We start from the raw sequence: 56,597 nt of genomic DNA, 5'->3' as shown, positions 1-56,597 counted from the left end.
GCCGGCACCGCGCCGCCATGGTGTTCCAGCACTTCGGCCTGCTGCCGCACCGCACCGTCCTCGACAACGTCGCCTACGGCCTGGAGATCCAGGGCATCGGCAAGGCGGAACGCCGCGAGCGGGCCGCCGAGGTCGTCGCGAAGGTCGGCCTGGAGGGCATGGAGCAGCGCCGGCCCTCCCAGCTGTCCGGCGGCCAGCAGCAGCGGGTCGGCCTGGCCCGCGCCCTCGCCGTCGACCCCGAGGTGCTCCTCTTCGACGAGCCGTTCAGCGCCCTCGACCCGCTGATCCGCAGGGACATGCAGGAGGAGGTGACCCGGCTGCACCGCGAGGAGGGCCGCACGATGGTCTTCATCACCCACGACCTCCAGGAGGCCCTCCGGCTCGGCGACCGGATCGCCCTGATGCGCGACGGCCGCGTGGTGCAGCTCGGCACCCCCGAGGAGATCGTCGGCTCGCCGGCCGACGACTACGTCCGCGACTTCGTCCGGGACGTCCCCCGCGAACAGGTCATGACCGTCCGCAGCGCCATGAAGCCCGGCGACTGCGGCGGCTCCGACCACCCGGGCGCCCTCGCGCCCGACACCGTCGTCTCCGGGGCCATCGAGACGGTCGCCCGCACCGGCCGGGCCGCCTGCGTGGTCGAGGACGGCCGCTGCCTCGGGCAGGTCGACCACACCGGCCTCCTGCGGGTCGTCGCCGGCCTGGACCGGGGCCCGAACCTGGCGAAGGAGGCCGTCCGATGAGCACCTGCGTCAGAGCCACGGCCGCCGCGGCGGCGCGGGGGTGCGGCGGATGAGTGCCGTGACCACGCCGGCGCCGCCCTCACCGCCCGTGGAACCGGCCGAGGAGCAGGCAACGCCGACGCTGCGCTCCCGGACGGTCCACCCGCTGGTGCGCCGCCTGATCCCGCTCGCCGTCGCCGCGGCCGTGCTCGTGCCGGTCGCGGCGGCCCTGTGGGGCAGCGGGACCTGGCCCGCCGCCCTGACCGTCGACGTCAAGACCCCGCTGGACGACGCCTACTCGTGGGTCGTGCACAACCGCGACACCAACCCCGTCTTCCTCTACTTCCTGCTCCACCTGAGCAACTGGGCCGACGACTCCGTCGGCTGGATGACGGACCTGCTGGTGAGCGTCGGCTGGTTCCCGGTGACGCTGAGCGCCGTCCTGCTGTCCTGGCGCATCGGCGGCCTGCAGAGCCGGCGCGGCTGGAAGCTGGCCGGCGTCACCCTGGGCTGCTTCGCGCTGTGCGGCGTGCTGGGCATGTGGGAAGCCACCATGGAGACCCTCGCCCTGATGGCGATCGCGGTCCTCGTGTCCGCGGTCATCGGCGCCCTGCTCGGCCTGGGCGGCGGGCTGTCGGACCGCTTCCAGAAGATCCTGCGTCCGGTGCTGGACACCATGCAGATCATGCCGGCGTTCGCCTACCTGCTGCCGCTGGTGCTGCTGTTCGGCATCGGCGTGCCCTCCGCGCTGATCGCCACCATCATCTACGCCGCGCCGCCCATGGCCCGGCTCACCGCGCTCGGCCTGCGGGGCGCCGACCCGGGCGTGATGGAGGCCGCCAGGTCCCTGGGCGCGAGCCCCTGGCAGCGGCTGCTGACGGCCCGTCTGCCGCTGGCCCGCAAGGAGACCCTGCTCGGCCTCAACCAGACGATCATGATGGCGCTGTCCATGGTCACCATCGCCTCCGTGGTCGGCGCCGGCGGCCTGGGCGAGGAGGTCTTCCAGGCCCTGTCCACCGTGGACGTCGGCAAGGCGCTCGCCGCGGGCATCCCGATCGTGCTGCTGGCCGTCTGGCTGGACCGCACCACGGCCGCCGCCGGGGACCGCCTCGGCGAGGGGCCCGGCCCGTCCCCCGTCCCGCTGCTGCACGGCTGGCAGGGCTGGGGCCTGACGGCGGGCGTGGGCGTCCTGGTCTCCTGGGCGGGCTCCGTGCTGCTCATCGAGGAGTGGCCACAGCTGTGGGTCGTGAACATCTCCGCGCCGGTCAACCGGGCCATGGACTGGTTCACCGGCCACCTCGCCGAGGGCGTGCCCGTCCTGGGCGGCACCCGCACCTGGGCCGACGGCTTCACCTCGTGGGTGCTCGACCCGATCCGGTCCGGGCTGACCGCCACCCCGTGGTGGGTGCTGGTCCTGGCCGCCGCGGCGCTCGGCCTCCTCGCGGGCGGCTGGGGCGCCATGGCGACGGCCGCCACGGCCATGGCCGGAGCCGGTGTCATCGACGTGTGGAACAAGTCCCTCGACACCCTGTCGCAGGCCGTCGCGGGCGTCGTCGTCACCCTGGTGCTCGGCTTCCTCATCGGTGTGCTGGCGGCCCGGGTGCCGGTCGTGGAACGCGTGCTGCGGCCCGTGCTCGACACGATGCAGACGCTGCCGCAGTTCATCTACCTGATCCCGGTGGTGGCGCTGTTCAACGTGGGCCGGTCCGCGGCCGTCGCCGCGGCGGTGCTGTACGCGCTGCCCGCCGTCATCCGGATCACCGTGCAGGGACTGCGCCAGGTGGACCCCGCGGCGCTGGAGGCGTCCCGCTCCCTGGGGGCCGGCACCTTCCAGCAGATCCGCCAGGTCCAGGTGCCGCTGGCCCGCCCGGCCCTGATGCTCGCCCTCAACCAGGGTGTCGTCCTCGTCCTCGCCATGGTCATCGTCGGCGGCTTCGTCGGCTCCGGTGCCCTCGGCTACGACGTCGTCTACGGCCTCCAGAAGAGCGACCTGGGCACCGGCCTCACCGCCGGCGTCGCGATCGTGCTGCTCGGTCTGGTGCTGGACCGCACCACCCAGCGCACCCGCTCGGACACCGGCACCCCCTGAACCCCCCACCCGGCGCCCGGTCCGGCGCGGACCGCGGGCTCACCGCCCCGCGCCCGCGCCGGGCCGCGGCACCGTCCGTCCCCCTCTTGAGAGAAACGAGAGAACGCACCATGCGCATGAAGAACGAGAACTCCGGCGGCCGGAAGAACGCCACGGCCGGCGGCGGGAGAACGCGCCTCGTCCGCGCGGCGGGCGCCGCCGCCGTCGTCCTCGGCCTGACCGGGGTGAGCGCCTGCGGCGCCGCCGACACCGGCTCCTCGTCGTCGAAGGGCTCCTCCGGCAAGGTCACCATCGCCGTGCCGTCGTGGGTCGGCGCGGAGGCCAACGGCGCCGTCGCCAAGTACATCCTCGAGAACGAGCTGGACACCAAGGCCGAGCTCAAGCAGCTCGACGAGTCGGTCGCCTTCGACGCCCTCCACAGCGGCAAGGTCGACGCCATCATGGAGGACTGGGGCGGCGCGCCGAAGAAGGTGCAGCTGTACGTCGAGGAGAACAAGTCCGTCGTCGAGGGCGGCGACCTCGGAGTCGTCGGCCACATCGGCTGGTTCGTGCCGAAGTACCTGGCCGACAAGCACCCGGACATCACGGACTGGAAGAACCTCAACAAGTACAAGGACCTGTTCAAGACCGCGGAGAGCGGCAACAAGGGCCAGCTCCTCGAGGGCTCGCCGTCGTACACCACCAACGACGACGCGATCATCAAGAACCTCGACCTGGACTACAAGACGGTCTACGCCGGTTCCGAGGCCGCCCAGATCACCCAGATCAAGGAGAACTACAAGGCCAAGAAGCCCTTCATCAGCTACTGGTGGACCCCGCAGTGGCTGAACGCCCAGATCGACATGGTCGAGGTGAAGCTGCCCGAGCACAAGGAGGGCTGCGACGCCGACCCCGAGAAGGTGGCCTGCGCCTACCCGGAGACCCCGCTGCAGAAGTACTTCAACGCGGACTTCGCCGAGGAGGGCGGTGACGCCGCGAAGTTCCTGAAGAACTTCTCGTGGACCGCCGAGGAGCAGAACGAGGTCGCCGCGATGATCGCGGGCGAGAAGATGAGCTCGGAGGCGGCGGCCGAGAAGTGGGTCAAGGCCAACAAGGACGTCTGGGAGAAGTGGCTGCCCTGACCGGACGCCCGCCCGGCCGTCACCGGCACCCGGCGGGTCCCGGCAGCGCCCCCTCGGCACGCTGCCACGGCTCCGCGCACGGCCCCCGCGACCTCGGCGTCGCGGGGGCCGTGCGCGCTCACCCCGCCGGCGGCGTCAGTGCCGCTGCCCCGGCCGGTAGTGACCCGGCGTCGGACGGCACGTCACCCCGAACCGGTTCCACGCGTTGATCACCGTGATCGCGGCGACGAGCTGCGCCAGTTCCGCCTCCTCGAAGCGGGCCGCGGCCCGCCCGTACACCTCGTCCGGCACGAACCCGTCGGTCAGCACGGTCACCGCCTCCGTCAGCTCGATCGCCGCGAGCTCCTTCTCCGTGTAGAAGTGCGGCGACTCCTCCCAGGCCGCGAGCTGCACGATCCGCTCCACGCTCTCGCCCGCCGCCAGCGCGTCCTTGGAGTGCATGTCCAGGCAGAAGGCGCAGCGGTTGAGCTGCGAGGCGCGGATCTTCACCAGCTCCAGCAGCTTCGGGTCGAGCCCCTTCCGGGACGCCGCGTCGAGCCGCACCATCGCCTTGTACACGTCCGGGACCAGGGCGGCCCAGTCCAGGCGGGGATCGGGTTCCGGCGCGTGCGCCGGGGCCGCGGAGTCGTGGCGGGCGGCGTCCTGCTTCGCTGTGGTCGTCATGCCGGCGAGCCTACGAGCCGGGCGGCCCAGGAGTATGGTCCATTCCCATGGCGGAATCCTGGGCCACTTACGGCGTCGACCTGCATCTCGAACGCAGCGGCCCCGGACTGCGCCGCGGCCTGACCGACGCCCTGCGCGACGCCATCCGCACCGGCCGCCTCGCCCCCGGCACCCGGCTGCCCTCCTCCCGCGCGCTCGCCGCCGACCTGGGTGTCGCCCGCAACACCGTCGCCGACGCCTACGCCGACCTGGTGGCGGAGGGCCGCCTCACCGCGCGGCAGGGCTCCGGAACCCACGTCGCCGACCGCGCCGTGCCCCCGCCGCCCGCCCGGCAGCCCCCGGCGCGCCCGCCCGGCCGGCTCCCGCACGACCTCGTCCCCGGCACCCCGGACCTCGCCTCCTTCCCCCGCTCCGCCTGGCTGCGGGCCACCCGCCGTGCCCTGGCCGCCGCCCCCAACGACGCCTTCGGCTACGGCGACCCGCGCGGCCGGCCGGAACTGCGCGAAGCCCTGGCGGACTACCTCGCACGGGCCCGCGGCGTGCGCGCCGACCCCGGCAACGTCGTCGTCTGCGCCGGGTTCGCCGACGGCCTGCGCCTGCTCGCCGGGGTCCTGCGGGCCCGCGGCGTGCGCACCCTGGCCGTGGAGTCCTACGGGCTGGACGCCCACTGGGACCTCGTGGAACGGGCCGGCCCGCGCACCGTGCCGCTGCCCTTCGACGAGGACGGCCCCCTCGTCGCCCCGGGCGACGCGGGCGCCGTCCTGCTCAACCCGTCCCACCAGTTCCCGCTCGGCGGCGCCCTGCCGCCGGCCCGCCGGGCCGAGGTGATCGACTGGGCGCGGCGGACCGGCGGCCTGGTCCTGGAGGACGACTACGACGGCGAGTTCCGCTACGACCGCCAGCCCGTCGGCGCGCTCCAGGACCTCGACCCGGGCCACGTGGTGTACCTCGGCACGGCCAGCAAGTCCCTCGCCCCCGGCCTCCGCCTGGGCTGGATGGTCCTGCCGCCGTCCCTCCTGCCGGACGTCACCGCCCACGGCGGGGCCGGTTCCGTCGGCGTCGTCGACCAGCTGGTGCTCGCCGACTTCCTGACCTCCGGCGCCTACGACCGCCACGTCCGCGCCGCCCGCCTGCGCTACCGCCGGCGCCGTGACGCCCTGGTCGAGGCCCTCGCCGCCCGCGCCCCGGACGTCAGGGTCACCGGCATCGCCGCCGGGCTGCACGCCGTCCTGCGCCTGCCGCCCGGCACCGAGCCGGCGGTGGTGCGCGCCGCGACCTGGCAGGGCCTGAGGGTCCTCGGGCTCGGCCGCTTCCGCCACCCCGCCGCCACGGACCACCCGGTGGACGGCCTCGTCGTCGGCTACGCCACGCCGCCCGACCACGCCTGGGCGGGCGCCCTGGAGGCGCTGTGCAGGGCACTGCCCTGACCGGCACGCCCGTTCCGGCAGCCCCGGCCGTGCCGCGCCCTCACGCCGTGCCGCCCGAGGAGGCCCCGGCCTCCTCCTCGGGGGCCTCGCCGAAGCGGCTCAGGGCCAGCGCGCCCACCACCGCCACCGCGAAGCCGAGCACCGCCAGCCAGCCCCACCCCGGCCGGGTGCGGTCACCCAGCCAGACCACCCCGGCCAGGGCCGGGCCGACCGTCTCCCCGAGGACCAGGCCGGCCGTGGCGGCGGTCACCGAGCCGCGCTGCAGCGCCGACGTCAGCAGCAGGAACGCGGCGCCGCCGCCCAGCACCAGGGCGTACGAGGCCGGGTCGGTGAACAGAGAGAACAGCGAGGACAGCGAGGACAGCGAGACGTCGTCGACGAGCCGGACCGACACCTCCACGACCCCGAACCCGAACCCGGCCCCGAGGCCGAGGACGCCCGCCCGGGCACGTTCCGGCAGCCGGCCGCCCGCCGCGCCGAGCAGCAGCACCGCGGCCGCGGTGCCGAGCATCGCCCAGCCCAGCCACCCCGGCCCCGCCAGGTCGCCCTCCGCACCGGAGGCCAGCCCGAGCATCGCCAGCCCGGCGCACACCACCGCCACCGCCGTCCACTCGGCCCGGCTCAGCCGCACCCCGAGCAGCACCGCCGCCACCACGGCGGTCACCGCCAGGCTGGCCGCGAGAGCGGCGCCCACCGCGTAGATGGGCACCGCCCGCAGGGCGAGGATCTGCAACAGGAAGCCCAGCCCGTCCAGCACGAGCCCGGCGATGTAGCGCCACTGCCGCACCGCCCGCAGCAGCAGCATCACGTCCCCGCCGGGGTCGGTGCGGGCCGCCGCACGGGCGGCGATCGCCTGGAGCACCGTCGCCGTGCCGTAGCAGACCGCCGCACCGAGGGCGCACACCATGCCAAAGATCACCAAAAGACAGTAGAGCCCACCCTGCGCGGAGCCCTGCGGCACACGCCGCCCCGCGGGTCTCTAGGCTGTTCGCCGCGAGCCGGGGAGCATGGGCCCGGCCGCGTACACACGCATACAAGGGGGAGTGGCCGACATGGCGGAAACGCGACGGCGACTGAGGTCCAGCACGGTGGTGCTCGGCGGGATGGGCGTCCTGGCGGCGGCCCTGTCCGCATGCGGGTCGGATCCCGACCGGCGCTGCGTGGACCGCAACAGCTACGACTACCTCAAGGGGTACAAGGTCGTGGCCGACAAGAACTGCACGTCGTCCTCGGCGGGGTCCGGGACGGCCGGCAAGAACCGCAGGGGTACAAGCGGCGCCGGCAACGCCGGCTGGTACTACGACGCCGACGTCAGCCGCGGCTACGCCGACAACGGCACCTTCAGCCGCAGCGCCGCCGTCGACCGGGGCGGCTTCGGCTGCTCCGGCTCCGGCAGCGGTGGCGGCTGAGCGGCCCGCGGACGGAGGACCGGACCGTGGAACGCCGCACCATCACGCCCCGCCCCGACTGGCAGCGCACCGTCGAGGAGCAGGGGCTCATCTACCCGCTCACGCTGCCCGCCGAGCACGAGGCCGCCCGGGAGGCCGGGCGGCCCGTGCCCGACGACGCCTGGGTGCCCTACTGGGACGAGAGCGCGCACTACGTCTTCACCCTGGACGAGGTGGAGGCGATGGAGGAGGTCGTCGAGGACCTGCACCGCATGTGCCTGGAGGCCGCGGAGCACATCGTCGCCGAGGACCGCTTCGCCGACCTGGGCATCACCGACCCGCGCGTGGTCCGCGCGGTCACCGAGGCATGGCAGCGGCGCGCCGAACTGCCCTCCCTCTACGGCCGGTTCGACCTGCGCTACGACGGCACGGGACCGGCCAAGCTGCTGGAGTACAACGCCGACACGCCCACCTCGCTGGTGGAGGCCGCGTCCCCGCAGTGGTTCTGGATGGAGGAACGGTTCCCCGGCGCCGACCAGTGGAACTCCCTCCACGAACGCCTCGTCGACGCCTGGAAGCGGCAGTCCGCGCTGCTGCCGCCCGGCTCGCCCCTGTACTTCGCCCACTCCTCGGCCGACGAGATCGGCGAGGACCTCATGACCGTCGCCTATCTGAAGGAGACGGCCGAGCAGGCCGGGCTGGAGACCGACTGGATCTCGATGGAGGAGATCGGCTGGGACCGGCTCTCCGGCAGATTCGTGGACAACGGACTGGGGTTCATCCGCAGCATCTTCAAGCTGTATCCGTGGGAGTGGCTCACCACCGACCGGTTCGCCGACCACGTCCTGGAGACGCTGGACAACGGCGGCGGCACCGGCAGCACCCTGTGGATCGAACCGGCCTGGAAGATGCTGCTGAGCAACAAGGCCCTGCTGGCGATCCTCTGGGAACTGCACCCCGGCCACCCCAACCTCCTGCCCTCCTACCTCGACGGCCCCCGCGACCTCGCCCGCACCACCGGCTACGTCGCCAAGCCGCTGCTGGGACGCGAGGGCGCCGGGGTGACCGTCCACCCGGCGGGCGCCGCTCCCGTGGTCCGCGACGAACCCTGCTGCTACCAGGAACTCGCCCCCCTGCCCGACTTCGACGGCAACCACGTCGTCCTCGGCGCGTGGGTCGTCGAGGACGAGGCCGCCGGACTCGGCATCCGCGAGTCGTCGGGCCTGATCACCGACGAGTACGCCCGCTTCCTGCCGCACGTGATCCTCTGAGCGGGCACCCGCCCCCGGCGGGCCGCCCTGCCGTGCCGTGCCGTGTACCGCGGTGCGGCACGGCACGGCGGGACCGCGCCCCCGGGGCCCGGCGCCCCCGCCGGGCCCCGTGCGGCCGTCGTGGTGGCTCCCGCATCGTGGACGGCCGGCCACGGCACCGCGTGCCGCCCGGTACGCTGACCTCGGGTCGTGACTGGCGTGCTGGGATGGAACAACCATCGGGAAGCGGCCCCCGGGCCCGTGGACCGCCGGGACCCGGCACCGTGCCGTGCGCCTGGGCCGCACCGTGAACGCCGATGCCACGTCCGGAGGTCCCCATGTCCGCCGAACCCCTCTCCACCGCTTCCACCGCCTTCCGTTCCGCCCTCGACGTGATCCGCGCCGTCGAGCCGCGCGTGGCCGACGCGATCGGCCAGGAGGTCGCCGACCAGCGCGAGATGCTCAAGCTGATCGCCTCCGAGAACTACGCCTCCCCGGCCACCCTCCTGGCGATGGGCAACTGGTTCAGCGACAAGTACGCCGAGGGCACCGTCGGCCGCCGCTTCTACGCCGGCTGCCGCAACGTCGACACCGTCGAGTCGCTGGCCGCCGAACACGCCAGGGAACTCTTCGGCGCCCGCCACGCCTACGTCCAGCCGCACTCCGGCATCGACGCCAACCTCGTCGCCTTCTGGGCGGTGCTCGCCGACCGCGTCGAGGCGCCCTTCCTGCAGAAGACCGGCGTCCGCCAGATCAACGACCTCTCCGAGGCCGACTGGGCCGAGCTGCGCCGGGCGTTCGGCAACCAGCGCATGCTCGGCATGTCCCTGGACGCCGGCGGCCACCTCACCCATGGCTTCCGGCCCAACATCTCCGGCAAGATGTTCGACCAGCGGTCCTACGGCACCGACCCCGCCACCGGCCTGCTCGACTACGAGGGCGTGCGCGCCACCGCCCGCGAGTTCAAGCCGCTCATCATCGTGGCCGGTTACTCCGCCTACCCCCGGCTGGTGAACTTCCGGAAGATGCGCGAGATCGCCGACGAGGTCGGCGCCACGCTCATGGTCGACATGGCGCACTTCGCCGGTCTCGTCGCCGGCAAGGTCCTCACCGGCGACTTCGATCCGGTCCCGCACGCGCAGATCGTCACCACCACGACCCACAAGTCGCTGCGCGGCCCGCGCGGCGGCATGGTCCTGTGCGACGACTCGCTCAAGGACCAGGTCGACCGCGGCTGCCCGATGGTCCTCGGCGGCCCGCTCCCGCACGTCATGGCCGCCAAGGCGGTCGCCCTGGCCGAGGCACGCCGCCCCGAGTTCCAGGACTACGCCCAGCGCATCGTCGACAACTCCCGCGCCCTCGCCGAGGGCCTGACCCGCCGCGGCGCCACCCTGGTCACCGGCGGCACCGACAACCACCTGAACCTGATCGACGTCGCCACCTCCTACGGTCTCACCGGCCGCCAGGCCGAGGCCGCCCTGCTCGACTCGGGCATCGTCACCAACCGCAACGCCATCCCGGCCGATCCCAACGGCGCCTGGTACACCTCCGGCATCCGCATCGGCACCCCGGCACTCACCACCCGCGGCCTGGGCACCGACGAGATGGACGAGGTCGCCGGTCTCATCGACCGCGTCCTCACGGCCACCGAGGCCGGCACCACCAGCAAGGGCGCGCCCTCCAAGGCGCAGCACGTCCTGGACCCGAAGGTCGCCGACGAGATCTCCCAGCGCGCCACCGACCTCGTCGCGGGCTTCCCGCTCTACCCGGAGATCGACCTCGGCTGAGGCCGCGCGGGCGGGCACCGCGCCCGCCCCGCCCGGCATCGGGCGGCGGCCCGTACCCCCGTGGCGGGCCGCCCCCGGACTCACAGGTCGAGCAGCTGCTGCCGCGGCCCCGGCCCACCTCCCCGGCCGCCCGGCCGCCGCCGTGGGAACGGCAGCCGCGTCACGTACGGGCGCAGCAGCAGGGCGAGCACGGCCCCCGTCGCCGCTCCCGGTATCGCCCACCACCAGCCGGTGCCACCGGCCGCGGCCCGCGGCGTGGCCTGTGCGGTGGTGGCGGAGCCGTCGGGCTCCGTCCCGGAGGCGCCGTCGTCCGGGCCCGAGCGGCCGGCCTCTGCCTCCGCCTCCCAGGGCACCGGATAGATCGCGGGGTTGGTGCCCGCCTCGGACGCCGGCCCCATCAGCCCCAGCTCCGTCAGCAGCGCCCGCAGCGGGCCCGGGCGGGCGGCACGCCGCCAGACACCGGTGGTCGGCTCCTGCGTGAACCTCTGCTCCGTGTGGATCCACACGACGTCGCCGTCCACCGCGGGGAAGACCCGGTCGACCCGCCACGGCGACACGTCGTGCACCATCCAGGTGACGTTGATCAGCAGCGCCGTGACACCTGCCTCCTGGGGCATGTCCCTCACGCCCCGCTCCGGCGGGCCCAGCAGCTTCTCCAGCTCGGCGTACTCCTTGTCGGTGTGGGTCAGCGCCGCGGACGCCCCGCTCGGCGGCGAGACGAGCAGCACGCTCGTCGGCCCGCCGGCGGCCGCGGGCGACGCACCCCACACCAGCAGCACCGCACACACCGTCAACACCCCGAGCCCCGACGTCAGTCGTCGGAACCCGCCCTTCCACCACCTGCGCATCCGGACCCCCACTCGGCCGGCCGATCCCCGTGCGGCCCGCCCACGGGCCGCCTGTCACTTCTGGTACACCGCCCGAGCCGCCGGGGTTCCCACCGAGCCGCGACGAGATGTCGCGAGCCGTGAGCCGGCCGTGAGCGGGCCGTGGGTGACCCGTGAGCAGGCGAGCCCCGGCCGCGGGCGCCGAGCCGTGAGCCGGGGGCCCCATGCCGCATGCCGCGAACCGCGTGCCGCGAACGGCGTGCCGTGCGCCCCTGGCACCGTCGCCGACGCGCTCAGTCGTCCGCCGACCCGCCCTCCGTGCCGCCCGGCTCCAGCGACCGCGCGATCTCCCGGGCCCGCTCCTTCGACGCGACCCCCTCCAGGCGCAGCGTCACCCCGTCCGGCGCCGCGCCCGCCCCCTCGGCACTCCCGCCGCCGACGGTCCACAGCAGCGTCGGCCCGGCCGTGCGCTGCTCCCCGGTGAAGCGGTGGCCGTCCGCGTCCACCAGCCGGAGCGTCAGCCGGTGCGGCCGGGCGAACCAGAGCAGCGGGCCGGACTCCCCGGCACCGCCCCCGCCCGGGGCCAGCCACTCCGGCTGCTCGGCGACCAGCTTCACGAACGTCGGATCCAGGCGGCCCGGGAACTGGTCCAGCCGGATCGTGCGGCCCTCCTCGCGCCAGCACAGGCTCACCAGGGACCGGCCGCGCGGCAGCCCGGTCAGCGTGACCGCCTCCGGCGTCCCGAGCGCCCCGGGCACCCGGGGGTGGAACCCGGCCCGCCGCTCGGCCCGCCCCAGCGTGACCGACGGCCCGCAGCCCGGCACCCGCGCACCCGGCGAGGGCACCGCGGAGGGGTCGTGGCGGACCTCGACGCCGCCGAAGGTGAACCAGTCGGACACCGTCGCCCGCACCGGGGGCGTCAGGACGAGCACCGTGAGCAGCCCGCACAGGGCGGCGACCAGCGACCGCCACCGCAGCCCGGCCCACCGCCGCACCGCCCGCAGCCGGGTCCGGGCGCCCCCGGCCGGCGCCACCGGCACCGGCGCGCCCTCGGCCAGTATCCGTTCCAGCACGCGCTCGGCCATGGACTCGGGGGACGCGGACCCGCCCGGGCCGTCCAGGGACCGGCCGAACGCGCGCAGTTCCTCCCGCAGCCGGGCGGCCTCGTCGGGAGCGGGCCCGCTCATGCCCGCTCACCCCCTTGCTGGGACTGCCGGGACTGCCGCGGCAGATGGGGTCCCGGGTGCCGCCCGGTGTCCGGTGACCTCCGGGGCCGGAAGTCCGGCAGCAGGCGCTCCAGCTTGCGCAGGGCGCGGTTCAGCCGCGACTTGACCGTGCCCCGGGGCCAGCCCAGGGCCTGGGCGGTCTCCTGCTCGTCCATCTCCAGCAGATAGCGGTACGTCACGACCAGCCGGTGTTCCTCGCTCAGTTTCCCCAGGGCGGCGGCCAGCACCGCGCGGCGCTCCGTCTCCAGCGTCGCCACCGCGGGATCCGCCGAGTCCGGTATCACGAGGTCCACCTCCGTCAGGGCCGCCTCCCGGTCGGCCAGCCGGTGGCGGCGCGCCGCGGCGCGCACGGTGTTCCTCGTCTCGTTCGCCACGATCGACAGCAGCCACGGCCGGAACGGCATGCCGTCCCGGAAGCCGCCCAGCGAGCAGTACGCCTTCACGAACGCCTGCTGCACCACGTCCTCCGCGTCCGCCCCGGCCCCGAGCGCGGCGGCCGCCCTGAGCGCGATGCCCGTATGCGCACGCACCAGCTCCGCGTACGCCTCCGGCTCTCCGGCGCGCACCCGGGCGATCACCGTGGCCTCGTCGACCGTGCGGCCCCCCTCCCGCGTCCTCACACTCTTGTTACACCGCCCGGTCGGAATCGGTTCCCACCTGTTTCCGGTCGGTTCCGGAGCGCCCCGCGGGACCTGAGAGAATGGGCCCCATGGCGACTGACCGACCCCGTGTTTTCTCCGGAATCCAGCCCACGGCGGGCTCCTTCCACCTCGGCAACTACCTCGGCGCCGTGCGCCAGTGGGTGGCCCTGCAGGAGACCCACGACGCGTTCTACTCGGTCGTCGACCTGCACGCGATCACGATCCCGCAGGACCCGAAGGAACTGCAGGCGAACACCCGGCTCGCCGCAGCCCAGCTGCTGGCCGCGGGACTCGACCCGGACCGCTGCACGCTCTTCGTCCAGAGCCATGTGGCCGAGCACGCCCAGCTGGCCTGGGTGATGAACTGCCTCACCGGCTTCGGCGAGGCGTCCCGCATGACCCAGTTCAAGGACAAGGCCGCCCGGCAGGGCACCGACCGCGCCTCCGTCGGCCTGTTCACCTACCCGGTGCTCCAGGTCGCCGACATCCTGCTGTACCACGCCGACGAGGTGCCGGTCGGCGAGGACCAGCGCCAGCACATCGAGCTGACCCGCGACCTCGCCGAGCGCTTCAACGGCCGGTTCGGACCCACCTTCACCCTCCCCAAGGCGCACATCCTCAAGGAGACGGCGAAGATCTACGACCTGCAGGACCCGACGGTCAAGATGAGCAAGTCGGCGTCCACGCCGAAGGGCCTCATCAACCTGCTCGACGAGCCGAAGGCCACCGCGAAGAAGGTCCGCAGCGCGGTCACCGACACCGACACCGTGATCCGTTACGACGCCGAGAACAAGCCCGGCGTGAGCAACCTCCTCACCATCTACTCCGTGCTCACCGGAACGGCCGTCGCCGAGTTGGAGGAGCAGTACGCCGGGAAGGGCTACGGCGCGCTGAAGACGGACCTGGCGGAGGTCATGGTCGACTTCGTGACCCCGTTCAAGGAGCGCACCCAGCAGTACCTGGACGACCCCGAGACGCTCGACTCGATCCTGGCCAAGGGCGCGGAGAAGGCCCGTGCCGTCGCCGCGGAGACCCTCGCCCTGGCGTACGAGCGGGTGGGGTTCGTCTCCGCCAAGCACTGAGCAGGACCACGGCCGGGCCGCCGGTGGGGGCGGAACCGGCGCACTGAACGGGCCCCGGGGGCGGATCCGTACCACCGCACAGCGCTGCACATCACTCCGGCTGCGCCTGCCCGCGGCCGGGCCGGGGTCGTACAGTCGATATCCGGGTGACCGTCACGACGGTCACCCGGAGCTCACCGGAGCTTCACCACCACAACGACAGGAGACGACGTGGGGACCGTAACGATCGGCGTGTCGATCGCGGTCCCGGAGCCTCACGGCAGCCGGCTTCAGCAGCTGCGCGCGGGCTTCGGCGACGCCGCGGCTCACGGTATCCCCACGCACGTCACCCTGCTCCCGCCGACCGGGATAGACGCCGCCGCCGTCCCGGCGGTCGAGGCCCATCTGAGCGAGGTCGCCGCGACCGGCCGCCCGTTCCCCATGCGGCTGTCGGGCACCGGCACCTTCCGGCCGCTGTCGCCGGTGGTGTTCGTGAAGGTGGTGGAGGGCGCGGAGGCCTGCGCCGCGCTGCAGCAGCGGATCCGGGACGCCTCCGGCCCCGTCGCCCGGGAACTGCAGTTCCCCTACCACCCGCACGTCACCGTGGCGCACGGCATCGAGGAGGCGGCCATGGACCGCGCCTTCGAGGAGCTGTCCGACTACGAGGCCCGCTGGGCGTGCACCGGTTTCGCCCTGTACGAGCAGGGTGCCGACGGGGTGTGGCGCAAGCTGCGCGACTTCCCCTTCGGCTCCCTGGTCGTCCCGCCGCAGGCCGGCCACGTGGACCGGGGTTCCGTCTCCGCCTGCTGACCCGTCGGCGGTGGCCGGGTCCCGCCTCAGAGCGGAAGCCGCCGGAACAGCGCGCGCGGCAGGTGCCGCAGGGCCGTCGACACCAGGCGCAGCGCGCCCGGCACCCACACCGTCTCCGAGCCGCGCCGCAGCCCCAGTTCGACGGCCGTGGCGACGGCCTCCGGGGTGGTGACCGGCGGTGCGGAGGGCAGGCCGGCGTTGCGCCGGGTGCGCACGAAGCCGGGCCGCACCACCATCACGTGCACCCCCGTCCCGTACAGCGCGTCGCCCAGCCCCTGGGCGAAGGTGTCCAGGCCCGCCTTGCTGGAGCCGAAGATGAAGTCCACCCGGCGGGCCCGCTCGGCGGCGACGGAGGACAGCACCACCAGCGAGCCGTGGCCCTGGGACTGCAGGGCGCTCGCGCACACCAGGCCGGAGGAGACGGCCCCGATGTAGTTGGTCTGCGCCACCCGCACCGCGGCCTGCGGGTCCCGCTCGTCGTGGGCCTGGTCGCCGGGGGTGCCGAAGGCCAGCAGCACCAGGTCGATGTCTCCCTCGGCGAAGACCTTGCCGAGCGTGCTCTCGTGGGAGGCCGGGTCCAGGGCGTCGAAGGCGACGGTGCGGACCTCGGCGCCGAGACCGCGCAGGTGGTCCGCTGCCGCGTCGAGGCCGGGGGAGGGGCGGCCCGCCAGCCACACCGTGCGGGTGCGGCGGGCGATCATCCGCCGGGCGGTGGCCAGCGCGATCTCGGAGGTGCCGCCTAGGACGAGCATCGACCGGGGGAGGTCCGAGGCGTCCTTCACGACTGCTCCTCCTGGTGCGCGGTCCCGGAACGCGGCGGCCGGACGGCGGCGGGGGCGGTGCGGCCCCTCCCCGGGGCGGGAACGGTGTGGGCAGGCATGGCGACGACCGTATCGCCCCGCCTCGCGGCGTCCCGGGCGGAACATCACCTTCGTCCCCGAGATGGACGATTAGTGGTATGTCACTCCATCGGACCGGTGACATGGGCGCATTCGGGTCGGATCCGCCCCGGACGCGGAACGCCGGCCGTGGGCGGCACCTTGGGCCGGCGGAACCTGGGCAGAGTCGGTTCATGGACTGGCTGAAGAGACTCCCGGTCGTGGGCCCGTGGGTGGCGCGCCTGAGCCGCACCCACGCCTGGCGCTCCTACGAACGGCTGGACCGCGTGCACTGGACGCGGCTGGCGGCGGCGATGACCTTCACCAGCTTCGTGGCCCTCTTCCCGCTGCTCACCGTGGCGGCCGCGATCGGCGCGGCCACCCTCAGCGCCCAGCAGCAGGACACCCTCCAGGACCGGATCGCCGATCAGGTGCCCGGCATCTCCGAACAGCTGGACATCGAGAGCCTGGTGCAGAACGCGGGCCCCGTCGGTCTCATCGCCGGCGCGGTCCTGCTGTTCACCGGCATCAGCTGGGCCGGATCGATGCGCGAGTGCCTGCGCGCCGTGTGGGAGCTGCCGGACGGCGAAGAAAACCCACTGTGGCGCAAGGGCAAGGACGCGGGGATCCTCGTCGGACTCGGCGGGGCGCTGCTGGTCACCCTGGTCGCGTCCACCGTCGCCTCCGCCCTGGTCGGCCGGATCAGCGAGGCCATCGGGCTGGAGGAGGGCGGCTGGGGCGGGGCCGTGCTGCGGACCGCCGCCTTCGCCGTCGCCGTCGGCGCCGACTTCCTGCTGCTGCTCTACGTCCTCACCCTGCTGCCCGGGGTGGAGCCCGCCCGGCGCCGCCTCCTGGTCGCCGCCCTCACCGGCGCCGTCGGCTTCGAACTGCTGAAGCTGCTGCTGAGCGGCTACATGCAGGGCGTGGCCGCCAAGAGCATGTACGGGGCCTTCGGTGTCCCGGTCGCCCTGCTGCTGTGTATCAACTTCACGTCCAAAGTGGTGCTGTTCTGCGCCGCCTGGACGGCGACCCCGGGCAAGGAGCCGCCACCGGCCGGACCGGACGGGGTCACGGACGCGGACGGCGGCGCACCAGATCCGGCAGCGGCCACCGGCGGTTGACCAGGAACACGCCGCCGGCCAGCAGCACCAGCACCCCGCCGGTGATGCCGAGCGCGACGCCCATCCCGCCGGAGCCGTCCGCCGGCGCGCTCGCCACCGGCTTCGACCCGGCGGCCCCGGTGCCGTCCGCGGCCCCGCCCGCCTCGCCCGGGGAGGCCGACGCGCCCGGCCGGCCCGCGTCCTTCACCGCGCTCTTCGGCGGGACCAGCTCGCCCACCGGCTCGACCTTCCCGGCCGCCTTGAAGCCCCAGTCGAACAGCTTCGCGGTCTCCTTGTAGACCTCGTTGCTCTCGTCCTTCTCCGGGTTCAGCACGGTGACGAGCAGCACCCTGCCGTCCCGCTCCGCGACCCCGGTGAAGGTGGCGCCCGCGTTGGTGGTGTTGCCGTTCTTCACTCCCGCGATGCCCTGGTACACGGGCACGTCCGAGGCGCCCGCGAGGAGCCGGTTGGTGTTCTGGATCTCGAAGCTGCCCCGGACCTTCTTGCCCTTCTTGTTCTTCTTCGTCTCGCCCGGGAACGTCGCGCGGACCGTGGAGCAGTACTCCCGGAAGTCCTTCTTCTGCAGCCCCGACCGGGCGATCAGGGTCAGGTCGTACGCGGAGGAGACCTGGCCCGGGGCGTCGTAGCCGTCCGGGCTGACCGCGTGCGTGTCGAGGGCCTGCAGCTCCTCGGCGTGCTCGTTCATCTCGCGGACGGTCTTGTCCACGCCGCCGTTCATGGCGGACAGCACGTGCACCGCGTCGTTGCCCGAGCGCAGGAAGACCCCCAGCCACAGGTCGTGGACGGTGTAGGTCTCGTCCTCCTTTATCCCGACCATGCTGGAGCCGGAACCGACGCCGGCCAGGTCGGAGGGGACGACCTTGTGCTTCTCCGAGCGGGGCCACTTCGGCAGCAGCGTGTCGGCGAACAGCATCTTCAGGGTGCTCGCCGGGGCCAGCCGCCAGTGCGCGTTGTGCGCGGCCAGCACCTCGCCGGACTCCGCGTCGGCGACGATCCACGACCGGGCCGACAGACCCTTGGGCAGGACCGGGACACCGCTCGCCAGGTTCACCTGGGTGCCCGGCTGCCCGAGCCGGGGCCCGCCCACCGTCGACATGCGGGCCGGCGGCTGGGCCGACGGGCTCCCGGAGGGCGACGGCGACGGCGCCGCGAAGGCCATGGGAGCGGTCAGCGCGGTGGACAACAGGACGGCGGAAGCGACCAACAGGGAACGCCTGACGGTCTTCTGGGGTGCGGGCACGGTCGGAAACGTACCTGCCGCGGCCCGTGACGTCCCGACCCGGGGCCCACCCCGCGCAAGGATCCGGCCAGGCGACGGCGATACTGGACGGGTGTGCCCGTCCTGGGGACGGTTCTCGGACTCCCGGCCGGCTGCGGCTGCCCGGCGCTGTGATGAAAGGTCTGCTGTCGTGAAACTCAGCCGCCCCGTGTCCTGGTTCCTGCTCGCCTTCGGGGTGTGGAGCTGGGTCATCTGGATCACTTTCGTCAAGAACCTGGCCAAGGACGGGAGCGGACTCGCCTTCGAGGACGGCGAACCGACCGCGTACTTCTGGGTGCACCTGCTGCTCGCCGTCGTCTCCTTCGTATTGGGGACGGTCGTCGGGGTCATCGGGTTGCGCGGGCTGCGCGCACTGAGCCGGACGTCACGGACGTCGTGACGTCCGCCGGCTGACCCGGCGGGAACAACGGCACCGCCCGGAACGTCGAGCACATAGAGAACAACGGGAAGAACGGGAACTCCGCACCGTGGTCATCGTCTTCGTCCTCGTCGCCGTGCTGGTCCTGGCCGTGCTCGTGACGGCCAGCTGGTACCTCTGGCGACGCCTGTTCCGGGACACCACCGAAGGGCCGGGCCTCGTGCGCCGGCTCGGCGTCGTGGTGATCGCCGGCGGCTGGGCGGTGACCGTCGGGGCGTTCGTCGCCTCGCGGTCCGATGCCCCCTTCCTGCTGAAGCAGGTGCTGGCCTGGCCCGGTTACCTGTGGCTGGCGCTCCTGCTCTACCTGTTCCTGGCGATGCTGGCGGGCGAGGTCGTCCGCCCCCTGCTGCGCCGCTTCCTGGAGCGGCGGGCGAGGTCCGCCACGGCGGCCCGGCCGGAGCCCGCGCCCCCGATACCGGCGGGCGCCACGACCGCCGTGCCGGGCAGCCGCGCGACGGCCGCCGACGCCTCCGGCGCCCCGGGCCGCACGGACGACGCCGCCGAGGCACCGGCCGCCTCCGGCGCCCCGGCGGATGCGGCCGGACCCGACGGACCCGGCGGCTCCGGCGGCTCCGGCGACGAGCCCCCCCACGGTCCGGACGAGGCCGTCGCCGCCGCCCCTGCTCCCGCCCCCGGACCCTCCCGACGCCTCTTCGTCTCCCGGGTGGTCGCCGGTGCGGCCGCCGCGGCCGCCGTCGGCACCGTCGGGTACGGCACGTACGGGGTGCTGCGCGGGCCGCGGGTCGAGCGGGTCACCGTGCCGCTCGCCAAACTGCCCCGCGCGGCCCACGGTTACCGCATCGCCGTGGTCAGCGACATCCACCTCGGGCCGATCCTCGGCCGGGGCTTCGCGCAGACGGTCGTCGACACGATCAACTCCACCCAGCCCGACCTGATCGCGGTCGTCGGCGACCTGGTGGACGGCAGCGTGAAGGACCTCGGGCCGGCCGCGGCCCCCCTCGCCCAGCTCAGAGCGCGCCACGGCTCCTTCTTCGTCACCGGCAACCACGAGTACTTCTCCGGCGCCGAGCAGTGGGTCGAGGAGGTCCGGCGGCTCGGCCTGCGTCCCCTGGAGAACGCCCGCACCGAACTGCCCCACTTCGACCTCGCCGGGGTCAACGACCTGGCCGGGGAGAACGAGGGGCAGGGTCCCGACTACGCACGGGCCCTCGGCGACCGGGACCGGGCCCGCGCCTGCGTCCTCCTCGCCCACCAGCCGGTGCAGATCCACGAGGCGGTCGACCACGGCGTCGACCTCCAGCTGTCCGGCCACACCCACGGCGGCCAGCTCTGGCCCGCCAGCCTGATCGCGGGCGCCGCCAACCCCACCCTCAAGGGCCTGGAGCGCTACGGCGACACCCAGCTCTTCGTGAGCAAGGGCGCCGGCGCCTGGGGGCCGCCGACCCGGGTGGGCGCGCCGTCGGACATCACCGTGATCGAACTGGCGTCGAAGCAGACCTGAGACCGGCCCCCCGGGCCGGTGAGGGCCGGGCCGACAGCGCCGGCCCCCTACGGGACGGACGGCCGGGCCCGGCCGGCCCGGCCGGGTGCCCGTGCTGCGGGGGACGCCGTACGGACGTCGTACGACGCCGGGCGTCCGGCCACGGCGTACGGCGTGCCGGTGCCGGTGGGCCAGGGGCAGGCAGGCCCGGGCCCTCCCCGTCTCCTCACCGACCCCCTCTGCCGACGGTGGGGGAGTGGAGCGGAGGCGGAGCCGGGTGCGGCACCGGCCATGTCCTCCGCCGACGGCGCGGAACGGCTGCTCAACCCCCGTTTCCGGCAGTGGGCGCGGCTCGCTGCCGCCGTTGGGGGCGGGGTGTTCCGGCCGTGCGCGTGACCTGTTTCTCACTCAACCAAACCCCCCTTCCCCCTCCCGAAACCCCTGTGATTAGGTGAACCGGCCACTAAGGGGAGTGGCATATTTAACCGGCCCGTAGCGGGCCAGGGGAGGACAGGACCGATGCGATCGGTTCGTTTGCGCATTCTCGCGGCGGTGCTGGTGATCGCCGTCGTGGGAGTCGTCGGCTGGCAACTGCTGCCGTCCGACGAGGAGTCGGGCGAGGCCATCAAGGTCGGCACGACGGATTCCATTACGTCACTCGACCCGGCCGGCGCCTACGACGCCGGTTCCTGGGCGCTCTTCAGCAACGTCTTCCAGTCGCTGCTGACCGTGGAGCCCGGCGGGGCCCAGCCCGTCCCGGACGCGGCCGAGAGCTGCGCGTTCGTCGGCACGGACCTGCGGACCTACCGCTGTGAGCTGCGCGAGGGTCTCGTCTTCCCGAGTGGGCGGGAGATGACGGCCGAGGACGTGAAGTTCTCGTTCGACCGCGTGATGAGGATCAAGTCCGACGTGGGACCGGCGTCCCTGCTGGACACCCTCGGCTCGGTACGGGCGAAGGGACGCGTCGTCACCTTCGAACTGGACTCGCCCGACGCGACGTTCCCGTTCAAGGTGGCCACCGGGGCGGGTGCCATCGTGGACTCGCGCACCTACCCGGCCGACAAGCTGCGGGCGGGCGGAGCCGACGGCACCGGCCCGTACGTCCTGGAGTCCTACGAGGAGGGCAAGCTGGCGGTCCTCAAGCCCAACGGCCGCTACAAGGGAGCCGTCAAGGACCGGGGACGCCCCGTCGAGCTGCACTACTTCGGCGACCCCGGAGCCCTCGACAACGCCTGGCGCACCCGGAGCATCGACGTCGCCACCCGTCAGCTGCCGCCGGACGTCCTCGCCGACCTCGACCCGAGCGATCCCGGCCAGCGCGTGTCGGAGGCGGACAGCTCCGAGATCCGCAACCTGTACTTCAACACCCGTGAGGGTGAGCCGCTGGACGACGTCAGGGTCCGGCAGGCGATGGCGTGGCTGATCGACCGGGAGCGGCTCGCCGCCACCGTCTACCAGGGCACCGTCGATCCGCTGTACTCCCTGATCCCGACCGGTATCCCCGGCCACACCACGTCGTTCTTCGACACCTACCCGAAGCGCGACGCCGACCGGGCGCGGCAACTGCTCGGCGAGGCGGGGGTGTCCCTGCCGGTCCGCTTCACCTACGGGTACGCCGAGGGGCGCGGGGCCGCGGCCGAGGAGGCCAAGGAGCTCAAGCGCCAGCTGGAGTCGGGCGGCCTGTTCGAGGTGACCCTCAAGGGGTACGAGTGGACCGACTTCCAGAAGCAGTGGGCGGGCGGCAAGCTGGACGCCTACGCGGTCGGCTGGGTCGCGGACTACCCGGACCCGGACACCTTCGGCGGACCGCTGGTCGGCACCGGCGGCACCATGAACACCGGCTACAGCAGCAAGGCCGTGGACCGGATGATCAAGGCCAGCCAGCAGCACCAGAACCGTGCCGACGCCGGCAACGACTTCCGCGACTTGCAGGCGGCCGTCGCCGAGGACGTGCCGGTGCTGCCGCTGTGGCAGGCCAAGGAGTACGTGGTCACCAGCGAGGACATCGGCGGCGGCCAGTACCTGTCGGACGGCACGGGCGTCTTCCGCCTGTGGCGCCTCAACCGGCTCTGACGCCGTAGTCCTTTCCGGCGCGCCGGCCCGCCGGCTCCCGTTCCCCGGCCGGTCGCCGCGCCGGGGAACGGCCCGGCAATCGGTCCGGCCGGGCGAGCCCCGGCCGGACCGACGAGCCGCCGACGAGCCGCCGACGAGCCGCCGACGAGCCGCCGACGAGCCGCCGACGAGCCGTCGACGTCGACGTCCGTCCCGACGTCCGTTCGTCCGTTCTGGCGTCCTTCCTGACGTCCGTTCGTCCGTTCTGGCGTCCGTCCTGTCGTCCGTCCCGACTCCTCCCGTCCCCGCGTGCCCCCGGTCGGGCCCCGCCCGCGTCAGCGCGTGTCCGCGCCCCGGCGCACCGGCCCGTCACGCACCGCGCCGCCACCCGCCCCACCGCCACCCGGCCCGCCGTCACCGTTCGCGCCCGGGGTCCGCCCGGCGTCCTCGGCGTCCCCGGCGTCCTCGGCGTCCGGCGTGTCAGACGCGTCCTCCGCGGCCCGTGCCCCCGGCCCCCCGGCCGGGCGTTCCCCCGGGGCGTCCCGCGCGGGCGCCGGCCGGCGGGGAAGGGTCACCGTGACGGCCAGACCCTCGCCCGGGGCCGTCCGCACCGCGACCTCGCCGCCGTGGGCGTCCACCACGCCCTGGACGATGGCCAGGCCCAGCCCGCTGCCCGCGCCCCCGCCCGCCCGGAAGAAGCGGTCGAAGACGCGGGCCGCGTCGTCCGCACCGAGCCCGGGGCCCCGGTCCTCGACGCACACCCGGACCGCGCCGTCCTCCTCCGTCACGGACAGCCGCACCGGGGTGTCCCCGGGCGTGTGGGTGCGGACGTTGCCCAGCAGGTTGCCCAGTATCTGCCGCAGCCCCGACTCGTCGGCGCGCACCGTCACCGAGCCGTCGGCGTCGACTCTCACCGGCCGTTCCGGCTGCTGTACGCGCAGGTCCTGGGCCGCGTCCCGCACCAGGCGGCACACGTCCACGTCCCGCAGCCGCAGTTCGGGCCGCTGGTCCAGCCGGGCCAGCACCAGCAGCTCGTCGACCAGGCGGGCCATGCGGTCCGACTCCGCCAGCATCCGCTCCCAGGCCCGTCGGCGCTCCGCCGGGTCGCGCAGCATGCCCCGGTCGTACAGCTGGAGGTAGCCGCGGATCGCGGCCAGCGGAGTGCGCAGTTCGTGGGAGGCGTCGGCGACGAACCGCCGCAGCTGGGCCGCGCTGCGTTCGCGCGTCCGGTACGCCGACTCCACCTGCTGGAGCATGGAGTTCAGGGCCAGCCGCAGCTGTTCCACCTCCAGGATGGGGTTCCGGCTGGACGGCACGCGCCGGGCCAGGTCGCCCTCGGCGATCGCCGACGAGGTCTCCACCATGTCCTCCAGCGGCCGCATCCGGCGGCGCACGCTGACCATCGTCAGACAGCCCAGCCCCACCAGCAGCAGCGTGCCGATCGCCAGGTTCGCCCGCACCGCCTTGCCGACGCCCTCGTGCAGCGCCTCGGTGGAGGCGCCGAGCAGGATGTACGTGCCGTCCGCCAGCCGGGTCGCCGTGACCCGGTAGGCGGCACCCCGGACGGTGACGTCGTGCGGTTCCGGGTCCCGGACCAGGGGGCCCGGGTCGCCCACCGCCTCGGCCAGGGCGCCCTGCGTCGGCGTCGGCTCGAAGCCGAGGACGCCCACGGTCGAGCCGTCGCCGTCCACGGCGGCGAACACGGTCTCCGGGGTCTCCTGTGTCTCCTGGCCCGGATCCGTGCGGGCGACGAGGAAGCTGAGCACGCTCAGCGAGTCGATCTGCCGCAGCGTCAGCGACGAGCCGCCCAGCCGGTCGCGGTTCGCGGTGAGTTCCGCGTCGATCTGGTCGAGCAGGTAGTACCGCATGCCCACCACGCTCACCGCGGTGGCCGCGACGACCCCGACGGCGAGCAGCGCCACGTTGGCCAGCGTCAGACGGCCCCGCAGCGAGTGGATGCCCCGCGCACACCACGGCCGCCTCAGCCGGGGCAGGGGGATCCGCATCCTCATGTCAGGCCGTACCCGACCCCGCGCCGGGTGGTGATGACCGGCGGGCCGAGGACGTCCAGTTTGCGCCGCAGGTAGCTGATGTAGGTCTCGACCACGGTCGACTCCGCGGGTGCGTGCTCGTACTGCCAGACGTGCCGCAGCAGTTGCTCCTTGGGCACGATGCGCCCGCTGTTGCGCACCAGGAAGCGCAGCAGCGCGTACTCGGTGGGGGTCAGCTCGACCGTGCGGCCCGCGCGGCGCACCGAGTACGTCGTCTCGTCCAGCTCCAGGTCGCCGTGGCGCAGCGGGGCCCGCTGCGGGAGCACGTCAGCGGGCCGGGTGCGGCGCAGCACCGCCGTGACCCGGGCGACGACCTCGTCGATGTGGAAGGGCTTGGTGATGTAGTCGTCGCCGAAGCCGAGGGCGCCGACGATCTCGGCGGGGGCGTCCCGCGCGGTGAGGAACACCAGCGCCAGCTCCGGCCTGCGGGCACGCAGTTCGCGTCCCAGGGCGCGCCCGTCCCCGTCCGGCAGCATCACGTCCAGGAGGGCGGCGTCGGGCCGGGTGTGCTCGGTGAGGGAAAGCGCTTCGCGGACGGTGCCCGCCGTCATCACGTCGAAGCGGTGGTAGCGCAGGGCGATGGCGAGGACGTCCGAGATGCTCTCCTCGTCCTCGACCACCAGCACGGTGCCTTCGGCCGTCGTCATGCCCCCAGTATCGGCGCGCCCGGCCCGCCAAGGGCCGTCCGCTGCCTTGGAGTTCCTTGAGAGTCGCGGGCGAGCCGTGGGCCGCCGGGGGTGCCGCCGCCGATGCTGCTGCCAGGACCTGGGGGACCCGTCGAGCGACAAGGAGTTACGGACGTGACGGCATTGGCACGCTGGTGCTATCGGCACCGGCTGGTGGTCCTCCTGCTGTGGGGGGGGGCGCTGTGCGGACTGGCGGTGACGGCGAGCAGCGCGGGGACGAACTACGCGAACGTCTTCTCGCTGCCGGACACCGACTCCAAGCGGGCGTACGACCTGCTGGAGAAGGCGTTCCCGGAACGCGCCGGGGACACCGACACCGTGGTGTGGAAGGTCGACGAGGGCTCGGTGCGGGACGACGCGGTGCGGTCCCGGATCGAGCCCGCGCTGCGGGAGATCAGCGGGATGGAGGGGGTCGGTGACGTGACCGGCCCGTACGAGGAGCAGGGCCGGACGCAGATCGCGCGGGACGGGCGGATCGCCTACGCGCAGGTCACGTTCACCGAGCAGGCGGACGCCCTGCCGAAGGACCTGGTGCAGGACGTGGTGGACACCGCCCGCGGCGCGGCCGGCGACGGGCTCCAGGTGGAGGTGGGCGGCCAGGCCGTCGCCCGGGTCCAGGAGCCGCCGACGGGCACCGCCGAACTGGTCGGCATCCTGGCCGCCGCCGTGGTGCTGTTCGTGGCGTTCGGATCGGTGCTGGCGGCGCTGCTGCCGATCGTGGTCGCCGTCTTCGGCGTCGGCACCGGCATGTTCGGCACCCAGCTGATCAGCCACGTCACCGACGTGCCGGACATCGCCTCGCTGCTGGCCACCCTGATCGGACTCGGCGTCGGCATCGACTACGCGTTGTTCATCGTCACCCGGCACCGGCGCGGCATCCTGGCCGGCGCCGATCCGGAGGACGCCGCGGTGACCGCGCTCAACACCTCGGGCCGGGCGGTGCTGTTCGCCGGCGGCACGGTGTGCATCGCGCTCGCCGGGATGCTGGTGACCAACCTGCGCTTCCTGGACGGGGTGGTCATCGGCACCTCGCTCACCGTGGTGCTCAGCGTGCTGGCCGCGATCACCCTGCTGCCGGCGCTGCTGGGCCTGCTCGGGCACCGGGTGCTCAGCCGCCGTCAGCGGCGCGTGCTCGTCGCCCGCGGCCCGGAACCGGACCGGTCCCACGGGCTCGCCGCCCGCTGGTCCGCGTTCGTCCAGCGCCGCCCCCGCGCGGTCGGCGCGCTGGCCCTCGTCACCATGGCGGTGCTCGCCGTGCCGCTGATGTCGCTGCGCCTGGGCACCGTGGACCAGGGCAACGACGACGTGACCACCACGACCCGCAAGGCGTACGACCTGCTCGCCGAGGGCTTCGGCCCGGGCTTCAACGGCCCGCTCCAGGTGGTCGTGGCGGGCGAGGCCCCCGCGTCCCTGGTGACCGCCGTCGAACGGACCGAGGGGGTCGCCCAGGTCGCCGCCCTGCCGCCGGCGAACGGTGTCACGGTCGTCCAGGTCGTGCCCACCACCTCGCCGCAGGAGGCGGCCACCGACCGCCTCATCGACCTGCTGCGCGAGGACGTTCTGCCGCAGAGCGAGGTCGAGGCGCACGTCGGCGGCGTCACCGCGGTGTCCAAGGACTTCGCGTCCGTCACCGCCGACCGGCTGCCGCTGTTCGTCTTCACGATCATCGCGCTCGGCTTCCTGCTGCTGATGCTCGCCTTCCGGTCCGTGGTGGTGCCGCTGACGGCCGCCCTGATGAACCTGCTCGCGGCGGCGGCCTCGTTCGGTGTGCTGGTGGCGGTCTTCCAGTGGGGCTGGGGCCTGGACCTCCTCGCCCTCGGCACCGAGAGCCCGATCCCGGCCTTCCTGCCGATCATCATGCTGTCCCTGCTGTTCGGCCTGTCCATGGACTACCAGGTGTTCCTGGTGAGCCGGATGCACGAGGAGTGGGTGCACACCCGGGACAACGCCCGCGCCGTCCGCGTCGGCCTCGCGGAGACCAGCCGGGTCATCAACTCCGCCGCGCTCATCATGATGTGCGTCTTCCTCGCCTTCGTGCTCAGCGGCGACTACGGGGCGGCCATGGCGGGCGTGGGGCTGGCCGCGGCCGTGGCGCTGGACGCGTTCATCCTGCGGACGGCCCTGGTGCCGGCGGCGATGCACCTGCTGGGCCGCGCCAACTGGTGGCTCCCGGCCGCCCTGGACAAGCGCCTGCCGCACCTGGCGGTCGAACCCCGCGAGGACGCGGCCGGGAAGGACGCCGACGGGGCCGGCGGGGCGGCGCCGGGCGGTTCCGCCTCCGTCGTGCACGGCTTCGTCCGCACCACCGGGGGCGAGCCGGTGGCGGACGCCGTCCTCACCCTGCTCACGCCGGGCGGGCGGCAACTGGACCGGGTGGAGGCGCTGGCCGACGGCTCCTACATCCTGGCCGTGCCCGGGCCGGGCACCTACCTCCTGGCGGTCACGGCCACCCCGTACGCCGCGGAGGCGGCCCACGTGACGGTGGCCGGCGACGGGCCGGTGGTGCACGACGTGGAACTCGCGCCGGGGGAGGTGGACGCCGTCAACTGAGCGGTCCAGGGCGCCCGTCCTCGGCGGGCGCCCGCCGGCGCGCCGGGTCCGGCAGGGCCCGGGTCAGGCCGGGCAGGAACTCGGTGAACAGCTCGTGCGCCTCCCGCACCAGGGGGCGCAGCACCCGGAAGCGGGACAGGGACACCGCCCGGGCGGCGAGCCGGGCGCCGCGCTCGGCGAGGCGGTGGCTGCGCTCGCGGCCCTCGGTGCGGTCGAAGATCCAGTACAGGCACAGGCCCAGCTGGGCGAGCCACATCAGCTCGGGCAGCACGTCCCGCAGTTCCGCCGGCACCCTGGTCCGGCTGCCGGCCAGCACCGCCCGGTGGACGTCGATCGCCTCCTCGCGCGCGGTCCGCGACTCGGGGGAGAAGGGGCTGAGCGGACTGTCCGGGTCGGCGGCGTTCTTGAAGAACTGGACCGCGAACTCGTGGTACGGCGCGGCGATGTCCAGCCACGCCCCGAGCACCCCGGCGAACCGTTCCTCCAGGCGGTCCTCCCGGGCCAGGATCTCCCGGACCGCCACCCGGTGCTCGGCGGCGACCCGGTCGTAGAAGCCCTGGACCAGGTGTTCCTTGCCCTGGAAGTAGTAGTAGGCGTTCCCGACGGAGACCCCGGCCTCGGCGGCGACGGCCCGCATGGTGGTCCGGTCGTAGCCGCGCTCCCGGAACAGCCGCAGCGCGGTCTGCAGGATCAGGGCGCGGGTCAGGTCGGACTTGCGGGGTGCGGCGCCGTCACCGGAGCCGTCGTTCATCGCTGGCACGGGAGGAGAGCCTAGGCCCTGTCGTCACCTTCCCGTCTGCCGTGCGCCGCCAGGGGCCGCGTCCCGGCGCGGGGCCGGAGGCCGGGGCCCGTGGTCCCGCCGGGGGCCTCACGGCCGGCGCGCGAGGCCGGGCCGCTTGGTGTAGTCGGTCAGCCCGACGACGTTGCCCCACGGGTCGGCGAACTCGACGGTCCAGCCGGTGGCGACCGGGAACGGCTCGTCGAGCAGGCCGATCCCGGCGTCCCGCAGCGATCCGGCGGCCTCGCGGGCGTCCCGCACTTCCAGCCACACCCGTCCGCCCGGCCAGTGCGGCGGCTGCGGTCTCAGCCCCTCCTCCTGGCGCAGCAGCAGACCGGGCGTCTCGCGGCCGACCGTGAGCATCGCGATCCCGGCCTCGTCCAGCCGGAACCCGACCGGGAACCCGGCGCGTCCGTAGAAGGAGACGGCCTCACCGAGGTCCCCGACGGGCAGCAGCACGTTGTCGAAACCGAGCAGTTCGTAGGACTCATTGCCTGACATAACGTCACATTAGGCGCTCATGCGTCGAGCCGGGCAGATCAGGCGGTCCGGCGGACCGGGGGGTCACCCTATGGGAGGGGCCGCGGACATCGGCCCGGCTTCTCCCGGCCGGCCGATGGCTGACAATATGACCCCCAGCATCCCGTACTCCAGGAGTGAATTTCCGTGAGCGAGCAGCCGCAGCAGCCGAACCAGCCGCCCGGTTACGGCTACCCGAACGCCGGCGCGACCGGCGGCCAGTCCGGTCCCTACGGCTACCCGCAGGGCGGTCAGCAGCCGCCCGGCGCGTACCCGCCGCCGCCCGGCTACCCGCAGGGGGGCGGATACCAGGGTTACGCCGCCGACCCCCACGCCCCCTACGGCTACGACCCGTACGGGCGCCCGATGTCCGACAAGTCGAAGATCGTCGCGGGCATCCTGCAGCTGTTCCTCGGCAGCTTCGGCATCGGCCGCTTCTACGTGGGGTCCGTGGGCGTCGGCATCGCCCAGCTGCTCACCTGCGGCGGGCTCGGCATCTGGGCCCTGATCGACGGCATCATGTACCTCGTCAGCAACGACCGCACGGACGCCCAGGGGCGGATCCTGCGTGGCTGACACCGCCGGTCCCGTGCCCCGTGGGGGGCGTCCGCGGTGGCATCCCGCCGCGGCCCCCCTGGCGGTACTGGTGGCCGGCACGGCGGGCGCGGGCTACCTGTGGTTCACCGACCCGCACGAACCCGGACACGTCCTGCCGCAGTGCCCCTTCCGGCTCGTCACCGGGCTGCTCTGCCCGGCCTGCGGCGGCACCCGCATGGTCTACGACCTCATGCACGGTCAGTTCGCCGCGGCCTGGCTGGACAACCGGGCCCTGCTGCTCGCCGCTCCGTTCGCGCTGGCGCTGTGGGGGCGCTGGACCCTCGAGGGGCTGCGCGGGCGCTCCTGGGCGCCGCGGATCGCGCCCCGGGTGCAGATCCTGATCCTGGTGGCGGCCGTCGCCTGGACCGTGCTGCGCAACCTCCGCTGACGACGCGGCGGAACGGTCCCGGGTTGATCACGGAACGGGAACGTTTGTTTCCGGCCTCTCCCGGATCTCCGGGTGATCCTTCTACGCTCCTTTCGCGCAGGGGGGACGGCCCGTTTCCGAATGTGGTCCGTCGCGCGGGATCCCGAACGGGGTCCGCCGGTGGTCCCTCCTGGGCCACCCGGGCAATCCGCCCAGGTTTGTCCTTTCTTTTTCCAGGAGCACCACACCATGACCGTCCCCCCGAACCCGCAGGCGCCGTACGGCCTCGACCCCCAGGGTCGTCCCTACTCGGACAAGTCGAAGATCGTCGCCGGCATTCTCCAGCTCTTCCTGGGGTCCCTGGGCATCGGCCGTTTCTACGTCGGCTCCGTCGGTGTCGGCGTCGCCCAGCTGCTCACCTGCGGTGGCCTCGGCATCTGGGCCCTGGTCGACGGCATCATGTTCCTGGTCAGCAACGACCGCACGGACAAGGAAGGCCGCCCGCTGCGCGGCTGACGCCGTCCTGGCCGCCCGGCGGCCGGACCCGTGAACACGACAGAGGGCCCCGATCCTTGGATCGGGGCCCTCTGGCCGTACCTGGAGCGCGTGGTGCTCAGTAGCGGCGCGTGATCAGCGCCCGCTTCACCTCGGCGATCGCCTTGGTGACCTCGATGCCGCGCGGGCAGGCGTCCGTGCAGTTGAACGTCGTGCGGCAACGCCACACGCCGTCCCGGTCGTTGAGGATCTCCAGACGCTGCTCACCGGCCTCGTCGCGCGAGTCGAAGATGAACCGGTGCGCGTTGACGATGGCCGCCGGGCCGAAGTACTGCCCGTCGTTCCAGAACACCGGGCACGACGTGGTGCACGCGGCGCACAGGATGCACTTGGTGGTGTCGTCGAAGCGCTCGCGGTCCTCGGCGGACTGCAGCCGCTCGCGCGTCGGCTCGTTGGTGTCCTTCGTGATCAGGAAGGGCATCACGTCCCGGTACGCCTGGAAGAACGGCTCCATGTCCACGATCAGGTCCTTGAGGACCGTCAGGCCCTTTATGGCCTCGACCGTGATCGGCTTCTCCGGGTTGATGTCCTTGATCAGCGTCTTGCACGCCAGGCGGTTCTTGCCGTTGATCCGCATGGCGTCGGAGCCGCAGATGCCGTGGGCGCAGGAACGGCGGAACGTCAGCGTGCCGTCCAGGTCCCACTTGATCTTGTGCAGCGCGTCCAGGACGCGCTCCTTGGGGTCGATCTCGATCTGGAAGTCTTCCCAGGTCGCCTCCGCCGAGACCTCCGGGTTGAACCGGCGGATCCGGAAGGTGGCGGTGATGTAGGGGGAGTCGGCGAAGCCCGGCTCGGGCTGTCCGGCCGAGCCCGCCTTGTCCAGAACAGGAGTAGCCATCAGTACTTACGCTCCATCGGCTGGTAGCGGGTCTGGACGACCGGCTTGTAGTCCAGACGGACGGTCTCGGTGCCGTCGGCGCCGACCTCGCGGTACGCCATCGTGTGGCGCATGAAGTTGACGTCGTCGCGGTTCGGGAAGTCCTCGCGGTAGTGACCGCCGCGGGACTCCTTGCGGGCCAGCGCGGAGACGGCCATGACCTCGGCGAGGTCGAGCAGGTTGCCCAGCTCGACGGCCTCCAGCAGGTCGGTGTTGAACCGCTTGCCCTTGTCCTGCACGGCGACGTTCTTGTAGCGCTCGCGCAGCTCGGCGATCTTCTCGACCGCCGTCTTGATCGTCTGCTCGGTGCGGAACACCATGACGTTGGCGTCCATGGTCTCCTGCAGCTCGCGGCGCAGCTCGGCCACCCGCTCGGAGCCGGTGGAGGACCGCAGCCGCTCGATCTGCCCGACGACGAACGCCTCCGGGTCCTCCGGCATCTCCACGAAGTCGGCGTCCTGCGCGTACTCCGCCGCGGCGATGCCCGCCCGCTTGCCGAACACGTTGATGTCGAGCAGGGAGTTGGTGCCCAGGCGGTTGGCGCCGTGCACCGACACGCAGGCGACCTCGCCGGCCGCGTACAGGCCCGGCACGACCGTGGTGTTGTCGGCCAGCACCTCGCCGCGGACGTTGGTGGGGATGCCGCCCATGGCGTAGTGCGCGGTCGGCTGGATCGGGATCGGGTCGGTGTACGGCTCGATGCCCAGGTAGGTCCGCGCGAACTCGGTGATGTCGGGCAGCTTGGCGTCCAGCTGCTCCGGCGGGAGGTGGGTCAGGTCGAGGTAGACGTGGTCGCCCTCGGGACCGCAGCCGCGGCCCTCGCGGATCTCCGTGTAGATGGAGCGGGAGACGACGTCGCGGGAGGCGAGGTCCTTCATGACCGGCGCGTACTTCTCCATGAAGCGCTCGCCGTCCTTGTTGCGCAGGATGCCGCCCTCACCGCGGGCGCCCTCCGTCAGCAGGATGCCCATGCGCCAGATGCCGGTCGGGTGGAACTGGAAGAACTCCATGTCCTCCAGCGGCAGTCCGCGCCGGAACACGGCCGCCTGGCCGTCGCCGGTGAGGGTGTGCGCGTTGGACGTCACCTTGAAGAACTTGCCGTTGCCGCCGGAGGCGTAGATGACGGACTTGGCCCGGAAGATGTGGATCTCGCCGGTGGCCAGCTCGTACGCGACCACACCGGCCGACTTCTTGACGCCGTCGACCTCGGTGATCAGCTGGTCCAGGACGTAGAACTCGTTGAAGAACTCCACGCCCTCCTTCACGCAGTTCTGGTACAGCGTCTGAAGGATCATGTGGCCGGTGCGGTCGGCCGCGTAGCAGGAACGGCGGACCGGGGCCTCGCCGTGGTTGCGGGAGTGGCCGCCGAAGCGGCGCTGGTCGATGGTGCCGTCCGGGGTCCGGTTGAACGGCAGGCCCATCTTCTCCAGGTCGAGGACCGAGTCGATGGCCTCCTTCGCCAGGATCTCGGCGGCGTCCTGGTCGACCAGGTAGTCACCGCCCTTGACCGTGTCGAAGGTGTGCCACTCCCAGTTGTCCTCCTCCACGTTGGCCAGCGCGGCGGCCATGCCGCCCTGCGCGGCGCCCGTGTGGGAGCGGGTGGGGTAGAGCTTCGTCAGGACGGCCGTGCGGCTGCGCTTGGTCGCCTCGATGGCGGCCCGCATACCGGCGCCACCGGCGCCGACGATGACGGTGTCGTACTTGTGGATCTTCATGATTCTCGCAGCCCCGTGCCTAGCGGATGTTCGGGTCGAAGGTGAAGATCACCAGCGTGCCCAGCAGGATGGTGAACACCGTGGCGGTGTAGAGCAGGCCCTTGAGCCACAGGCGGGTGTTCGGCCGCTCGGCGTAGTCGTTGATGACCGTGCGCAGGCCGTTGGCGCCGTGCAGCATCGCCAGCCACAGCATCAGCAGGTCCCAGACCTGCCAGAACGGCGAGGCCCAGCGGCCCGCCACGAAGGCGAAGCCGATCTTGGACACGCCGCCGTCCAGCACGAGCTGGATCAGCAGGTGGCCGATGACCAGGACGACCAGGACGATGCCGGACAGGCGCATGAACAGCCAGGCGGCCAGCTCGAAGTTGCCCCGGGTGGTCTTCGGGGTCTTCTTGGTGCGCTTGCGCGGCGGCTCGATGACCGGTGCCGGGTTGTCGACGGAGTAGAGGGACGCGCCCTCGACGGGGCCGGTGCCCGAGGCGGAGGTTTCAGTGGTGGACATGCGCGTCAGCTCCCGAACAGTTCACGAGCGGCGTGGCCGAGGACGGGGTAGATCGCCCCGAGCATCAGCACGACCCACACGGCGACAACGGTCCAGAGCATCTGCTTCTGGTACCGGGCGCCCTGGATCCAGAAGTCGACGGCGATGACACGCAGGCCGTTGAGCGCGTGGAACAGGATCGCGGCGACGAGGCCGTATTCCAGCAGCGCGACGATCGGCGTCTTGTACGTGGCCACGACGGTGTCGTAGGCCTCCGGGGACACGCGCACGAGGGCGGTGTCCAGCACATGAACGAACAGGAAGAAGAAAATGAGGACGCCGGTGACTCGGTGAGCCACCCAGGACCACATTCCTTCCCGGCCGCGGTACAGCGTTCCAGCCGGCACGGAAATTTCCTCCGGGAGCGGGGTTCGGGGCCGCGCCGGCTTTCCTTGTCGGTCGGGCCCGGCCGGGTACGGTCCACCGGCCCCCAGCATCGTAGCCATGCCTCGGCGCCCGTCGTCCTCGGGGTGTGGCTGTGTGATCGAATCGGCACGCTTACGGGCTAGGGATCAAGCTTTCCGGGCCTGTGTCGCGTCACGCCCGGTGACCCGCGGCGCTGTGGGAGCCGAGGCCGGGCGCCCGGTCCGCGGCGCCCGTCAGGAACCTCGTCAGCCGTTCCGCGGCGAGGCGGCGCAGTTCGTCCGCCGCGACCACCCGCTCCTCCTCCGGATCGTTCGCCAATCGTGACCGGATGTGCTCCAGGACCCGGTCCAGGCCCTCCGCCGGTGCCACCCCGTCGAGGCAGATCACGAACGCGTGGCCGAACTTCGCCTCGTAGGCCGCGTGCGCCGCGTCCAGCGCCGTGTGGGCGGCGGAGTAGGCGTCCTCGGGGAGGGGCGGCAGGGTCTCGGCGGCCAGGGCCGCGGCCAGCTCCGGCGGGGTGAGGTCGTACGCCGCCTCGTCGCACGCCGCCAGCAGCGACGGCAGGTCGGGGTACGGGCGGTGGCCGGCGACGCGCACGGCCCAGCGGAGGCTGTGCAGGCAGGCCAGCAGGGCGCGCTCGGCCTGCGCGACGGGCGCGGCGTTGAAGTGCTCCAGGGCGGAGGGGACGACGGGTGTGCCGCGGGACTGTCCGGGAAGGGCGACCCGCCCGGGGAACTCTGGGAGACGGTGCGCGGGCAGCGTGGGTCCTCGTGGGCGTCGCGTGTGTGTCGGTGGGGAAAGGTGTGAGAGTTGTGCCCTCACGGTATCGACTGAGCCCACCGTGTGTCCGATCGATTTTCGAAATTCACTCGGACGGGGCGGTTTGGGAACGGCTCGACGACGCCCTTCACCCGGATGGGCCGTAGGTTGGCAGGGTGAGTCAGCACAGGCACAGGCGGCACCGGCGGCAGACCAGCACCGAAGGGGTGAGGCGGCGGCCGGTCCTGGTGGCGGCCCTCGCCGCGGGCGCACTGGTGGCGGCGTCCGGGGTCGGCATCGGGCTCTGGGCGATCTCCGACGACGGTGCGCCGGCCGGATCGGCCTCCGCGGCCGGCGAGAGCCCCGCCGGGACGTCCCCCGGCGCCACCTCGCCGGAGCCGAGCCCCACCCGCAGCTACCCCCTGTCGAAGGCGCCGCGCACCATCCCCGCGGTCCGCGAGCACACCGCCGAACGCGGCCCCGGCTGGCGTCCCGCGCGCGGCCACCGGGTCGTGGTGGACGATCCCGCGCTGGCCGACGAGGGCCGGCTGATAGCCGGTGAGCTGGGGCTCTCCTACGCGGGGGAGAAGGACGACGAGAAGACCGGCGACCTGCGCCTGTCGCTGAACCGGGACAAGGGCGCGAACCCGGAGTCCTACACCCTGACCGTGCGGGGCGGCCGGGTCACGGTCAGCGCCCCCGCCGAGGCGGGCGTCTTCTACGGCACCCGCACCCTCAAGCAGGAGATACGCGGCGCGGGCAGCGCCCCCGAGGGGGTCGTGCGCGACGAGCCCGCCAAGGAGCGGCGCGGGATGATGCTGGACATCGCGCGCAAGCACTACACCGCCGACTGGATCGAGGACCGGATCCGGGAGCTCGGCGACCTGAAGTTCAACGAGATCGGCCTGCACTTCTCCGACGACCAGGGCTTCCGCATCGAGTCCGACTCCCACCCGGAGGTCGTCTCGCGCGAGCACCTGACCAAGGCGCAGGTCGAGCGGATCGTCGATCTCGCGGCGAGCCGGCACATCACCGTCGTCCCGGAGATCGACTCGCCCGGACACCTCGGCGCCGTCATCGCCGCCCACCCGGACCTCCAGCTGCGCAACGTCAACGGCGCCGCCGTGCGGGGCGCTATCGACATCTCGAAGCAGAAGTCCGCGGACATCGTCGACGACCTGCTGGACGAGTACGCCGGCCTGTTCCCCGGCCGCCAGTGGCACCTCGGCGGCGACGAGTACCAGGCGCTGGTGGTGTCCGACCCGCAGGCGTCGTTCCCGGGCCTGGCCGCCGCGGCCCGCGAGAAGTACGGCGCCGGTGCCACCGTCGAGGACCTGACCACCGGCTGGCTCAACGACCGCGCCGCGACCGTCCGCGCCCACGACCGCGTCCCGCGCGCCTGGAACGACGGCTTCTTCCGGGGCGGTTCGGTGTCCGCGGACAAGGACATCCAGGTCGCCTACTGGACCGGCAAGGAGATCGGCGCCCGGCAGCCGTTGGAGTACCTGCGCGAGGGCCGCACGGTCCTCAACTACAACGACGAGTTCCTCTACTACGTGCTCGGCGAACCGCTGACCTTCGTCTACCCGACCGGCGAGCGGATCTACGAGCAGTGGACCCCGCGCGTGCTGCGCGGCACCACCGCCGTACCCGCCGAGTACGACGACCAGATCCCCGGCGGCTCCCTCGCGATCTGGGGCGACCTGCCCCGCTCGCAGACCCAGGACCAGGTCGCCGCGGGCATCCGGATGCCGCTGCGGGCCCTGGTGCAGAAGCTGTGGAACCTGGGCGAACCGTCCCTCACCTGGGCGCAGTTCCGCGCGCTCGCCGACGAGCTGGACTGATCCGGCGGGGGCGGATTGCCGCATACGCCTGCGAACCCCCGTACGACTGTGGTGGTGTTCTGACGAGCCGAACCACGACACCGGGGGGAACAGCGGCACATGGGCTATTGGGGCTATTTCGTCGTGGGCCGCGGGGAGCGGCCGCTCGCCGTACTCGACGCGCTGTCCGGCGCCGCCCAGGGCCTGACCCTGCGCACCTCCGCGCCGGACGGATGGCAGGTCTGGGAGTACCCGGGCGCCGCGGGCGACATCGGCAGCATGAACGACCTCGCCCGGGAGACCGGCGCGCCCGCCCTCTTCGGGTACGTCATGGACAGCGACTGCGTGGTGGTGGAGGCGGCCTCCCCGGAGCACGGGGCGTGGACGGCCTGCCTGGGGCGGGCCGCGATGGCCGGTCACCTGGGCGGCGGGAACACCGCCGAGGGCGGCGACCCCGACGGGCTGACCGTGGAGGACTACTTCCTCGACCCGCGCGACGCCGCCGAACGGGCCCTGGCCTGGGCCGCCGAGGCCGGGCGCACGGCGTCCCCCGACGACCTGCTGGACGTGCTCTCCGTCGAACCCGACGACGTGGCCGAAAACCTCTTCTTCCGTTTACTGGACCGGCTCGGGGTGGTGCCTGCGTGACACTCCCGGGCCGTCGCACGCAGTAAGGGGAAGTGCGGGCTCCGTGAAGGACGAGGTCCGTGAGGGCCTCGTTCGGGGCCGGTGTTACCCGCTGAGGAGGCGTGGATGAGCCTGGTGGAACTGATCGCGCGGGCCGACGAGCGCGGCACGGCCGCGAGCGGGGTGGCTTGTTTGGATCGGTGCGTGCCGCTGCTGGGCGGCGACGACGAAGCGCTGCGACCCCTGTGGGGGTGCCTGGCCGAGGGCGCCGCGGAGGAGGACTGGGCCGAGCACCTCGACCGGGTGCGCGGCAAGCTGGCCGGCCTCGGCGACGAGGACGAGGCGGTGCGCCTGGCCCAGGGCATGCTCGCCGACGCGCCGCTCCGGCGGGACGGCGGGGCCCTGCGGGAGTGGGCCGACGGCTGCTCCGTCACCGCGCTGCGGATCCACCGGCTGCTGGACGGCGCGGCCCCGGCCGACGCTGCCGACCCGGTCGAGGCGTCCCGGCAGGGCCGCACGGAAGGGCTGTCGCCGCTGCTCGCGGCGGAACTGCGGCGGCAGATCGCCGTGCTGGAGGTCCTGGAGGCCCACGGGGCGGCGGGGCTGCGACGCGCGCTGGAGATTTCCACGGAGGGACGCCGGGTGCTGCGCGCCGCGGTGTCCCGGCGGAGCCGGCGGGACGGCTGAGGGGGCCCGCGGCCGGCTGGGCGGGGGGCCTGTGCGGGCACGTCGCGGTGGTGCGCAGTTCCCCGCGCCCCTGGGGGTGGGGTTGCTGTGGGCTGTGGGCTGTGGGGTGCGGGCTGTGGGTGGTTCGGTGCGCGGTTCCTCGCGCCCATGAAGGGCGGGCGGGGCCCCGTGCCCTCGCATGGGCCGAGGCGGGGTTGCCTCCGCGCCGCTTCGCCTGGCGTGCACACTCGCCGGCCGGTGTGCGGGGGTGTCAACCGTGGGGCGGGGGAGGGTGTGTGACGGTCGTCGGGGGGTTGCGGGGATCGTGCACCGGGTCCGGGGAGGCGGCCGGAACGCTGTGACGCGGCGCTTCGCCAGGGCGCTCTCCAGGGTGTGACGACTGCGACGAGTGTGACGACACCGCACGACAGCCGGCCCGCTGCCGCGTCGAAGCCGATCCGGTGGGCCGCGGACACCGTGGCCGCGATGCGGGAGGGGGCGCGGCTGCGCCTGGACTATTCCCCCAACAGCCTGTGGAGCGTGGACCGGATGATCGCCGCGATCCGCAGGGAGGGCGCCCCGATCGCCGCCCTGGAGACCGTGCTGCGCGGTTTCGGCGCCTACGCGGGCGAGGTGATCGTGCGGGTCAGCGGAGGTGAGTGGTGGGCCACGGGTGGCGACCACTGGGTGCGCACCCCCGACGGCCGTCTCTGGGACCCCGTCGAGGAGGCCCGCCGCTGCTACACGGCGGACGGCTCGCTGCGGCTGTTGTGCCGGGACGCGGTGAGCGGCACCCGACGTCGCTGACGCCGCCGGTCCGACCGGTGCGGGCGACCGGGCCGGGAGGCCGCCCGACCCGTCACGAGCTGTGACACTTTCGCGACGGCCGACGCTGAGGACCGTGAGGGCGTGCGCGGGCACGCGTGGCGCCCGGCGGTGGCGCTGCGCACGCGGTACGGACGACTCGGTACGGACAAGGACGGTTCTTGGGCCACGGAGGGGAATCCCGCCCCGTGCAGGCGTACGACGGGGAGCTGGGTGCGGCGGTCGCGCGGGCCCAGCAGGGGGACGAGGCCGCGTTCGCCGTGGCCTACCGGCTCGTGCAGCCCGGACTGCTCGGTTACGTCCGCGGACTCGTCGGGGACGACGCCGAGGATGTCACCTCGGACGCCTGGCTGGAGATAGCCCGCGACCTGGGCCGGTTCAAGGGGGACGGGGCGGGCTTCCGCGGCTGGACGGCGACCATCGCCCGGCACCGGGCGCTGGACCACCTGCGCCGGCAGCGCGTGCGGCCCCGCCCGTCGGCTCTGGAGCAGGACGTCCTCGACCTGCCCGGCCCGCAGAGCACGTACGACCAGGCCATGGAGTCGCTCTCCACCGAGCAGGCGCTGGCCCTGGTCGGGACGTTGCCCCGGGATCAGGCGGAGGCCGTGCTGCTGCGCGTGGTCGTGGGTCTCGACGGTCCCGCCGCCGCGCGCGTACTGGGCAAGCGGCCCGGGGCGGTGCGGACGGCCGCGTACCGGGGGCTGAGACGTCTGGCCGAACAGGTGGGCGCCGACGGTGTGACGGATGGGGAGCCCCGGACGCTGGGGGAGTCGACATGAGGGACGGCCGGGAGGGCCCGGGCCGGCGGCCCGGGCGGAGCGAGCAGGGACGGGAACGGACATGGGTGAACGGCAGAGCGGCGGCGGGCTGTCCGGCCGCCGACGGGTGCGCCCCCCGGGAACGCCGCCGGGACCGGACGCACCCCACCCCGACGCGGCCGTCCCCGCCGGGACCCGGCAGGGACCGGCGGGAGTCGAGGCGCTGCTCGCCGCGGCGCTGACCGGCGACGGCACGGACACCGGGGCCGAGGAGCGGGCGCTGGCCGCCTTCCGGGCCGCCCGGGACGCGGGCGGGCACCGCGCCCGCACCCGCCGCCGGGACGACTGGCGCCCCCGCGAGGCCCGCACCGGCGGAATGGCGGTCAAGGCCACGCTCTCCGTCCTGGTCGCCGGCCTCACCCTGGGCGGCGTCGCCTGGGCGGGCATGGGCACCGCGCCATCCGGTGCGGAACGGGGCCGGGAGGCCGTCCCGGCCGGGTCCGCTCCGGCCAGCGTCCCGCCGGCGGATGCCCGGGGGGAACGCCCAGTGCCACCGGACCGTCCGGCGACCCCGGGTCCCCCGTCCGGCACCGGGCGGCCCGGACCGTCCGTGGGCGCGTCCCGGGCCACCGAGGCCCACTGCCGTGCGTATGGGCGACTCCAGGGGCGTGGTCAGGCGCTGGACGCGCCCGCCCGGCACCACCTCGTCCGGGAGGCGGGCGGCGAGTCGCGGGTGGCCGCCCACTGCGCCGCCGTGCTGGACGACGACGTGCCGTCGGATGCCGCACCGACCGCACCGGCCGCACCGACCGCACCGGCGGCCCCGCGCACCGGACGGCCCGGGAGCGAGCCGCCCCGCTCGGCCCCCGGCGTGCAGGGGAGCGACGGCGGCGGGCCGGACACCCCCGGCGGGCCGGACACGCCGGGTGCGCGGGCGACCCGTGGTGGCGACACCCCGGGCGGAGCCGCGGGCGACAGCCGGGGCAACTCCGCGCGGCAGAACGGCGCGCGGCCCTGACCACCGGGCGACTCAGGGAGCAGGAGGAGCAGGAGTAAGGACAGGAGCAGGAGGAGGGAGAGCAAACGAGAGGAACCGAGAGGAACCGAGAAGAAGTCGGAGGAAGAAGGAGGGGGCGGGCGGGGCGGGAAGCGCGGAAGCGTCCGGATCAGGCCAGTGAGGCGCCGGCGGGTGAGCCGGCCGGCAGGCAGAACGTATGTCACGGGAAACCGTCCGCCGTCAGAGGGAACCGTCCGTCAAGGAGACGCTGTCGCACGGGTGTTGGCGACGAGGGGCGCCGGGAGGCGGGGCCATGGCAACGGCCGGGGCCGCCACCCCCCACAGGAGAGGCCCCGGCCGTCGCGCGGTACGGGCCGCGCGGCGGCCCGTATCTCCTACAGCGCTGCGGGTGCGTTTTCTGTCACACCTTCTGTGTCACGGGTTAGTTGCATCTTGTACGAACATGGACGGCGCGCGGTTTCAGGCCGTAACGTTCCATTCGCGCCAGGCCGTGAGCGGTCGCACGACCACGACCGATGCACGGCCGGAGACCGCAATCAGCAATGGGGCAACCACGACGGCGAGCAACCCGGTCCGCGCAGGCGGGACCGGATCAGGCGCAGAAGGGCGCGCGCGGTGCTGGGGGACGACGCGGAGCTGACGGCCGCGGTGCGTGCGGCACAGGACGGGGACGAGACCGGGTTCCGGACCGTCTACCGGGCCGTGCACCCGCGCCTGCTGGGCTACATACGGACACTCGTCGGTGACGCCGACGCCGAGGACGTGGCGTCCGAGGCGTGGCTGCAGATCGCCCGGGACCTGGAGCGGTTCAGCGGTGACGCGGACCGGTTCCGCGGCTGGGCCGCCCGGATAGCCCGCAACCGCGCGCTGGACCACATCCGCATGCGCGGGCGCCGCCCGGCGATCGGCGGTGACGAGACGGAGCTGACCGGCAGGCCCGCGGAGTCCGACACCGCCGGGGAGGCCATGGAGGCGCTGGCCACCGACGGCACCCTGTCCCTCATCGCCCGGCTGCCGCAGGACCAGGCCGAGGCCGTCGTCCTGCGGGTGGTCGTGGGCCTGGACGCCAAGAGTGCCGCCGAGACGCTGGGCAAGCGGCCGGGCGCGGTGCGCACGGCGGCACACCGTGGCCTGAAACGGCTGGCCGAGATGCTCGGCGACGATCCGGAGGGCCATCCGGAATCCGCCGGAGTGCTCGACGCCCTTCCGCCGCAGAGAGAACCGCACCGGCGTGCGGTGACGTCCGCGACTGTGACGCATACGCGCGCGCGGACGCAGAAGGACATGTGATGGCCGATGAGCAGAACGGGTGGCTGGACCGTGAGACGGCGGAGCGTCTGCTGACCGGAGAGCCCTCCGGCGTGGCCGACCCCGTGGCCCGCGATCAGGCGGAACGGCTCGCCGACGCTCTCGGCGCGCTCGCCGCCCCGCCCCCTCCGCCCGGCGGTGAACTGCCCGGTGAGGCCGCCGCGCTGGCCGCCTTCCGGGCCGCCCGTGCCGAGCGCGGGGAACGGACCGCGAGCGGTGCCCGGGACGGGGAACCGGCCGCGACCGCCGTCGCCGACGGCGGGCTGGTCCGCCTCGGCGGCCCGGCCCCGCACCCTTCCGGAACCGCACGCGGACTCCGCCGGGCGCGGTACCTGCGCTTCGGACTGGCCGCCGCGCTCACCGCGGGCATGGTCGGGGGCGCCGCCTACCTGGCCGGGACCGGGGCGCAGTCCGGGCACTCCGGGGAGCCGGTGGGCGACCCCGGCGCCTCCGTCACCGCGAGCGTCCCGCCGCCCGGCCCGCTGGTCAGCCCGGCGCCGTCCGAGGGCGCGGGGGACCGGGCCGCGCCCGGCGGCGCACCCGACGACGCCCCGGACCGGGCGCCGGGTGCCGGAACCGCGCCGGACGGCCCCCGGGCGCAGGGCGACGAGGACACCGGCCACCCGCGCACACCGGGCCCCGACGCCACCCGGCCCGGCGGCCACGAGTCCGGGTGGAAGCACGTCGTCGCCGCCTGCCGGGCCCTGCGCGACGGCAAGGATCCCGGCGGCTCCCACAAGCGGCGCCTGGACGCGCTGGCCGGCGGCTCCGCCCGGGTGCGCGCGTACTGCAAGGGCATCCTGGCGGCCGCCGACGACCCGGGGGCCGCGCGCAAGGGCGGGGGCCGGGGCGGCTCGTCCCACGGCGACGACCGGCGCGGCGACGGCCCCCAGCGCGGCGGGGGCGAGAAGAACGGCAAGGGCGGCGGAGACCAGGGCAAGGGCGGCCGGAACGGCAGGAGCGGCGCCGAGGGCGGCGCGAACGGCAGGGGCGACGACCGTCCCGGGCGCTCCGGCCGGCAGCACGCCCGCGGCCCTCTGGTTGCCGCCACCGCCACGGTCCCCGTCACCGTCGCGTTCGCCGGTGCGCCTCGCTGACCTGCGACGTTGCGAGCCGATCAAGGTCGGACGGGCAGGGGTGTGACACTTTCGGGCGCCGCGGCGCAGTAATGAGTGAGCCGACTGGTCATCGGCCGTCGCACGGAGCCGGGGTTCCCCCCGTACCCGCGGCTCGTGCACCTCGGCGCGGGCGGGACACGTTCCCCCGGTCCCGCCCGCGCCCCATACCTCCTCGCCGTCTCCGGCTCCCGCGCCCTCTCACCAGTGGACGACGACCTTGTCGCCGGTGCGGACCTGCGCGTAGATGCGGGCGATGGCCGCCTCGTCCCGCACGTTGACGCAGCCGTGCGAGGCGCCGGCGTATCCCCGGGCGGCGAAGTCGGCGGAGAAGTGCACGGCCTGGCCGCCGCTGAAGAACATCGCGTAGGGCATCGGCGAGTCGTAGAGCGTGGACCAGTGGTCGCGCGACTTCCAGTAGACGGAGAAGACCCCCTCACGGGTCGGCGTGTACCGGTCGCCGAAGCGGACCGGCAGGGTCGTCACGGTGCGGCCGTCGATCATCCAGCGCAGGGTGCGGCTCTCCTTGCTGATGCACAGCACCCGTCCGGTCCGGCAGCGCGCGTCCGGCGCGTCGGCGGGCTGGCCGCCCATCTGGTAGAGGTCCCAGCGGCCCGGCTCGCGCGTCATCCGCAGCAGCCGCTGCCAGGTCACGGTGTCGGTCCGCCCGGTCCGGGGCAGTCCCCGCTTGCCCTGGAAGCCGCGCACCGCCTCCTCGGTGGGGGCGTCGTAGGTGCCCGTCGGCCCGTCGAACAGCCAGGCGACCTGGCGCAGCCGGGCCTGGAGTTCCCGCACGTCCCGGCCGGTGTCGCCGCGCGACCACAACACCCGGGCGGGCGCGGAGCCGCCGCGGTCCCCGGAATCCCGGCTGCCGCTGCCGCTGCCGCTGCCGCTGTTGCCGTTGCCGTTGCTTTCGTCGTCCCCGGAGCCCTCGGGTGGGCGGGGGGCGGACGGCGTGCCGTCGGGCAGTTCGACGCGCACCGGGGGGCCGCCCGTGCCGCTCCCGTCGGCGGGCTGCACCGTGCAGCCCGTCACGGCCCCGGTCAGCCCGGCCAGCGCCGCCACCACGGTGACGCCCCGCCGGACGGCGACCCCGCCCGCCGTCCGGCCGGACCCCGGACCCGCCGTCCCAGCCCGCCCCCTCCCCGGTGCCGCCCCGCCATTACTCCGACTCCGCACCCTCACCCGCATCCACATCGGCACCCGAGGCCCCCCTCGTCCCACCGGCCGCGGCCGGCCGGTCCCCCGGATACTCCCCGCACCTGACCCCGCTCGAACGCCGGGGGCATCCTGGAGGGGAGGGGACGCCGTCGCGGGCCGGGTGTGCGGGCCACGGGTCTGTGAGCGGGGTCCCACCCGTCCTGTGAGGAAGGTCCCAGGGTGCGGCACTCCACCGGGCCGCGCACCCACGGCTACAGTCCGTCAGAGGCTCGGATCCACAGGGGCGGGCGAGCGACGGACGAGAACGGGCGGGCAGGCCGAGCGGTACTGCTCAGCGGGAGGCAGACACACCATGGCACGCGAGTCGGAGTCCGGACTGCCCATCGAGCCGGTCTACGGGCCCGAGGCCCTGGAGGGCTGGGACCCGGCCGAACAGCTCGGTGAGCCGGGCGCGTACCCCTTCACGCGGGGCGTGTACCCGACGATGTACACCGGCCGTCCCTGGACGATGCGCCAGTACGCCGGTTTCGGCACGGCGACCGAGTCCAACGCCCGCTACAAGCAGCTGATCGCCAACGGCACGATGGGACTGTCGGTCGCCTTCGACCTGCCCACCCAGATGGGCCACGACTCCGACGCGCCGATCGCCTCCGGCGAGGTCGGCAAGGTCGGCGTCGCCATCGACTCCCTCGACGACATGCGCGTCCTGTTCGGCGGGATCCCGCTGGACAAGGTCTCCACGTCGATGACGATCAACGCTCCCGCCGCGCTCCTGCTGCTCCTCTACCAACTGGTCGCCGAGGAGCAGGGCGTGAGCGCCGACAAGCTCACCGGCACGATCCAGAACGACGTGCTGAAGGAGTACATCGCGCGGGGCACGTACATCTTCCCGCCCAAGCCCTCCCTCCGCCTGATCGCCGACATCTTCAAGTACTGCAAGGCCGAGATCCCGAAGTGGAACACCATCTCGATCTCCGGCTACCACATGGCCGAGGCGGGTGCCTCCCCGGCGCAGGAGATCGCCTTCACCCTGGCCGACGGCATCGAGTACGTGCGCACCGCCGTCGCGGCCGGGATGGACGTCGACGACTTCGCGCCCCGCCTGTCGTTCTTCTTCGTCGCCCGCACCACGATCCTGGAGGAGGTCGCCAAGTTCCGCGCGGCCCGCCGGATCTGGGCCCGGGTGATGCGGGAGGAGTTCGGCGCGAAGAACCCCAAGTCACTGATGCTGCGCTTCCACACGCAGACCGCGGGCGTGCAGCTGACCGCCCAGCAGCCCGAGGTGAACCTGGTCCGCGTGGCCGTCCAGGGCCTGGCGGCCGTCCTCGGCGGCACCCAGTCGCTGCACACCAACTCCTTCGACGAGGCCATCGCCCTGCCGACGGACAAGAGCGCCCGCCTCGCCCTGCGCACCCAGCAGGTCCTCGCCTACGAGACCGACGTGACCGCCACCGTCGACCCGTTCGCGGGCTCGTACGTCATCGAGAAGATGACCGACGACGTGGAGGCCGCCGCCGTCGAGCTGATGCAGAAGGTCGAGGATCTCGGGGGCGCGGTCAACGCGATCGAGCACGGCTTCCAGAAGAGCGAGATCGAGCGCTCCGCCTACCGCATCGCCCAGGAGACCGACTCCGGCGAGCGGGTCGTGGTCGGCGTCAACCGCTACCAGCTCGACGAGGAGGAGCCGTACGAGCCCCTGCGCGTCGACCCCGCCATCGAGGCGCAGCAGGCCGAACGCCTCGCCACGCTGCGCGCGGAGCGCGACCAGACGGCCGTGGACGCGGCCCTGGCCGCTCTGAAGAAGGCCGCCGAGGGCGAGGACAACGTCCTGTACCCGATGAAGGACGCCCTGCGCGCCCGCGCCACCGTGGGCGAGGTGTGCAACGCCCTGCGGGAGGTGTGGGGGACGTACGTGCCGAGCGACGCCTTCTGACCCCGACCGCGACCGCGCCCGCGCCCCGACCGTGACCGCGACACCGCGACCCCGAACGTGACCGCGACCGTCCCCGCCCGGCCGGCGGGGACGCCCCGGCCCGCTCGCCGGCGGTGGCGTTCCGACGCGCGGAACACCCGTGCGACATGTCCCGCCCTCGTGCGAAACTCCCCGCATGTTCGGCGTCATCGATCTGCCCACCTACCTGGCGGGCCTCGTCCTCATCGTGCTGCTCCCCGGGCCCAACTCGCTCTACGTGCTGTCGGTGGCCGCCCGGCGCGGGGTCCGCACGGGTACACGGCGGCCGCCGGTGTCTGGTGCGGGGACGCGGTCCTGATGACCCTGGCGGCCGCCGGTGCCGCCTCGCTGCTCCAGACCAACGCGTTCCTGTTCGGGATCGTGAAGTTCCTGGGCGCCGGGTACCTGACGTGGCTCGCCGTCGGCATGCTCCGGGCGGCGTGGACCATGTGGCGCACCCGCGGCGACCGGGACCCGCGCGAGGCGGCGGACGGCGGCGGCGTCACCGGCGAGCGGCCCTTCCGGCAGGCCCTGGTGATCAGCCTGTTCAACCCGAAGGCGATCCTGTTCGTGGTCGCCTTCTTCGTGCAGTTCGTCGACCCCGGGTACGCCTATCCCGCGCTGTCCTTCCTCATCCTCGGCGGCTTCCTCCAACTGGCCAGCGCCCTCTACCTCAGCGCGCTGATCTTCGGCGGCACCCGGCTCGCCGCCGCCTTCCGCCGCCGCCGGGCCCTGTCGGCCGGGGCGACCTCGGCGGCGGGCGCGCTGTTCCTCGGGTTCGCGGCGAAGCTCTCGCTGGCGAGCGCGTAACACGCCGCCGGGTCCGCCGGTCAGCCGCCGGCCGCCCGTCCTGTCCCGGTTGGCCCAGCCCCCGTGGGGCCCACCGTGCCCGTGGGCCCGCCGGTTCCGCCCGGTCTGCTTCCGCCCGGTCAGCCCGCCTCCGGTCGCCCTGCGGGGCCCGTCGCCGTGCCGGGTGTGACGCCCCCGTGGGTCCGTCGCACCGCGGGGTGTGACGCCCCCATGGGTCCGTCGCCGTCCCGGCCCGTTCGCCCCCGTCCGGAGCACCCCTTCCCCGCCCGGCGGCGGCCCGTCCGCCTCGGCGTCGTACCGGCTTCCCACCATCGCCGGACACCGCACCGCACGGCGGCGGGACGGGTATGCGCCCGGCCGCCGCGCGGTCGGCGGGAGGCGGGGCACGCGTCAGCCGCGCGCCACCGCCCGTCGCAGGCGGCGGGCCGTCCGCGCGGCCCGCCGTACGGTGGCGTTGCGCGGCAGGAACGCCAGCCGGGCCGGCACGCCGCCGGGCAGGCCCAGGGCCGTCAGCCGCTTCTTCGTGAAGTACCGCCACGTCCGCGCGTCGAGCCGGGCGGCCAGGTACCGCTCGGCCTCCGCCCGCAGCCCGGGCAGCAGCCGCGGCTGCATGGCGAACCCGACGGCGCGGACCAGGTCCGCCAGGGCGTCGGTGTCCAGGGCGCCCCGCCGCCCGGCCACGGCCGCCGCGTCGTCCGGCGCGGGCAGCAGGGCGTCGACGACGGTCACCGGGACACGGTTGCTGTTCTCGTACGGGCGCAGCCGCTCCAGCAGGGTGTCCGTGCCGACCCGGGCGACGGGCAGGCCGTAGAACGCGGACGCGGTGAGCAGCGCGGTGGAGAAGCAGCCGACGACCAGCGCCGGACGCAGCCGCTGGTACAGCACCTCGGCGAGCACCGGGGTGTCCACCACCGCGAGCCGGACACCGAGCCGCCCGGCCTCCTCCTCCAGGGTGCGGGTGAAGCGGGCGGGGGCCGTGGGGTGCGGCTTGAACACGGCGCGGGTGTGGCCCAGTCCGGCCGCACCCCGCAGCATGCGCACGTGCAGTTGCTCCTCCTCCTCGGCGGTGAGGATGCCCAGCGCGGACAGGTACTGGCCGAGCAGCAGCGCGGGGCCTGCCGGGGCGGGAGCTTCCGCTGCGCCCGCCAGGTCGGCCTGGTCGGCCGGGACGGCGGGTTCCGCTGTGTCGGCCGCCTCGGCGAGTTCGGCCAGCACCTCGGTGAACGACGCGGTGGGTACGACCTCCGCGGGCACGTCGAACTCGGTGAGCAGCAACGGCCGCAGCCCCGGCACCAGATCGAGGTGGAGCAGCCGTTCCACCCGGGTGCCGACCAGCGGGTCCAGCTTGTTGCGGGTGGGCCCGTAGCTCATCAGGCCGTCCGCGTAGACGGTGAGCGGGGCGTCGGTGAAGATCCGGGCCACCCCGAGCGCCGGGTCGACCTGGAGGGACTCCACGGTCAGCGCGACGTCGTCGTCGCCGATGCCCCAGGCCAGCCGGAGGTGCCGCTCCCACAGGGGCTCGTCGTCCGGGCGCGGGGACCAGGCGCCGGGGTGGAAGGGGAAGACGGTCGCGTTCCACGACACCACGTCGTCGAAGCGCGACCGCAGCCGTTCGAAGCCGGGCATCTCGTCCACGGACGGGGTCGTCTCGGGCGTCGCCGCGTTGTTGGAGACGAGCAGGATCCGCCGGTCGGCGGGGCCGAAGCAGCCCGCGTCGAGGGCCGCGGCGAGCGTGGCGGTGCCGTACAGGGTGGACGCCATGAAGATCCGGGTGGTCACGCGGCACCCTCCAGGGCGGCGAGCGGACGGCGGCGCAGCCGGCGCAGCCGGGCGGCGCGTCCGGCGTCCATCGCGTCCAGTGCCGCGTCGAGCACGTCCTGCGGCAGGCGGTGCAGCGCCGCCGCGCTCATCGTCTTCAGCCGCCGGGCGACCGGGGGTTCGAACCGGTCCAGGTTGCCCAGGTGGTGGGCGATGATGGCGCAGTAGGTGCGCACCGCCTTCGGCAGCAGCGCCGCCGCCTCCGGGTCGTGGGCGGTCTCCTCGACCACCTGGTCGAACGCCCGGATGAAGTCCAGCTGCCGCTCGTCGCCGATCTGCGTCAGCGACGAGGGCAGTCCGCGCCGGTAGAAGACCCCGAGCAGACCGGACACGGCGAAGGACTCCGCCTCCCGGTGCAGCCGCCATATCCACGGCCGGTCCTCCGCCGTACGCAGCCCGTCGGTGAAGTGCAGCAGCCCCCGCTCCACCAGCCGGCGGTGGTAGATGCCCGCCCAGGCGTAGGCGTAGTCCACGGACGTCGTCCGGTGGGCGGGCAGGATCGCGTCCCGGGGGCGCACGGGCACGTTGCGGCGGCCGTGCGGGACGCGGTGCACGGTGCGGGCCCGGGCCGTGCACTGCACGTGGTCGGTGCGCACGAAGTCGCAGCCCAGCTCCTCGATCACGGCGACCAGCCGGGCGTAGTGGCCCGGGGCGAGCCAGTCGTCGCCGTCCAGGAAGGTCAGGTACTCCCCGCGGGCCCGGTCGATGCCCGTGTTGCGGGCCGTCGCCAGCCCGCCGTTCCGCTCGTGCCGGACCAGCACGGCCCCCGGCAGGTCGCGTTCCGCGGCGGCGAGGAGGTCCGCGGTCCCGTCGGTCGAACAGTCGTCGACGAGAATGAACTCGAAGTCGTCGCGTGCGTTGGCACGCAGACTTCGCAGGGCGTCGGGCGCGTGGGGCCGCACGTTGTAGAACGGCACGATGACGGAGAGCTTGAGCACGTCGGCGACGTTAGAGGACGGTCCGGCATTCGTCCTGACCCGCTTCTTGAATTCCGGTGAACGGCATATGGCGAAGCCGTGAACCGGGCGGAATTCCGAGGGTCCGGCGTGCCGATTCGCCTTGCGGCGGGCCGCTGTTCACCGTTTGTTGGATTCCGGTTGGGCCGCTCCTCGGAATTGCTTCCTAGCGTCTTCGACGTGCCAGCAAGTGCGACGAATTCCCTGCGAGTGGCCGTTCTCGCGGATTCCGACACCCGGTGGAAATGGGGCGCCCTCACCGCGCGCCGCATCGCCCCCGAGGACACGGATGTCCGCCTGGACGGGTACCTCCTGCGCGGCCGTGCGACCCCCACCGCCCGCCAGCTCACCGAGGTCGGTGTGCCGGCGGACGGCCTGAGCGAGGTCACCGCCGCCCAGTTCCTGCGCGCCATGGGCGAGGAGCCCTGCGACCTGGTGGTCCTCGCCCTGGTCGGCGGGGGAGTGCAGGCCATGCTGCACGGGCTTCGACGCGTCTGGCAGGACCGTCCCGACCGGCCCGTGGTGGTCACCGGCTACGTCGGGATCGTCTACGAGAAGCTGGCCGACGGCCTGCTGCTGCGCCACGGGGCCGACGTGGTCCTCGCCAACTCCCGCCGGGACGCGGAGCGTTTCCGCGCCGTGTACGAGGGCGTGGGCGCCGACGCCTCCGCGGTGACCGAGGTGGCGCTGCCCTTCCTGGGCGGCGAGCCGTACACCGGCCCGCGCGACCCGTACACGGTGGTGTTCGCCGCCCAGCCCTCCGTGCCGGAGAGCCGCCGCGAGCGCGCGTACCTGCTGGACCGGCTGGTGCGGCACGCCCGCCGCCACCCGGAGCGCCAGGTGCTGCTCAAGCTGCGCTCCAAGCCCGGGGAGCACACCACGCACCTGGAGGAGGTGCCCTACCAGAAGCTGGCCCGCGGCCTCGACCTCCCCGCCAACCTCCGCCTCGTCTACGGCCACATGGGGGAGGTGCTGGACCGCACCGACCTGCTCGTCACGGTCAGCTCCACGGCCGCCCTGGAGTCCCTCCACCGCCGCGTCCCCACCGCCGTCCTCACCGACCTGGGCATCCGCGAGGCGCTCGGCAACCACCACTTCGTCGGCTCCGGCTGCCTCACCTCCTGGGACCGGCTCGACGCCGGCCACCGCCCGGAACCCGACCCGCGATGGGTGGCGGGACAGGGCGTCGCCCCCGGGGGCACCGCCTCCGGGGCAGGGGCGTACGAGCACGCCTTCGCCGCGGCCCGCGCCCGGATCGGCGCCCTGCTCGGCCGTCCCGGCGGACTCCCGCCGCTGGCCCCGTACTACACGACCGCCACCGCGCCCGGCTACCTGCCCGGCGTCCTCGCCCGCCACCACCTCGCCCCCGACGGCGCCCCGCTGCCCGGCGCGCCCGCGACCGACCGGGCCCCGGGCCCGATCCGGCAGCTCGTGCGCCGGGCCGCCCGCGGCGCCTACCGGCACGGCGTGCAGCGGGTGGCCCCCGCGATCCGCCGCATGGGGGAGCTGTGACCCCGCCGCCCGCCACCCCGATCCCGGCTCCAGGAGCTGATCCCATGTCCCGTCCGCCCACGGCCCGCCGGGTGCTCGCCGTGATCCCCGCCCGCGGCGGCTCCAAGGGAGTGCCCGCGAAGAACCTCGCCGCCGTCGGAGGCGTGCCCCTGGTGGTGCGCGCGGTGCGCGAGTGCCGGGCCGCGCGGCACGTCACGGACGTCGTCGTCTCCACCGACGACCCGGCCATCGCCGACGTCGCCCGGCGGGCCGGCGCGGAGGTCGTCCTGCGGCCCGCCGCCCTCTCCGGCGACACCGCCTCCTCCGAGGCGGCCGTCCTGCACGCCCTGGACGTCCACGAGGACACCCACGGAGCCCCGGTCGGCGTCGTCCTGCTCGTGCAGTGCACCAGCCCGTTCCTGCGCTCCGACGACGTCGACGCGGTGGCCGCCGCGGTCGTCGAGGGCCGCGCCGACACGGCCGTCACCGTCGCCCCCTTCCACGGCTTCCTGTGGCGGGACGGCGAGGTCGGGCCCGACGGTCCGCACCCGGCGGGCACCGCCGGCGGCCACGGCGTCAACCACGACAAGTCCGTCCGCCCCCGCCGCCAGGACCGCCCGCAGGACCTGCTGGAGACCGGTGCCGCCTATGCCATGGACGCGGCCGGCTTCCGCACGCACCGGCACCGGTTCTTCGGCCGCACCGAACCCGTGCGCACCGACCCGGCCCGCGTCCTGGAGATCGACGACCCGCACGACCTCGCCCGGGCCCGCGCCCTCGCGCCGCTCCTCGACGCGGACCGGCCCGGCGTCCTTCCGACGGCCGCCGACCTCGACGCGGTCGTGCTCGACTTCGACGGCACCCAGACCGACGACCGGGTGCTGATCGACTGCGACGGACGGGAGTTCGTCGCCGTGCACCGCGGCGACGGGCTCGGCATCGCGGCCCTGCGCCGCAGCGGCCTGAAGCTGCTGATCCTGTCCACCGAACAGAACCCGGTCGTCGCCGCCCGCGCGCGCAAGCTGCGCGTCCCCGTGCTGCACGGCGTCGACCGCAAGGACCTCGCACTCAAACAGTGGTGCGACGAACAGGGCATCGCGCCCGAGCGCGTGCTCTACGTCGGCAACGACGTCAACGACCTCCCGTGCCTGGCCCTCGCCGGCTGGCCCGTGGCGGTCGCGAACGCCCACGACGCCGTCCGCGGCGCCGCCCGCGCCGTCACCACCCTCCCGGGCGGCGACGGCGCGATCCGGGAGATCGCCGGCTGGATCCTCGGCCCCTCCCTCGATTCCCTCCCCAGGTAAGGAAACCACCGGTCATGAGCACCAACTCCCGCATCCGCACCCTCGGTCCGCGCGAAGCCGGCCCCGGCCGCCCCGTCTACATCACCGGCGAGATCGGCATCAACCACAACGGCGACATCGAGAACGCGTTCAAGCTGATCGACGCCGCCGCCGAGGCCGGCTGCGACGCCGTCAAGTTCCAGAAGCGCACCCCGGAGATCTGCACCCCGCGCGACCAGTGGGACATCGAGCGCGACACCCCCTGGGGCCGGATGACCTACATCGACTACCGCCACCGCGTGGAGTTCGGCGAGGACGAGTACCGCCAGATCGACGCCTACTGCCGGAAGAAGGGCATCGACTGGTTCGCCTCCCCGTGGGACACCGAGGCCGTCGCCTTCCTGGAGAAGTTCGACGTCCCCGCCCACAAGGTCGCCTCCGCCTCCCTCACCGACGACGAACTGCTGCGCGCCCTGCGCGCCACCGGCCGCACGGTCATCCTGTCCACGGGCATGTCCACCCCGAAGCAGATCCGCCACGCGGTCGAGGTGCTGGGCTCGGACAACATCCTGCTCTGCCACGCCACCTCCACCTACCCGGCGAAGGCCGAGGAGCTCAACCTGCGGGTGATCCACACCCTCCAGCAGGAGTACCCGAACGTCCCCATCGGCTACTCCGGCCACGAGACCGGCCTGCAGACCACCCTGGCCGCCGTCGCCCTCGGCGCCGCCTTCGTCGAGCGCCACATCACCCTCGACCGCGCCATGTGGGGCTCCGACCAGGCCGCCTCCGTCGAGCCGCAGGGCCTGAGCCGCCTGGTCCGCGACATCCGCACCATCGAGGCGTCCCTCGGCGACGGCGTGAAGAAGGTCTACGAGTCCGAACTGGGCCCGATGAAGAAGCTGCGCCGCGTGCCCGGAGCGGTCGCCGACGCCGAGATCGCCGCGGCGGCGGGCGAGCCGCTGACGGTCTGAGACACGGACGGTGTGACACGCCGATGAGCTCACGCGCCGGGAGCACCGGCCCCCGCACGCTCGCCTTCGTGGAGAGCCCGGTACAGCTGCTGAACGTGCTGGAGTGGGCGCACGCGCACGCTCCCGGCGCCGAGCTCACTCTGGTGGTGCTGTCCCCCGTCGACCCGATGACCCGCGGCCAGCTGCGCCGCATGTGCGGGCTGGCCCGGGAGGAGGGCCACGAGGTCCGCTGGGAGGAGGCCCGCAGCGGTCCGGGCGCCCCGCTGCGCACCGTCGGGGGCCTCACGGCCGCCCTGCGCCGCGCCGACCGGGTCGTCCTCGGCGACCCCTTCTCGCGCTACGTCCAGCTGCTGCTGACCCTCACCCGGGCGCCCGCATTGGTCGTCGTCGACGACGGCACCGCGACCATGGAGTTCGTGGGGCAGCTCGCCCGGGGCGAACGCCTGGTCCGCTGGCACCGCAAGGGCGGCCGTCCGGGACCCCGGGACCTGCTGCTCGGCCCGGTGTCCGGCGCGGCCCGCCGCCGCCTGACGCCCAGCGGCGGCCGCACGGTCGAGGTGTTCTCCTCCATGCCGGTGGACGCCGTCCCGCCCGGCGTCACCGTCCGCCCCCACACCTTCGCCTGGACCAGGGAGCGCTTCGGCCCGCCCCGCGTCACCGGGGGCGCCGACCTGGTGGGCACCTCGCTGGTGGAGACCGGGGTGGTGGACCGCGACGCCTATCTGACGGCCGTCCGGGACCTCGCCCGCACCCACGGCGCGAGCCGCTACTTCGCCCACCGCCGGGAGGACACGGACAAGCTCCGCCGGCTGGCCGTCGACACGGGGCTGGAGGTCGTGCGCCCCGAGCTGCCCCTCGAACTGGTCGCCCGCCGCGGGCCGACGGCCCGCACCGTCCTCAGCTTCCCCTCCACCGTGGTGCACACCCTCCCGCTGGCCCTGGCGGGCACGGACGTCCGGGTCGCGGTCTGCGACATCGACCCCGCCTGGCTCACCGCCGGTGCCTCGCCGCGAGCCGGGGGCTTCCTGTCCGGCGTCACCCGCACGGCCCGCGGCGCCCACCGTCTGCCGGCGACTTCCGCGACCCGTGCGCGCCCCGTGCTCCCTCCGCCGCCCGCGACCCCCGCGGGACCGCCCGCGCCGCCGGCACCGGCGGTCTGAGGACGGGCGGACACCGACGGCTTCCCGCGACGGCTCTCCCCGTCGGCGGGCGGCTCCCGCGGAGGGGCTCCGGGCCCCGTCCCGCACGGGCTCCGACGGGTCCGCCGGACGGACGGACCGGCGTGCCCGCGGCGATGCGTGGTATCCGTGGGAAGGTGGAGGGGTGGCCTGTCACTCTCCGACGGCGGCCGGGACTGTGATCGATCTCACGTCCTGACGGGTACGGAGGGCCCTGACCCCCGTGGAAGAGCGGCGAGTTTACCCAGCCACACGCACAGCCATGCGTAGGGCGGCCAGTTTTTCTTCCCCTAACGGACTGATTTTTCTTGATCGAGCACCGGTCCAGCTCACTGGCGCCCTACTCTTCAAAGGGTGAAGCCACTGATGTCACTGGAGTCCGAGATCGAACTCGCCGGCGGAGCGGTGCTTCCCGGCGCGCTGTCCGAGGAGCTCCGCGCCGAGCTCGTGCTGTTCCGCCGTGACCTGCACCGGCACCCGGAACTCGGCCACCAGGAGTTCCGCACCACCGCGGCGATCAAGGAGCGGCTCGAGCGGGCCGGTCTCCGGCCGCGGGTGCTCTCCAGCGGGACCGGACTGATCTGTGACATCGGCGTGGGCGAGATCCCCGGCACGGACCGGGCGGTGCTCGCCATGCGGGCCGACATCGACGGCCTGCCCATCCCCGACATGAAGGCCGACTGCCCGTACCGCTCCACCGTGCCGGACCGCGCGCACGCCTGCGGACACGACGTGCACACCACCGTGGTCCTGGGCGCCGGGCTGATCCTGGCCGACCTGCACCGGCAGGGGCTGCTGACCCGTCCCGTGCGGCTGATCTTCCAGCCCGCCGAGGAGGTGCTGCCGGGCGGCGCCGCCGACGTCATCGCGGACGGCGCGCTGGACGGCGTCGGCCGGATCATCGCCGTGCACTGCGACCCGCGCGTCGACGCCGGCCGCATCGGACTGCGCCAGGGGGCCATCACCTCGGCGTGCGACCGGCTGGAGATCTCCCTCGACGGCCCCGGCGGCCACACCGCCCGCCCGCACCTGACCACCGACCTGGTCACCGCCGCCGCGCGGGTCGTCACCGACGTGCCCGCCCTGGTCGGCCGGCGCGTCGACTCCCGCAGCGGACTCGCCGTCACCTGGGGCCGCGTCGAGTCGGGCCACGCGCCCAACGTGATCCCGCAGCACGCCGAACTCTCCGGCACCGTCCGCTGCCTGGACCTGGAGACCTGGCGGCAGGCCGCGGACATCGTGGTCGCCGCCATCGACGAGGTCGCCAACCTGCACCGGGCCAAGTCGGAGATCACCTACGTGCGCGGCGTCCCCCCGGTCGTCAACGAGGCCGGGGTGACCGAACTGCTGCGCGACGCCATGATCGCGCGGCGCGGGCCGGAGTCCGTCGAAGGCACCGAACAGAGCCTGGGCGGCGAGGACTTCTCCTGGTACCTGGAGCACGTCCCCGGTGCGATGGCCCGCCTCGGCGTGCGCACCCCGGGCGAGCGCACCGTGCGTGACCTGCACCAGGGTGACTTCGACGTCGACGAGCACGCCATCACGGTCGGCGTCGAACTCTTCACCGCCGCCGCCCTGCTGGACACGCTGCGCTAGGGGAGGTCCGACACACGCCCGTGGGGGCGCTCATGTGTCGGACGCCTCCTGGGGCCGGCCGTAGTAGGCGATCTTGTCGTCGAGGACCTCCATGGCCCGGCGCAGTGCCGCCACGCGCTGTTCCAGCGTGGCACGGTGCTCGCGCAGGAAGGCGACACGGTCCTGCGCGGAACGGTCGGTGCGCAGGATGACCACGAACTCCCGCAGGTCCGCGATGCCGAGGCCGGCGTCCCGCAGGCACGTGATCAGGCCGATCCAGAAGATGTCGTCCTCGGTGTACTCCCTGCGCCCACCGGGGGAGCGCCGGACCGGTCCGATCAGCCCCTCGCGTTCGTAGTAGCGCAGGGTGTCGAGGGAGACGCCGGTGCGGCCGGCCGCCGCTGCCGGGGTGAGGCGCGTGGTCACGGGGCTCCTTGTCCGACCGTCGTCAGCGGGCTTCGGCGAAGCGCGCCAGGTGCTCGTCGCTCAGCCGCACACGGTGTGCGGCGAGTGCCTCCTCGATCTGCTCCACCCGGCTCGCACCGACGATGGGGTCGATCCCCCGGTGCATCAGCCAGGCGAGGACGACCTGGTTCCGGGTGGCCGCCAGCTCGCCGGCCACGTCGTCCAGGACCGCGAGGACCCGGGTGGTACCGGGATGATCATAGGTCTGCGGCAGCGGCTTGTCGGCGCGCACG

52 protein-coding genes and 1 pseudogene (2 of these 53 running past the window's edge) are annotated in these 56,597 nt (G+C 73.8%); 32 read left to right on the top strand and 21 right to left on the bottom strand.

The features are described from left to right. The 3 genes from ACSU53_RS11645 to ACSU53_RS11635 all read left to right on the top strand — a co-directional run. A protein-coding gene (locus ACSU53_RS11645) for a quaternary amine ABC transporter ATP-binding protein (RefSeq protein ID WP_437027066.1) crosses the window boundary here: on the top strand, positions 1-743 show its 3' portion. The gene continues 370 nt to the left of window position 1, outside the view; 743 of the gene's 1,113 nt are visible here — the last part of the coding sequence; the start codon falls outside the window, past its left edge; it ends in the stop codon at positions 741-743. A gap of 49 nt (positions 744-792) precedes the next feature. Further along, entirely contained in the window at positions 793-2,811 is a 2,019-nt protein-coding gene (locus ACSU53_RS11640) for an ABC transporter permease (protein ID WP_437027065.1), read from the top strand. A 116-nt stretch (positions 2,812-2,927) separates the two neighbouring features. After that, positions 2,928-3,932 (top strand): ABC transporter substrate-binding protein, encoded by a 1,005-nt coding sequence (locus tag ACSU53_RS11635; RefSeq protein WP_437033140.1) that lies wholly within the window; start codon positions 2,928-2,930, stop codon positions 3,930-3,932. 135 nt (positions 3,933-4,067) lie between these two features. Here ACSU53_RS11635 and ACSU53_RS11630 read toward each other — a convergent pair whose 3' ends face one another. Further along, entirely contained in the window at positions 4,068-4,595 is a 528-nt protein-coding gene (locus ACSU53_RS11630; RefSeq protein ID WP_437027063.1) for a carboxymuconolactone decarboxylase family protein, read from the bottom strand. Between the two features lie 47 nt (positions 4,596-4,642). Here ACSU53_RS11630 and ACSU53_RS11625 point away from each other — a divergent pair, with 47 nt between their 5' ends. Further along, entirely contained in the window at positions 4,643-6,022 is a 1,380-nt protein-coding gene (locus tag ACSU53_RS11625) for a PLP-dependent aminotransferase family protein (protein ID WP_437027061.1), read from the top strand. 40 nt (positions 6,023-6,062) lie between these two features. Here ACSU53_RS11625 and ACSU53_RS11620 read toward each other — a convergent pair whose 3' ends face one another. Then, the gene (locus ACSU53_RS11620; protein ID WP_437033138.1) at positions 6,063-6,929 is read right to left on the bottom strand and encodes a hypothetical protein; all 867 of its coding nucleotides are present in this window, start codon (positions 6,927-6,929) and stop codon (positions 6,063-6,065) included. A gap of 145 nt (positions 6,930-7,074) precedes the next feature. On the opposite strand from ACSU53_RS11620, the gene ACSU53_RS11615 reads away from it, so the two are divergent. The 3 genes from ACSU53_RS11615 to ACSU53_RS11605 all read left to right on the top strand — a co-directional run bounded on the left by ACSU53_RS11615 (position 7,075) and on the right by ACSU53_RS11605 (position 10,447). Then, positions 7,075-7,431, top strand: coding sequence for a hypothetical protein (locus ACSU53_RS11615; RefSeq protein ID WP_437027059.1), 357 nt, complete (start codon positions 7,075-7,077; stop codon positions 7,429-7,431). 26 nt (positions 7,432-7,457) lie between these two features. Continuing rightward, positions 7,458-8,681, top strand: coding sequence for a glutathionylspermidine synthase family protein (locus tag ACSU53_RS11610; RefSeq protein ID WP_437027057.1), 1,224 nt, complete (start codon positions 7,458-7,460; stop codon positions 8,679-8,681). Between the two features lie 317 nt (positions 8,682-8,998). Next, positions 8,999-10,447, top strand: coding sequence for a glycine hydroxymethyltransferase (locus ACSU53_RS11605; RefSeq protein ID WP_437027055.1), 1,449 nt, complete (start codon positions 8,999-9,001; stop codon positions 10,445-10,447). A gap of 80 nt (positions 10,448-10,527) precedes the next feature. On the opposite strand, the gene ACSU53_RS11600 is transcribed toward ACSU53_RS11605, so the two are convergent. The 3 genes from ACSU53_RS11600 to ACSU53_RS11590 all read right to left on the bottom strand — a co-directional run bounded on the left by ACSU53_RS11600 (position 10,528) and on the right by ACSU53_RS11590 (position 13,120). Beyond that, entirely contained in the window at positions 10,528-11,295 is a 768-nt protein-coding gene (locus ACSU53_RS11600) for a hypothetical protein (protein ID WP_437027054.1), read from the bottom strand. A gap of 272 nt (positions 11,296-11,567) precedes the next feature. Beyond that, on the bottom strand, positions 11,568-12,461 hold the full coding sequence (locus ACSU53_RS11595; RefSeq protein WP_437027052.1) for a hypothetical protein: 894 nt from the start codon (positions 12,459-12,461) through the stop codon (positions 11,568-11,570). Further along, positions 12,458-13,120 (bottom strand): RNA polymerase sigma factor, encoded by a 663-nt coding sequence (locus ACSU53_RS11590; RefSeq protein ID WP_437027051.1) that lies wholly within the window; start codon positions 13,118-13,120, stop codon positions 12,458-12,460. Before ACSU53_RS11590 ends, ACSU53_RS11595 begins: the two co-directional genes overlap by 4 nt. A gap of 89 nt (positions 13,121-13,209) precedes the next feature. On the opposite strand from ACSU53_RS11590, the gene trpS reads away from it, so the two are divergent. Together trpS and ACSU53_RS11580 are read left to right on the top strand one after the other, a co-directional pair. Beyond that, positions 13,210-14,223, top strand: a complete 1,014-nt coding sequence (trpS, locus tag ACSU53_RS11585) for a tryptophan--tRNA ligase (RefSeq protein WP_437027049.1) — start codon at positions 13,210-13,212, stop codon at positions 14,221-14,223. A 210-nt stretch (positions 14,224-14,433) separates the two neighbouring features. Then, the gene (locus ACSU53_RS11580) at positions 14,434-15,012 is read left to right on the top strand and encodes a 2'-5' RNA ligase family protein (RefSeq protein WP_437027047.1); all 579 of its coding nucleotides are present in this window, start codon (positions 14,434-14,436) and stop codon (positions 15,010-15,012) included. 26 nt (positions 15,013-15,038) lie between these two features. On the opposite strand, the gene ACSU53_RS11575 is transcribed toward ACSU53_RS11580, so the two are convergent. Continuing rightward, positions 15,039-15,794 (bottom strand): SDR family NAD(P)-dependent oxidoreductase, encoded by a 756-nt coding sequence (locus ACSU53_RS11575; RefSeq protein ID WP_437027045.1) that lies wholly within the window; start codon positions 15,792-15,794, stop codon positions 15,039-15,041. Between the two features lie 290 nt (positions 15,795-16,084). Here ACSU53_RS11575 and ACSU53_RS11570 point away from each other — a divergent pair, with 290 nt between their 5' ends. Then, complete coding sequence (locus tag ACSU53_RS11570; protein ID WP_437027043.1) at positions 16,085-17,011, top strand: YihY/virulence factor BrkB family protein; 927 nt, start codon at positions 16,085-16,087, stop codon at positions 17,009-17,011. Here ACSU53_RS11570 and ACSU53_RS11565 read toward each other — a convergent pair. Beyond that, a complete protein-coding gene (locus ACSU53_RS11565; protein ID WP_437027041.1) occupies positions 16,959-18,251 on the bottom strand; it encodes a D-alanyl-D-alanine carboxypeptidase family protein in 1,293 nt (430 codons plus the stop codon). The two genes, ACSU53_RS11570 and ACSU53_RS11565, sit on opposite strands and share 53 nt — an antisense overlap. 169 nt (positions 18,252-18,420) lie before the next feature. Between ACSU53_RS11565 and ACSU53_RS11560 the strand changes: the two genes are divergently transcribed. From ACSU53_RS11560 to ACSU53_RS11550, 3 genes are all read left to right on the top strand, one after another. Beyond that, complete coding sequence (locus tag ACSU53_RS11560; protein WP_437027039.1) at positions 18,421-18,669, top strand: SCO4848 family membrane protein; 249 nt, start codon at positions 18,421-18,423, stop codon at positions 18,667-18,669. An 88-nt stretch (positions 18,670-18,757) separates the two neighbouring features. After that, positions 18,758-20,170 carry a metallophosphoesterase gene (locus ACSU53_RS11555; RefSeq protein ID WP_437027037.1) on the top strand — a complete coding sequence of 471 codons (1,413 nt, stop codon included), beginning with the start codon at positions 18,758-18,760 and terminating at the stop codon, positions 20,168-20,170. A gap of 498 nt (positions 20,171-20,668) precedes the next feature. Continuing rightward, positions 20,669-22,222 (top strand): ABC transporter substrate-binding protein, encoded by a 1,554-nt coding sequence (locus ACSU53_RS11550; RefSeq protein WP_437027035.1) that lies wholly within the window; start codon positions 20,669-20,671, stop codon positions 22,220-22,222. Between the two features lie 314 nt (positions 22,223-22,536). Here the strand turns inward: ACSU53_RS11550 and ACSU53_RS11545 are convergent, their stop codons facing one another. Together ACSU53_RS11545 and ACSU53_RS11540 are read right to left on the bottom strand one after the other, a co-directional pair. Next, entirely contained in the window at positions 22,537-24,213 is a 1,677-nt protein-coding gene (locus ACSU53_RS11545; protein ID WP_437027033.1) for a sensor histidine kinase, read from the bottom strand. Then, the gene (locus ACSU53_RS11540) at positions 24,210-24,899 is read right to left on the bottom strand and encodes a response regulator transcription factor (RefSeq protein WP_437027032.1); all 690 of its coding nucleotides are present in this window, start codon (positions 24,897-24,899) and stop codon (positions 24,210-24,212) included. Before ACSU53_RS11540 ends, ACSU53_RS11545 begins: the two co-directional genes overlap by 4 nt. Before the next feature lie 162 nt (positions 24,900-25,061). Between ACSU53_RS11540 and ACSU53_RS11535 the strand changes: the two genes are divergently transcribed. Continuing rightward, positions 25,062-27,488, top strand: a complete 2,427-nt coding sequence (locus ACSU53_RS11535) for an MMPL family transporter (RefSeq protein WP_437033136.1) — start codon at positions 25,062-25,064, stop codon at positions 27,486-27,488. Here ACSU53_RS11535 and ACSU53_RS11530 read toward each other — a convergent pair. Together ACSU53_RS11530 and ACSU53_RS11525 are read right to left on the bottom strand one after the other, a co-directional pair. Continuing rightward, a complete protein-coding gene (locus ACSU53_RS11530) occupies positions 27,481-28,248 on the bottom strand; it encodes a TetR family transcriptional regulator (protein WP_437027030.1) in 768 nt (255 codons plus the stop codon). The two genes, ACSU53_RS11535 and ACSU53_RS11530, sit on opposite strands and share 8 nt — an antisense overlap. A 108-nt stretch (positions 28,249-28,356) precedes the next feature. After that, a complete protein-coding gene (locus ACSU53_RS11525; protein ID WP_437027028.1) occupies positions 28,357-28,767 on the bottom strand; it encodes a VOC family protein in 411 nt (136 codons plus the stop codon). Between the two features lie 165 nt (positions 28,768-28,932). On the opposite strand from ACSU53_RS11525, the gene ACSU53_RS11520 reads away from it, so the two are divergent. The 3 genes from ACSU53_RS11520 (at position 28,933) to ACSU53_RS11510 (ending at position 30,265) form a co-directional block, all read left to right on the top strand. Then, the gene (locus tag ACSU53_RS11520; protein ID WP_437027026.1) at positions 28,933-29,361 is read left to right on the top strand and encodes a TM2 domain-containing protein; all 429 of its coding nucleotides are present in this window, start codon (positions 28,933-28,935) and stop codon (positions 29,359-29,361) included. After that, on the top strand, positions 29,354-29,770 hold the full coding sequence (locus ACSU53_RS11515) for a DUF2752 domain-containing protein (RefSeq protein WP_437027024.1): 417 nt from the start codon (positions 29,354-29,356) through the stop codon (positions 29,768-29,770). The genes ACSU53_RS11520 and ACSU53_RS11515 overlap by 8 nt, the downstream gene beginning before the upstream one ends. Before the next feature lie 228 nt (positions 29,771-29,998). Next, positions 29,999-30,265, top strand: coding sequence for a TM2 domain-containing protein (locus ACSU53_RS11510; protein ID WP_362090833.1), 267 nt, complete (start codon positions 29,999-30,001; stop codon positions 30,263-30,265). Positions 30,266-30,362: 97 nt separating this feature from the next. Here the strand turns inward: ACSU53_RS11510 and ACSU53_RS11505 are convergent, their stop codons facing one another. From ACSU53_RS11505 to ACSU53_RS11485, 5 genes are all read right to left on the bottom strand, one after another. Next, positions 30,363-31,142, bottom strand: coding sequence for a succinate dehydrogenase iron-sulfur subunit (locus ACSU53_RS11505; RefSeq protein WP_192229849.1), 780 nt, complete (start codon positions 31,140-31,142; stop codon positions 30,363-30,365). Beyond that, complete coding sequence (gene sdhA, locus ACSU53_RS11500; RefSeq protein ID WP_437027022.1) at positions 31,142-32,896, bottom strand: succinate dehydrogenase flavoprotein subunit; 1,755 nt, start codon at positions 32,894-32,896, stop codon at positions 31,142-31,144. Before sdhA ends, ACSU53_RS11505 begins: the two co-directional genes overlap by 1 nt. A 19-nt stretch (positions 32,897-32,915) precedes the next feature. Next, positions 32,916-33,398, bottom strand: a complete 483-nt coding sequence (locus ACSU53_RS11495; protein ID WP_437027020.1) for a succinate dehydrogenase hydrophobic membrane anchor subunit — start codon at positions 33,396-33,398, stop codon at positions 32,916-32,918. Positions 33,399-33,403: 5 nt separating this feature from the next. Further along, on the bottom strand, positions 33,404-33,784 hold the full coding sequence (gene sdhC / locus ACSU53_RS11490) for a succinate dehydrogenase, cytochrome b556 subunit (RefSeq protein WP_109377789.1): 381 nt from the start codon (positions 33,782-33,784) through the stop codon (positions 33,404-33,406). A 190-nt stretch (positions 33,785-33,974) separates the two neighbouring features. Continuing rightward, positions 33,975-34,625, bottom strand: a complete 651-nt coding sequence (locus ACSU53_RS11485; RefSeq protein WP_437027018.1) for a 2-oxo-4-hydroxy-4-carboxy-5-ureidoimidazoline decarboxylase — start codon at positions 34,623-34,625, stop codon at positions 33,975-33,977. Positions 34,626-34,807: 182 nt separating this feature from the next. On the opposite strand from ACSU53_RS11485, the gene ACSU53_RS11480 reads away from it, so the two are divergent. The 8 genes from ACSU53_RS11480 (at position 34,808) to ACSU53_RS11445 (ending at position 42,684) form a co-directional block, all read left to right on the top strand. Further along, a complete protein-coding gene (locus tag ACSU53_RS11480; RefSeq protein WP_437033134.1) occupies positions 34,808-36,406 on the top strand; it encodes a beta-N-acetylhexosaminidase in 1,599 nt (532 codons plus the stop codon). 99 nt (positions 36,407-36,505) lie between these two features. Beyond that, positions 36,506-37,033, top strand: coding sequence for a hypothetical protein (locus ACSU53_RS11475; RefSeq protein ID WP_437027016.1), 528 nt, complete (start codon positions 36,506-36,508; stop codon positions 37,031-37,033). A 105-nt stretch (positions 37,034-37,138) separates the two neighbouring features. After that, positions 37,139-37,699: a hypothetical protein gene (locus ACSU53_RS11470; RefSeq protein ID WP_437027014.1), complete on the top strand. Its 561-nt coding sequence runs from the start codon at positions 37,139-37,141 to the stop codon at positions 37,697-37,699. A gap of 372 nt (positions 37,700-38,071) precedes the next feature. Next, entirely contained in the window at positions 38,072-38,485 is a 414-nt protein-coding gene (locus tag ACSU53_RS11465; protein WP_437027012.1) for a hypothetical protein, read from the top strand. Positions 38,486-38,664: 179 nt separating this feature from the next. After that, on the top strand, positions 38,665-39,282 hold the full coding sequence (locus ACSU53_RS11460; RefSeq protein WP_437027011.1) for an RNA polymerase sigma factor: 618 nt from the start codon (positions 38,665-38,667) through the stop codon (positions 39,280-39,282). Positions 39,283-39,343: 61 nt separating this feature from the next. Further along, positions 39,344-40,279, top strand: coding sequence for a hypothetical protein (locus ACSU53_RS11455; protein WP_437027009.1), 936 nt, complete (start codon positions 39,344-39,346; stop codon positions 40,277-40,279). 615 nt (positions 40,280-40,894) lie between these two features. Further along, positions 40,895-41,569: an RNA polymerase sigma factor gene (locus ACSU53_RS11450; RefSeq protein ID WP_437027007.1), complete on the top strand. Its 675-nt coding sequence runs from the start codon at positions 40,895-40,897 to the stop codon at positions 41,567-41,569. After that, the gene (locus ACSU53_RS11445) at positions 41,569-42,684 is read left to right on the top strand and encodes a hypothetical protein (protein ID WP_437027005.1); all 1,116 of its coding nucleotides are present in this window, start codon (positions 41,569-41,571) and stop codon (positions 42,682-42,684) included. The genes ACSU53_RS11450 and ACSU53_RS11445 overlap by 1 nt, the downstream gene beginning before the upstream one ends. 219 nt (positions 42,685-42,903) lie before the next feature. Here ACSU53_RS11445 and ACSU53_RS11440 read toward each other — a convergent pair whose 3' ends face one another. Beyond that, on the bottom strand, positions 42,904-43,767 hold the full coding sequence (locus ACSU53_RS11440; RefSeq protein ID WP_437033132.1) for a L,D-transpeptidase family protein: 864 nt from the start codon (positions 43,765-43,767) through the stop codon (positions 42,904-42,906). A gap of 448 nt (positions 43,768-44,215) precedes the next feature. Between ACSU53_RS11440 and ACSU53_RS11435 the strand changes: the two genes are divergently transcribed. Next, on the top strand, positions 44,216-45,796 hold the full coding sequence (locus ACSU53_RS11435) for an acyl-CoA mutase large subunit family protein (protein WP_437027003.1): 1,581 nt from the start codon (positions 44,216-44,218) through the stop codon (positions 45,794-45,796). A gap of 175 nt (positions 45,797-45,971) precedes the next feature. After that, positions 45,972-46,624: pseudogene (gene leuE / locus ACSU53_RS11430) on the top strand (leucine efflux protein LeuE). 390 nt (positions 46,625-47,014) lie between these two features. On the opposite strand, the gene ACSU53_RS11425 reads toward leuE, so the two are convergent. Further along, positions 47,015-48,403 (bottom strand): polysialyltransferase family glycosyltransferase, encoded by a 1,389-nt coding sequence (locus ACSU53_RS11425; protein WP_437027001.1) that lies wholly within the window; start codon positions 48,401-48,403, stop codon positions 47,015-47,017. Then, entirely contained in the window at positions 48,400-49,380 is a 981-nt protein-coding gene (locus tag ACSU53_RS11420) for a glycosyltransferase family 2 protein (protein ID WP_437027000.1), read from the bottom strand. The genes ACSU53_RS11425 and ACSU53_RS11420 overlap by 4 nt, the downstream gene beginning before the upstream one ends. Before the next feature lie 198 nt (positions 49,381-49,578). Between ACSU53_RS11420 and ACSU53_RS11415 the strand changes: the two genes are divergently transcribed. The 5 genes from ACSU53_RS11415 (at position 49,579) to ACSU53_RS11395 (ending at position 55,920) form a co-directional block, all read left to right on the top strand. Further along, positions 49,579-50,910, top strand: a complete 1,332-nt coding sequence (locus ACSU53_RS11415) for a DUF6716 putative glycosyltransferase (protein WP_437026998.1) — start codon at positions 49,579-49,581, stop codon at positions 50,908-50,910. 44 nt (positions 50,911-50,954) lie between these two features. Next, complete coding sequence (locus tag ACSU53_RS11410) at positions 50,955-52,193, top strand: cytidylyltransferase domain-containing protein (protein WP_437026996.1); 1,239 nt, start codon at positions 50,955-50,957, stop codon at positions 52,191-52,193. 14 nt (positions 52,194-52,207) lie between these two features. Then, positions 52,208-53,146 carry an N-acetylneuraminate synthase family protein gene (locus ACSU53_RS11405; RefSeq protein WP_437026995.1) on the top strand — a complete coding sequence of 313 codons (939 nt, stop codon included), beginning with the start codon at positions 52,208-52,210 and terminating at the stop codon, positions 53,144-53,146. Between the two features lie 23 nt (positions 53,147-53,169). After that, complete coding sequence (locus ACSU53_RS11400) at positions 53,170-54,306, top strand: hypothetical protein (protein ID WP_437026993.1); 1,137 nt, start codon at positions 53,170-53,172, stop codon at positions 54,304-54,306. Between the two features lie 384 nt (positions 54,307-54,690). Beyond that, positions 54,691-55,920, top strand: coding sequence for an amidohydrolase (locus tag ACSU53_RS11395; protein ID WP_437033130.1), 1,230 nt, complete (start codon positions 54,691-54,693; stop codon positions 55,918-55,920). 30 nt (positions 55,921-55,950) lie between these two features. Here ACSU53_RS11395 and ACSU53_RS11390 read toward each other — a convergent pair whose 3' ends face one another. Together ACSU53_RS11390 and ACSU53_RS11385 are read right to left on the bottom strand one after the other, a co-directional pair. Further along, complete coding sequence (locus tag ACSU53_RS11390) at positions 55,951-56,325, bottom strand: MerR family transcriptional regulator (protein ID WP_437026991.1); 375 nt, start codon at positions 56,323-56,325, stop codon at positions 55,951-55,953. 22 nt (positions 56,326-56,347) lie between these two features. After that, positions 56,348-56,597, bottom strand: partial view of an aldo/keto reductase gene (locus ACSU53_RS11385; protein ID WP_437026989.1) — the end only. The gene runs 695 nt beyond the window's last position; the window shows 250 of its 945 coding nt (coding positions 696-945); its start codon lies beyond the right edge, outside the window; its stop codon occupies positions 56,348-56,350.

Source organism: Streptomyces sp. enrichment culture (assembly GCF_964273255.1).
Lineage (GTDB): Bacteria > Actinomycetota > Actinomycetes > Streptomycetales > Streptomycetaceae > Streptomyces.
This window is presented reverse-complemented; position numbering and strand designations above follow the sequence as displayed.

What these genes read in the sequence shown, in the direction of transcription:
- ACSU53_RS11550 (WP_437027035.1), top strand. Translation starts at nt 20,669, where the DNA reads ATGCGATCGGTTCGTTTGCGCATTCTCGCGGCGGTGCTGGTGATCGCC.
- ACSU53_RS11445 (WP_437027005.1), top strand. Translation starts at nt 41,569, where the DNA reads ATGGCCGATGAGCAGAACGGGTGGCTGGACCGTGAGACGGCGGAGCGT.
- ACSU53_RS11405 (WP_437026995.1), top strand. Translation starts at nt 52,208, where the DNA reads ATGAGCACCAACTCCCGCATCCGCACCCTCGGTCCGCGCGAAGCCGGC.
- sdhA (WP_437027022.1), bottom strand. Translation starts at nt 32,896, where the DNA reads ATGAAGATCCACAAGTACGACACCGTCATCGTCGGCGCCGGTGGCGCC.
- ACSU53_RS11545 (WP_437027033.1), bottom strand. Translation starts at nt 24,213, where the DNA reads ATGAGGATGCGGATCCCCCTGCCCCGGCTGAGGCGGCCGTGGTGTGCG.
- ACSU53_RS11495 (WP_437027020.1), bottom strand. Translation starts at nt 33,398, where the DNA reads ATGTCCACCACTGAAACCTCCGCCTCGGGCACCGGCCCCGTCGAGGGC.
- ACSU53_RS11635 (WP_437033140.1), top strand. Translation starts at nt 2,928, where the DNA reads ATGAAGAACGAGAACTCCGGCGGCCGGAAGAACGCCACGGCCGGCGGC.
- ACSU53_RS11640 (WP_437027065.1), top strand. Translation starts at nt 793, where the DNA reads ATGAGTGCCGTGACCACGCCGGCGCCGCCCTCACCGCCCGTGGAACCG.
- ACSU53_RS11605 (WP_437027055.1), top strand. Translation starts at nt 8,999, where the DNA reads ATGTCCGCCGAACCCCTCTCCACCGCTTCCACCGCCTTCCGTTCCGCC.
- ACSU53_RS11525 (WP_437027028.1), bottom strand. Translation starts at nt 28,767, where the DNA reads ATGTCAGGCAATGAGTCCTACGAACTGCTCGGTTTCGACAACGTGCTG.
- ACSU53_RS11470 (WP_437027014.1), top strand. Translation starts at nt 37,139, where the DNA reads ATGAGCCTGGTGGAACTGATCGCGCGGGCCGACGAGCGCGGCACGGCC.
- ACSU53_RS11625 (WP_437027061.1), top strand. Translation starts at nt 4,643, where the DNA reads ATGGCGGAATCCTGGGCCACTTACGGCGTCGACCTGCATCTCGAACGC.
- ACSU53_RS11510 (WP_362090833.1), top strand. Translation starts at nt 29,999, where the DNA reads ATGACCGTCCCCCCGAACCCGCAGGCGCCGTACGGCCTCGACCCCCAG.
- ACSU53_RS11570 (WP_437027043.1), top strand. Translation starts at nt 16,085, where the DNA reads ATGGACTGGCTGAAGAGACTCCCGGTCGTGGGCCCGTGGGTGGCGCGC.
- ACSU53_RS11615 (WP_437027059.1), top strand. Translation starts at nt 7,075, where the DNA reads ATGGCGGAAACGCGACGGCGACTGAGGTCCAGCACGGTGGTGCTCGGC.
- ACSU53_RS11505 (WP_192229849.1), bottom strand. Translation starts at nt 31,142, where the DNA reads ATGGCTACTCCTGTTCTGGACAAGGCGGGCTCGGCCGGACAGCCCGAG.
- ACSU53_RS11540 (WP_437027032.1), bottom strand. Translation starts at nt 24,899, where the DNA reads ATGACGACGGCCGAAGGCACCGTGCTGGTGGTCGAGGACGAGGAGAGC.
- trpS (WP_437027049.1), top strand. Translation starts at nt 13,210, where the DNA reads ATGGCGACTGACCGACCCCGTGTTTTCTCCGGAATCCAGCCCACGGCG.
- ACSU53_RS11410 (WP_437026996.1), top strand. Translation starts at nt 50,955, where the DNA reads ATGTCCCGTCCGCCCACGGCCCGCCGGGTGCTCGCCGTGATCCCCGCC.
- ACSU53_RS11435 (WP_437027003.1), top strand. Translation starts at nt 44,216, where the DNA reads ATGGCACGCGAGTCGGAGTCCGGACTGCCCATCGAGCCGGTCTACGGG.
- ACSU53_RS11455 (WP_437027009.1), top strand. Translation starts at nt 39,344, where the DNA reads ATGGGTGAACGGCAGAGCGGCGGCGGGCTGTCCGGCCGCCGACGGGTG.
- ACSU53_RS11595 (WP_437027052.1), bottom strand. Translation starts at nt 12,461, where the DNA reads ATGAGCGGGCCCGCTCCCGACGAGGCCGCCCGGCTGCGGGAGGAACTG.
- ACSU53_RS11395 (WP_437033130.1), top strand. Translation starts at nt 54,691, where the DNA reads ATGTCACTGGAGTCCGAGATCGAACTCGCCGGCGGAGCGGTGCTTCCC.
- ACSU53_RS11620 (WP_437033138.1), bottom strand. Translation starts at nt 6,929, where the DNA reads ATGGTGTGCGCCCTCGGTGCGGCGGTCTGCTACGGCACGGCGACGGTG.
- ACSU53_RS11400 (WP_437026993.1), top strand. Translation starts at nt 53,170, where the DNA reads ATGAGCTCACGCGCCGGGAGCACCGGCCCCCGCACGCTCGCCTTCGTG.
- ACSU53_RS11600 (WP_437027054.1), bottom strand. Translation starts at nt 11,295, where the DNA reads ATGCGCAGGTGGTGGAAGGGCGGGTTCCGACGACTGACGTCGGGGCTC.
- ACSU53_RS11475 (WP_437027016.1), top strand. Translation starts at nt 36,506, where the DNA reads ATGGGCTATTGGGGCTATTTCGTCGTGGGCCGCGGGGAGCGGCCGCTC.
- ACSU53_RS11630 (WP_437027063.1), bottom strand. Translation starts at nt 4,595, where the DNA reads ATGACGACCACAGCGAAGCAGGACGCCGCCCGCCACGACTCCGCGGCC.